Source organism: Streptomyces cinereospinus (assembly GCF_042430725.1).
Taxonomy (GTDB): Bacteria; Actinomycetota; Actinomycetes; order Streptomycetales; family Streptomycetaceae; genus Streptomyces; species Streptomyces cinereospinus.
Map to the genome: position 1 here is coordinate 1 of NZ_JBHMCY010000064.1, position 44456 is coordinate 44456.

A 44456-nucleotide genomic window follows, 5' to 3' on the forward strand; every position below is an offset into this window, starting at 1 on the left:
CGTGCGTCGCCTCCTCGATGCGGCGCTGGAGATCCGCGAGCTTCCCCGCGGTCGTATGAAGGTCGCGGTCCTGCGTCCGCGACGGCTCGACCATCATCGTGCGCTTCCGTTCTACTACCGTGCGGTACTGAATTCTGTTATCACGGTACTCAGTACCATCGTTTGGGGCAAGTGGCGTGCGGGCGCGCGTGCAGGGAAGGATGAGGCCGCATGAGCAAGGCATCCACACGGGACCGACTCGCGCAGGCCGCGTTCGCCCTCTTCGACGAACGCGGATACGAACAGACGACCATCGACGACGTCGCCGAGCGGGCCGGCGTGGGCCGGACCACGTTCTTCCGGCACTACCGGTCCAAGGAAGAGGTCATCTTCCCGGACCACGACCGTCTGCTCGCGGCGATCAGGGACCGGCTGGACGGATCGACCCACGCCACCGCCCTGGTGGCCGTGTCCGACGCGGTGCGGCTGGTGTTGATGCACTACCTGGACGAGGGCGACCTGGCCCAGCGCCGGTACGCGCTCACGAGCAAGGTACCCGCCCTGCGCGAGCGGGAGATCGTCAGCGTGGCCCGCTACCAGCGGCTGTTCCGCGAGTTCATCTCGGACTGGATGGGCGACACCGGGCAGCCGGCGTCCCTGCGGGCGGAGCTCATGGCGGCGAACGTGGTCGCCGCCCACAACCACGTGCTGAGGCGCTGGCTGCGGGGCGAGTCGGCCGACCCGGTCTCGGAGGTCGACGACGCGATGCGCGAGGTGCTCGCCCTCTTCCCGATGCCGCCCGTCGCCCCCGCGGCCACCGTGGCCGCCGCCCCTTCCTCGCAGTCCGGCGCGGAGGGGGGAACCACCGTCGTCGTGCTGCGCAGCGACGCGGACATCGACGCGCTGCTGCCCTCGCTCCGGGACCTTCTGCGGGACGGCGCCGGCTCCTGACGGGGCGGGCGCCGGCCTCAGCGGGCCCGGCCGGCCGCGGTCACGGCTTCAGACGCATCCGCTGGGTCCCGATCGCGGCCAGCAGAGCGAGCTTGCTGTCGGACTCGCTGCCGGGCGCGGCGCTGTACATGACGATGCGCAGGTCTCCGCGCTGGGTGCTCAGGATGTCGCAGTCCAGCTCCAGCGCCCCGACCTCGGGGTGGGTGATCTTCTTCACGGCGGCGTCGTGTTCGGCGATCTGGTGCCGCTGCCAGAGCTCGCGGAAGCGGTCACTTCTCTCGCTGAGGCGCTCGACGAGCTTCGGCAGTTCGGGGTCGTCCGGATAACGGCCGGCGCTGCGGCGCAGGTCCGCGGTCATGGAGACGCCGAAGGTGTCCGCCGTGTCCGGGTCGTGGATGTTGCAGTCCTTGATGCGGGTGAAGTGCAGCCACAGGACGTTGCGTTCCGCCTCCCGCAGCCCGGAGGGATCGCCCATCAGGGCCGCCCACGTCCGGTTCCAGAGCAGCAGGTCCCACATCGCGTCGAAGACGGCCATGGGCCGGTCAGCCGTGCGTTCCACCAGGCGGCGCAGGCTGGCGGGCACGAAGCGGCTGATGCGCCCGCCTCCGGTGGCGTGCCCGGCGAGCCGGAACAGGTGGTCCTGTTCGGCGTCACTGAGCTGAAGGGCACGGGCCAGCGCGGCACACACCTGTGCCGAGGGCGCGGAGGCCCGGCCCTGCTCCAGACGCACGATGTAGTCCGCCGACACCTCCGCGAGAACGGCCAGCTCCTCACGCCGCAGCCCGCTGGTGCGCCGGGTGGCGCCCACCGGCAGACCCACGGCCTGGGGCGCCAGCCGTTCCCGCCACGCCCGCAGCACGGCGGCCAGCTCACCGGATGCACTCATGCGTCCATCGTCGCAGCATCGCGCGGGCACAGCCTGGTACTGCCGTTCCCAGGAAACGCGGTCCCTGACGGGCGTCCCGACCGGGCCGGCGGCCGGACAGGGACCCGGCGGCGGCTGCCGCGATCGATGGCAACGCTCGGTATCGATCCGGTCACAGACCTGGTGCCCCACTCTATCGATCGCCATGATGAATATGGGCGTCTACCGGCCACCCACCGTGTCGCGCCCCGACGGCTCGCCTTGTGCTTGCGACCGCCCGCCACCTCGCGGGCTCCTAGCTGCGCCGTCTCCCCCGACACCGCCTCGTACCGACCGTCGAGTCCGGCATGCCCTCCTTCTGCCGACCCTGCCGGAGGCTGTGCCGCCAGGGCGATTTCCGCAAGTTCATCTGGAGAAACGAACAATGAGCGCGCACGAGCGTGAGTCAATCTGGCCGGAACGTCGCCCCACGGGCCGGCCGGTGTCGGAGGAGACGGCGGCCCCGCCCGGGCTGCGCGCGGCGGCCGAACGGGTGCGGCGCCGCTTCACCCGCGTCCACTTCACCACGTGGGTGGCCGTCTCCGCCCTCCCGCTCGTGACCGGGTCGCTGCTCGGCACCCCGGTGTGGGGTGAGGTCACCCTCGGCATGCTGATGTTCGTCGCGCTGGCGGCGGAACTCCTCGTGTCCGCCTGGTGGTTCGACCGCGCGAGCCGCAAGGTCTGGCAGTCCGCCATGCCCGCGGGGCACGCCGACGCGACGGCCCCGGGGAGCCACCGATGACGGCCGCCGCCGCGGTGCAGACGGTCGCCGCCACGGCGACCGACGCCGCCCCCCTGGTGGCGTTCCTCCTGGTCGTCAGTGTGACGCTGCTGCTGTGCTTCCTGTTCGGCCTCGATTCGGAGGGCACCGACGACCTGTACGTCGCGGGCCGTTCCCTGCGGCCGTGGCGGAACGCGTTCGCTCTGACCGGTGACGCCATCTCCGTGCTCACCCTGCTGAGCACCACCGGTCTGGTGGCCCTCGCCGGGTACGACGGCATGGCCATGGCCGCGTGCACGGCGGGGGCGCTGGGTGTACTGCTCGTCCTGGCCCGGCCGGTGCGCAACGTCGGCAGCTTCACGCTCGGCGACACGCTGGACGCGAGGTTCCGTCACCGTTCGATCCGCTGGGCGGCGGCGGTCGCGACCCTCGGTGTCTGCCTGCCGATGGCCGTGGTGCAGTTGACGGCCGCCGGATACGCGGCCGCGGCCCTGCTCGGCCTGTCGGGGACGGCCGCCGGGCAGGTCTGCACGGTGTTCATCGGCTCCATGATGATCTGCGCCGCCGCCCTGACCGGGATGCGCGGCAACACCATGCTGCAGATCGCCAAGACGGTGACTCTGTTCGCGTGCATGGGCCTGCTGGTTCTCGCGGTGCTGACGCGGTGGGAGTGGAGTCCCGACCGGTTGCTGGCGGACGCCAGGGCCGGCAGCCTCGACTCCGAGCGCTACTTCGCCCCCGGCATGCTGTTCAGCTCGGATGCGGCGGGCCGATTCGAACTGGTCGCCGCGCAGCTCACCATCATGCTCGGCGCCGCCGTGATGCCGCACATGATCATGCGGGTGAAGGCGGCCGAGCACGGCGCCTCGGCCCGGCGTTCGGTCTTCTTCGCCATCGCCATGACCGGTGTGTTCTGCGTGATGGCCGTCGTGCTCGGCCTGGGCTCGTCGGCCGTCGGGGCCGAGGCGCCGACGTCGGGCTTCGACCCGCAGTCCGCCGCGGCCCTGCTGTCCCTGGTGAACAGCCTGGCCACGGAGTGGGGTGGCGACCTGCTGCTGGCCATGACCGTCTCCGCAGTCTTCCTGACCAGTATGACGGTGGTCGCGGCCCTCGCGTTGAGCGCCGGGGCAGCGGTGGTGCACGACGTCTGGGTGCAGGGTGTCCGCGGCGGAGCGGTCGCGGCCGGCGCGGAGGTCAAGGCGATGCGGTGGGCGACTCCGCTCGTGGGCGTGCTGGCGGTGACGCTGGCCGTGGTGGCGCAGAGCTGGAACATCCAGTTCCTCACCCAGGCCGCCGTGGGAGCCTCCGCCTCCGCCATCCTGCCGGCCCTGGTGTTCGCCCTGTTCTGGAAGAAGTGCACCCGCGCGGGCATCGTCTGGAGCGTGTACGCCGGATTCGGCTCCTGCCTGCTGCTCCAGTTCTTCGGTCCGGCCGTCTCCGGGACGCCCGGTGCGCTGTTCCCGGCGGTCGACTTCGCCTGGTACCCGTTCGATACCACCGGACCGGTGTCCATCCCGGTGGGCTTCGTGGCGGGCTGGGCGGCCAGCCGGCTCAGCAGCCGCGGCGGCCGCCCGGAGTCCGAGGACCGGTACGCGGACGTGGCGGCCCGCGCCGTCCTGGACCAGGAGAACAGGCAACTCGTTTCACGGACGTGACGCGGACGCGGCCCGGTCAGGTCGTCCCGCGGCGGCAACCGGGGGGCACCCTCGGCGGTCAGTGCGGCACAGCCGACCGGGCCCTGCGGGCGGTGCCGCGGGCCGGGTGCCGGCCGTGACGGCGGTGTGCGGTTCCCCGCGGTGACTGCCGCGGCAGGCCGGGCAGGTGGTCCGTACCCGGCGGCCGCTACCGGGCGGGCAGCGCCAGGCCGCATTCGACGCGCCGCCGTTGCCGGGTCGCCATGAGCCAGGGACGGTCCGCCCCGAGGGCGGCGGAGAGCCCCTCGACGGCCGTGGCCCGGGCCGCGTCGGCCTCGGCGCCGCGGCCCAGGGCCCCAAGGCCGAGGGCGAGGTTGGCGGTGCAGGCCGGCGTCAGTGGGTGCCGTGCGCCTGCGGTCTCCGTGAGCAGTGGCAGGGTCGCGGCGTCGATCTCCCGGGCCCGGGCGAAGTCGAGCCGGGCGTAGGCCGTGCCGCTCCTGCCGATCGCGGCGGTCAGGGCTCCAGGGCGTCGGTCAGCTCGCCGCGCCGGGCCCGGGTGCGCGGGTCGGAGGCCGCGCACCGTCATCGATCGACTCGGAGGCGACCGGGGGCGACGGTGCCGCAGCGCCGGACCCGCGCCCTCGGCCCGTCGCGGCGACTCGTCCGTGCCTGTCCGGTGGGACGCGCCCGCACCGGGCCGGCGGTCGCGAAGGTCTGCCCGCTGGGACGGCATGGCTCAGCGCCGGTGGGCCGCGGGCCGCTTAGGATCCGTGTCCGTGGCCAAGGTCCCTGATGAGTTGATCAAGCTGGAACGATCCGCCGAGCAGGAGCGCGCGAAGCTCGCCGGCCTGGCCGGAGAGGAGTACGACGCCCAGTGGCGCCGCTGCCGCGAGGCGTTCGAGGCGGTGCAGGCGGCCGTCACCGCGCACGCCGAAGCCACCGGGACCGACCGGCGGGACGTGGAGCGGGCCGTGCAGCAGGCCGTGCGGCACGGCCAGGAGGACCCGGCCGTCGAATAGGCAGCCGTCAGCGCCACCTGCCTGGTGCCGCCGGTGCCGTGGCGTCCCCCGCCTCAGCCGCCACCGCGGTGCACCGCGAGCACTTCGCCGACGGGCTCGGAACGATCAGCGCCTTCGGCACGGACCTCCGGCGCCAGGTCGGGCGGTTGGCCGTTGTCCGCCCCGTCCATTCCGTCCGCGAACCTCTCCATCGGCGGCGACGAGGACTTCGCCACCGCCACCATGGAGCGCGGCCGCGCCGACGCCGATGTGCCGGTGCGGTGACCCGGGCCGGCGCAACGTCCTCGACGGCACGGATCACCTCCTCGCCATCCGCAACGGCCGGCACATCGTCACCGCGCGGCCGCGCCGGCACCTGGCCGACGAGGAGTGCCGCCGCTCGGCGGACTTCCCGAGCGGCGCGTGCGCCTTCCGCGCTCCCGGCGAGGTGACGTTCGAGAACGGATGAGGCCACGCTGACCCACCGCGGTGCGGGGGCTGTCGGTGCCGCCTGTCATACTCCCTGCCCGTGAGCAGCACGAACGGTGGTTCTGGACGGCGCGCGGTAAGACCCGCGGCGCGGCAGATCCAGACATGGCAGACAGCGGAGCACAACGCCGCGGCGTGGATGCGGTACTGGGGTTTCGAGGACGCCCGGGCGCGGCCCGGAGGCGCCGACGGCGGTGTCGACGTGGTGTCCCGGCGGGCGCTCGGGCAGGTGAAGTTCCAGGCCAGCGCGGTGGGACGGCCGGAGCTGCAGAGGCTGTTCGGGGCGCGGGGCAGGGCCATGGACAAGCAGTTGCTCTTCTTCACCGGCAGCACCTACGCGGCGACGGCGGTGGCGTACGCGGAGGAGAACGGCATCGCCCTGTTCGTCTACGGGCTCGACGGGGCGATGCGCCCGGTCAACCGGGCTGCGCGCCGCGTCTGTGAGACGGCGGCGACCCCGCCGGCTTCCGCCCCTGCCGCGACGACGGCGACCCCGAAGGACGTCGGCCGGGCGGCACCGGGCGCGGCCTCCGCGGCCACGCCCCGCGCGAACGCGGGCGCCGCGGGCCGGAAGCTGGTGACCGCGCTGGTGATCATGGGCGTGCTCGGTGGGCTCGTTTCCGCCCTGGAGGGCTTGACCGGGTACTCCCCGGTGAAGAACGACGTCACGAGCGACGCCCGCGCGTCCGCCGGCCCGAGGGCCTTGGACCCGCGGGCGTTCGAGCGGTACGCCGCGGCCCACGGTTCCGCCGAGCAGCGCGACGCCGTCCGGCACGTGCTCCGGATCGAGCACGTCGTCTCCCCGTACACCAGGATCGACATCCACACCGACTTCGCCCGCACCTCCGGCGCGTACGCGGAGGGCAGGCTCATATCCGGCCTGTTCAGCGCCTACCGGCAGGCCGAGGACCGGAACAGCCACGGCAACATCACCGTGTACAGCGCCGATGCGTCCGTCCCCCTGGCGTACGACGTCTACTGACCGGCCGGCCGGTGCACACGAACGGGTTACTGGCCGACCGTTCGGAGGTCGGCGGGCTTCTCCCCTCCTAGCCTTTTGCGGGCGTAACCAGAGGTCGTGGAAGGGCGTGGGGTGTCTCAGCCGAACAGGGGGGCCGTCGACCATGCGGCGTTGTGGTCGGCGGCCCTCGCCGCAGTCGTCACGCTGTCGCTCGGGGACGGCCGCTACGACTGGCTGAGCCTGGCGTTGGGGACGGCCCTGGCGCTCCAGATCGCCGCCTTCTACCGCCCGGCGCCCCACGAGCCGGGCAGACGGTGGGACCGGTGCACGTCGGCGGGGAGCTTCGGGGCGGTCAGCGGGCTGGTCACCGCGATGGTCCTGGCCTGGCCCGTACAGATCGCGGTCGGCACCCCGCAGCACTGCCGTGCGGACGGAGTCGACCCGGACGACTGCGCCGGCCTCGCGGCGTACCAGTGGCTGGGCATGGTGTGGCTGACGGCCACGATCGCCCTGTCCTGCTGGCACTGGTCGACGGTGGTCCACCGGCCCGCGGGGCAACCGTCCTGACGGCCCCGTGAGCCGTCGGCCGGGCGCGGCCGGTGACCGCCGCCTACAGGCCGACGACGCGCAGGGCGAAGAACCCGGCTGTCAGCATCGAGCCGAAGACGATCAGGCCCAGCCAGAGGTACGGGTGCTCCCACAGGCCGCCGTCCGGACGCTCCTGGTGGGCCTCCGCGGTGGAGCCCTCCACGGGCGGAGTCTCCGTCGGCGGACGCAGCGGTTCGGTCATGTCGCTCACCTTCCTGGCTTCGCAGTGAGGGGCGCCGCACGTCACCCCGGCTGCCCGGGGCGGTAGGTGCCGGCGCTCCATCCGTGCCCCTGGGGGTCGAGGACCCGGGCCCGGTGACCGCCCCACGGTGTGTCCTCCGGGGGGATCACCTCCCGTGCGCCCGCCCCGACCGCGCGGGCGTACCACTGGTCGACGTCCGTCGTGGCCGGCAGCCACAGGTACAGCCCGCCGCCGGTGCTCCGCTCCCGCAGCGGGGCGACGGTGTAGCCGGCGTCGGCGTCGGCGACCATCAGGACGGCCTGCCCCAGGCGCGCTTCGGCGTGGGCGACGGTGTGGCCGGGGCCGTCCCGGCGGGTGAGCACCGTGAAACCGACGGCCGTGAGCCACGCGAGGGCCGCCCGCGCGTCCCGGTAGCTGATGTACGCGTGCAGTTGCGGGCTCGGTCGCGTGGACATGAGGCCCTCCGCTCGGCTCGGTCTGCTGTCCTGCGGGTCGTCGTGTCAGCGCGGTGCTCGCCGTCCGCCTCGGCTCTCGGGCGTCGTGCTCCCGGGGAGCGCCCGCCGCGTACTGCCCGTGCCGGTCGGGGCGGGCGCCGCCGCCCTCTCCCTCGCCGCCTGCTCGGGGTGCCTGTGCCGCCAGTACGGGTTGGCGTGGGAGAGCTTGCCGGACACCCGGCCGTACATGCCGAACGTCGCGATGATCAGTCCCATGACGAAGCTGAACATCACGTTGGTCATGCCGAAGTCCAGCACGTTGGCCGGCCGGTCGAGCACGAAGACGTGGGCGAGGCCGCTCACGACGAACAGGGCGCCCACCGTCATGTTGAGGGTGGAGGCGAGGTTGCCGCCGATCACGGCCCCGGTGAGCAGCGCCAGGCCGGCCGCCGTGGAGATGACGCTCAGCGCGATGTCGGTGCTCAGGCCCGCGATCGTGTCGCCCGAGGTGTCGAACGGCCTGAGCGCGTCGGCGAAGCCGAGACCCGCGAACGTGAGCAGGACGAGGCCGCAGAAGCCGGCGCCGTAGCGGTAGACGGCCGCGAGATGGTGGTCGACCGGAAGTTCGTCTTTGAGCTTCATATCCCTGTTTCATCCGGTATGCCAGGTGTGGATGCACGGTGATCGGCGTGCCGACCGCCCGGTCCGCGTCTAGCGTGGGCGGGGCCAGCACCGATGTGGAGAGGAACGGATCGATGCCGCCCGCCCCCAGCCCTCTGTACGGCCGTACCGCCGTGGTGACCGGGGCGGCGCGCGGCCTCGGGGAGGCGCTGGCCCGGGATCTGGCCGGCCGGGGAGCGCGGGTGGCGCTGCTCGGCCGCGACGAGCGGGCGCTGGCCCGGGTGCGGGATTCCGTTCAGGGCGTGACCGGGTGCTGGGGGGTCGACGTCACCGACGAGCGGGGCATGGCCCGCGCCGGTGCCGAGATCCGCGCGCGGCTCGGGCCCGCCTCGGTGGTCGTCGCCAACGCGGGCGTGGCCGAGGGCGGCCCGTTCGCCGAGTCCGACCCCGCCGACTGGCGCCGGGTCATCGAGGTGAACCTCATCGGCAGCGCCGTCACCGCGCGGACGTTCCTGGCGGACCTGTTCGCCACCCAGGGCTACTTCCTCCAGGTCGCGTCCCTGGCGTCCATCGGTGCGGCGCCGATGATGAGCGCCTACTGCGCCTCGAAGGCGGGAGCGGAGTCGTTCGCCCACGCCCTCCAGGCGGAGGTCGCCCATCGGCGGGTGGGGGTGGGCATCGCCTACATCAACTGGACGGACACCGACATGGTCCGCGACGCGGACCGGCACGCCGTGCTGCGGGAGCTGCGCGGCCACATGCCCCGGCCGGCACGCCGGGTGTACTCCGCCGGGTACACGGCGGGTCGGCTGGTGGCCGCGGTCGAGCGGCGCCGGGCGGCGGTGTACGTGCCCCGTTGGCTGCGGTCGACGCAGGCGGTGCGGGCGGCCATGCCGCCGGTCGTGACGATGTTGTCGCGGCGTGAACTGCCCCGGCTCGCCGCCGCCGAGCCGTTCACGCCCACGGGTCTGCTCGGTGCCGGTGGTGGCCGGGCCGACCGGTCCGGACCCCGGCCGCCGGAGGGGTGAACGGGCTGTTCCGGGCGCGTCGTGCATCCACCGGTGCCGGTGCGTGGGAAGTCGTGGTGTGGGCGGCCGGCGCCGCCCTCGGCCGCCGCGTCGGCAGGAGGTCCTCATGACGGGTCCGGCGATCGACGACAGGTACGCGGTGCACGGGTGCGTCCACGACGGTGCGCACGGCGCGCGGGGGCCACGGCCCGACGTACCGGACACCCCGCTCACCTGGCTCACCATCGGCCTGCCCACGATGGCGTCCCTGCTCGTCGTCTCCCTGCGCCGCCAGGGCGGCCGCAGCTTCACGGCCCGGTGCCAGTGGCCGCGTCTGCATCCCCTCAACGAGCGGGTGGCCGCCGTGGTGCACCATCCGCTGATCATGGTGGAGACCACGCGTCAGCTGGCCAGGGCGGTGGAACTGCACCACCTGGCCGTGGCCGGCCCGCCCCGGCCGCCGCTCGAACCCGTCTCGGTGCGTCTCGGCGTGCACCCGCGGGGCAGGCCGACGGAGCGCGGCAGTGCCACCGACGTGGAGGCCCGTGTCGTCCTGAGCGACCTCCCGTCGCCGCGGACGGGCCCGCCCGCCTCCTGCCGGGTCACGGCGGAGTTCCTGCTGCACGGGGTTGCGTTCGCGTCCTGCACCATGCGCCTGACCCGGCCCGGGTGCGCGGCGGCGGCCCGCGCCGAGGCGGTGGCCCCGCCGAGGCTTTCGTACCCCTCGGCCGCCGCCGTGGGCGCCGCGCACGACCCCGACGTCCTGGTGGCGCGGACGCCGCAGGGGCGGCTGGTGATCGCCCCGCGTGATCCCGGGCATCCGGTGCTGCTCCCCGGCCGGCCGGCCCGCATGCCCGCCCCGGCCGTGCTGGAGGCGGCACGCCAGGCGGCGCTGCTGTGCTCGGGGATGACGTCCGCGGCGGTCACCGGGCTGCGCGTGGACCTGCACGCGCCCGTGCCGCCGTGCGGGGCGTGCGTCGACGTGGCCGGGGAGGTCGGCGGGGCCCGGTTCCTCGTCACGGACGCCGGCCGGACCGCCGCGGCGGGCACGGTGTCCCTCCTCAGGCCCTAGCTGGCGGCACAAGCAACGTGGCGCGGTGAGCGCGTGGAAGGAACAGACGTGGTCATGGAAGATCAGCGGACTCGGCAGGGACTGCACTGCCTGGTCACCGGAGCGTCCGGTTACATCGGCGGGCGCCTGGTCCCGGATCTGCTGGAGGCCGGTCACCGGGTCCGTTGCCTGGCCCGCTCGCCCGGCAAGCTGCGGGACCATCCCTGGGCGGGGGACGTCGACGTGGTCGGCGGTGACGTCACGGACGGCGCGTCGGTCGCCGCCGCCCTGCGCGGAGTCGACGTCGCCTACTACCTGGTGCACGCCCTCGGCTCCGGCTCGGCCTTCGAGGACACCGACCGCCGCGCGGCCCGCGTCTTCGCCGAGCAGGCGCACCACGCGGGTGTCCGGCGGATCGTCTACCTCGGCGGGCTCACCCCGCGCGGCGTCCCCGACCGGGCGCTCTCCCCCCACCTGCGCTCCCGGGCCGAGGTCGGGCGGATCTTCCTGGACTCGCCCGTGCCGGCCACCGTACTGCGGGCCGCCGTCGTCATCGGCTCCGGGTCGGCGTCCTTCGAGATGCTGCGGTACCTCACCGAACGACTGCCGGTCATGGTCACGCCCAGCTGGGTGCACACCCGTACGCAGCCCATCGGGGTGCGCGACGTGCTGCGCTACCTCGTCGGCTCGGCCACCATGCCGGACGACGTCAACCGCTCCTTCGACATCGGCGGTCCGGACGTCTTGACCTACCGCGAGATGATGCGCCGGTACGCCGCCGTGGCCGGGCTGCCGCGACGGCTCATCGTCCCGGTCCCGGTCCTCACCCCGCGCCTGTCCAGCCACTGGGTCGGCCTGGTCACTCCGGTGCCCGCCTCGATCGCCCGGCCGCTGACCGAGTCGCTGCGGCACGAGGTCGTCTGCCACGAACACGACATCGCCCGGTACGTGCCCGACCCGCCGGGCCGCCCCCTGCCGTTCGACGAAGCGCTGGCCCTGGCGCTCCGCAGGGTCCGCGAGGCGCAGGTCGCGACGCGCTGGTCGTCCGCCGCCGTGCCGGGGGCGCCGAGCGACCCGCTGCCCACCGACCCCGACTGGGCCGGCGGCAGTCTGTACGAGGACGAACGGCACCTGCCGGTCGAGGCGTCCCGGGAGGCGCTGTGGCGGGTGATCGAGGGCATCGGCGGTGACAACGGCTGGTACTCCTTCCCGCTGGCCTGGTCCGTACGGGGCTGGCTGGACCGTTTCGTCGGGGGTGTGGGCCTGCGGCGCGGCCGCCGCGACGCCCAGCACCTGCGGGTCGGCGACTCGCTGGACTTCTGGCGGGTGGAGGAGATCGAACCCGGACGGCTGCTGCGGCTGCGTGCGGAGATGCGCCTGCCGGGCCTGGCGTGGCTGGAGATGTACGCGGAGAAGGACGGCGACGGCGGCACGCGGTACCGGCAGCGTGCCCTGTTCCATCCGCACGGTCTGCTGGGCCACGCGTACTGGTGGTCCGTCTCGCCGTTCCACGCCGTCGTCTTCGGAGGGATGGCCCGTAACGTCGCCCAGGCCGCCGCGAGGAGTCCGGGCGTCCGCCGCACACCGTCGCCGACCGGCCGTTCCGGGGCGCAGCGCGGCAGCCGCGGGGTCCGGCGCTAGCGCGTGCCGGCCCCGGCGGGCCCGCCGCCCACGGGCTCCGGGTCCTCAGCCCCGCGCCAGGTCGGTCAGGACCTCGCGGGCGGCCCGCGTCCCCGACGCCAGCGCGCCCTGCACCGACCCGGTCGCCCGGTGGTCCCCGCACACGTATCCGGCGGGGCCGAACCGGGTCGTGCGGCTCAGCGGCAGGGGCGGCCGCATCACCGGCAGCGCGCCCTCGACGGTGCGCACGGCGACCTGCTCCCAGCCGCCCGTGTCGGTCCCGTACAGCTCGGCCAGGCGCCGCTGCACCGCCTCGGCCGCGCCGGGCCGGTCCGCGCCCAGGACGGAGCTGGACACCAGAGCCGTACCGGACGGTGCGTAGGTGGGGGCGACCTCGCTGAGCACGCACGTGTTCAGGACGGTGCCGGCGCTGTCCACCACCAGCGTCGGTTCCGCCAGCGGTGTCCGTGGGGCCGCGTGGTAGTAGGTGGTGACGGTACGGCCGTCCGGTACCGGCAGTCCGGGCAGCAGGCGGGCCGCCGTGGCGGCGTCGGTGGCCACCACGACGGTCGCGGCCGGCAGCTCACCGCCGTCGTCGAGGAGCACCCCGGTGGGGGTGACCTCGCGGACGGGCGTCTCCAGCCGCAGGACCCCGTCGGGCAGGCCGGCGGCGAGCTGGGCCGGCACCGCGCCGACGCCGGCGGCGGGCAGGCACAGCGTGCCGCGGACCATGCTGCGCCAGACCAGGTGGAAGAAGCGGGCGGAGGTCGCCAGCCGGTCCTCCAGGAACACCCCGGACAGGAGCGGCCGCAGGACGAGGTCGACCGTGGCGGCCGACACCCCCGCGCGGCGCAGGGCGCTCGCCACCGACTCGTCCGGACGCCGTTTGAGGACGTTTGCGGGGAGCAGGGCGTCCCGGGCGGTGAGCGCGGCCAGGGCGGCCAGGTCACGGGCGGGCAGAACCCGCCCCGGCACCAGCGACCCCGCCCACCCCGGCCGCCTGGTCGGGTCGGCGAGGCGCACCGGGCCGTCCGGGTGCTGGGCGACCAGGCCGGGGGTGAACGGCCGCAGGCGCAGCGCCCGCAGCTCCAGGCGCCGCCTGACCTGGGGATAGGAGGTGTTGAAGACCTGGAAGCCACGGTCCAGCAGGAACCCGTCCTGCCGGTCGGTCCGCATCCGGCCGCCGACGCCGTCGGACGCCTCCAGCAGGGCCACTCGCCGTCCGGCGCGGCTCAGGTCCAGGGCACAGGCGAGTCCGGCGAGTCCGGCGCCGACGACGACGGTGTCGGGATGGCCGCGCTTGACGCGTTTTCCGGGGTTCTCGCGGTTCCCGTGAGGGTGAACGGTCATGCTCCTCCTGCCCCTGCACGCTCGTCCCGTGCATCATCGGTCTGTTGCGCGGGGGCGGCGACCCGGTACCCACCGCGCGTCACGCCCGCACCTGGGACTGCACGGCCGCGACGGCCGCCGCCAGGTCTGCCGGGTGGGGCACGCCGGCCACGGTCCGGCCCGCCCAGCCGGGCCCCAGGGTGAGGACGAACGGTTTCCTGCGGGCGCCGCGCACGCCCCATTCCAGGTTCGCCACGTGCTGGGCCAACGGCGTGCTCGCGGTGGTCCGGGACTGCGCCCACAGCCCCACCACGGCGGGACCGGTCCTGCGTACGGCCGCGATGAGCGACTCGACGGGCAGCGCCCCACCGAACATGTGCACGGGAAGGCCGCGTTCGGCGAGCGCGGCGGCCAGCACCTCCAGGGGAAGGGTGTGGTACTCCCCCGGTACGCAGGCGAGCAGCGTGGCGGCCCCGGGGCGGGCGGCTGCCGCCGGCCGGGTGCTCCGCCGGAGCGCGCCGGAGACGTGCCAGGACAGCAGGTGCTCGACCTCGACGTACCTCTCCCCCGAGCTCTCCCACTTGCGGCCCACCGCCTGCAGGGTGGGCATGATCACCTCTGTCCAGGCGGTCACCAGGCCGTACTGCTCGATCACGGTCGTGAGCAGCTCGTCCAGCGCGTCGCCGTCGAGGCGGAGGGCGGCGCGGGCGATGCCCTTGCATTCCTGGCGGACGTCGCCGAGCCGTAGGCCGGTACCGGACCGTGTGCGCCCGCGAGCCGGCCGCCGGGACGGCGCGGGGCCGGCCTGCCCGGCCGGTCCGGTGTCGAGCGGCCCCTCGCCCAGCGCGATGCGCGCGGCCTCGGCGGGGGGCAGGCCGGTCGCCGTCAGCGCGCACATGCGTTCCAGCCGGGCCACGTCCACCACGGTCCAGCGACGGTGTCTGCCGTCGGAACGCAGGTCGGGGCCGAGGCCGTAGCGGCGGTCCCAGGTACGGACGGTGGTCGGCGCCACGCCCAGCCGACGGGCCACCTCGCCCGTCGTCAGCCCGACTCCCGGTTGCGCGGTCTCCCGCTCGTCGCCGTCTGCGCCCACGTCTCCCTCCAGGTCCCCCTCGGGTGCGTCCGTGTCACGCGGCCAGTGTACGACGCATAAACGACGCATGTTGCTTGCGTCGTTTCGCGGGCCAAGACTGGGTGAGCGGTGACCGCACCACGACCGCTGCCGGTGACGCCCGGCAGACGGCCTTCCGTCCCCGCACCTCACGCACGGCAGGAGGAAGCAGGCCATGAGCAGGAACCCGCGACCCGACGTACCCCTCCAGCCACCCGCGATCGCTCAACCACTGGCGGAGACGGTCTACGAGGACGAACTCGCCCGCGGCCTGCTGGCAGCCGACGAGTACGCGTTCGCGGCCGTCTACCGGCGTTGGGGGGCGCTGGTCTACACCATGGCCACGCGTTCCCTGGGTGACTGCCACGAGGCCGAGGACGTGACCCAGCAGGTCTTCATCGGCGCCTGGCGTGGACGCCACACCTTCCGCCCGGACCGGGGCTCACTCGGCGCGTGGCTCGTGGGCATCACCCGACGCAAGATCGCCGACGCCCTGGCGGCCAGGACGAGGCGCCTGACACTGATCGACTCCGCCGCCCATGACGCCGGCCCGCCGCCTCCCGACGCCGCGGCGCCGGACGACGTGCTGGACCGCATCGTCCTGGTCGACGAGCTGTCGCGGCTCCCCCGGCACCAGCGGCAGATACTGAGCCTGGCCTTCTACGAGGACCTCACACAGGCTCAGATCGCGCAACGCACCGGTCTGCCCCTGGGCACCGTGAAGAGCCACGCCCGCCGCGGCCTGCACCGCCTGCGCCGCAGCATCGAGCAGAGCCGTCCCGGCGCGGCGGACCTGTGAGGCGCTGCCGGGACCGCCCCGCCATGTCCGCGGCCACCGCATGCGCCTCTCCCCGCCGGCCGCATCCGCGATGCGGCCCGGACGAGAAACACGAGCGACACCTTCCGACAGCGGACCATCTCCCCGAACGGGTGATCCCCATGACCTCTCGCACCCCTCGCCTCATCGCCGCCGCGGCCGGCGCCAGCGCCCTGGCGCTCGGGGCCGCCGCACCCGCCCTGGCCCTTCCCGACGCCTCTGCCGACGACCAGGCCATGGTGTCCGTCTTCCACGGCGTCCCCGGCCTCACCGTCGACGTGTACGCCGACGGCAAGGAACTGCTGGGCGACTTCGAGCCCGGCACCTTGACGGACCCGCAGGCCCTGGACCCCGGCACCTACACCGTCGAGATCTTCGCAGCGGGCCAGGGTCCCGACGGCACTCCCGCCGTCGAGAAGGACATCGAGGTACCGGCGGGAGCGAACGCCACGATCGCCGCCCACCTCTCCGCCGACGGCAAGCCTCAGCTCACCGCCTTCGTCAACGACGTCTCCGCCGTGGACGCCGGCAAGTCCCGGGTGACCGTACGCCATGTCGCCGCGGCCCCGGCGGTGGACGTCCGGGCGGGCGGACAGCCCGTGTTCGAGGGGCTGGAGAACCCCGGCCAGGACACCACCGTGGTCGACGCCGGCACCGTCTCCGCCGATGTCACGCTCGCCGGTACGGACACCGTGGCCCTCGGTCCGGCCGACCTGAACCTCGCAGAGGGAACCAGCACCGTCGTGTACGCCTGGGGCAGCGCCCAGGACGAGAACCTGGCGCTGAAGACGCAGACGCTCAGCGGGATGGGGTCCGCTCCCGACGGCGTCGACGCGGGCGGCAGCGGCGCGGCCGTCGGGCACAACTCCTCCGACGAGTGGACGGCCTGGGCCGCCGCGGCCGGTGCGGTGACGCTGGCGGGCGTCCTGGTGGTGCGCCGGGCCGCGGGCCGACGTGGCTGACACCGCGCGACGGCTCACCGGCCTGACGGCGGCGGCCGCGGCGCTGGCGGTGCTCACCGTGCAGCCGTCGCTGTCGCAGCCGTCGCCGCCCCCGCCCCGGCCGGTGGACTTCGGGCGCGCCGCGTCGCTCGGGGACGCCGCGGCGGCCCGGCCCCCGGGCACCGCGGCGGCGGAAGGCGAGGGTGCGCAGCAAAACCGGCGTCAGGACCCCTCCCCGCGGCGGATCGTCGTACCGGGCGCCGGCCTCGACGCCCGCGTGCGGCCGGTGGGCGTGGACGGACAGGGCTCCGTGGCCGTACCGGCCGACCCTTCCGTGGCCGGCTGGTACCGCTTCGGCCCGGCGCCGGGCAGTACGGAGGGATCGGCCGTGCTCGTCGGGCACGTGGACGGCGACACGGGCGCCCTCGGCGAGTTCGCGGCACTGTACGACGTCCGTCCCGGGGACCGGATCGAGGTGCGGCGCGCCGGAGCCCGCCCGGTCGGCTACCGGGTCGTCTCCCGGTCGACGGTGCCCAGGCGGGAACTGCCGCCGTCCGTGTTCCGCCGCACCGGCAGCCCGGTCCTCACCCTCGTCACCTGTGCGCCCCCCTTCGTCCCGGAACGGGGCGGCTACCAGTCCAACCTCGTCGTGACGGCGCGACCACTACCGTCCTGAGACGCGGGGGGACTCGGTGGAGGCCGGGCCGGTACGGACCGGCGAACAGGCACCGGGCGCAGGGGAGGGCGAACAGGCACCGGGCGCGGGGCAAGAGGCACTGGGCGGGAGGATGGAGGGCAGCGTGGCACATGTCGAGCCCGCGCACCTGGTCGAACTGGCGCTTGGTCACGCCGCTTCGGCGGCGGACGAGACCGCCCTGCGGCACATCGCCGGGTGCCGTCACTGCCGCGAGGAACTGGCCCACATGCGGCGTGTGGTGAGCACCGCGCGCGGCGCCGGCCCCGCCGAGCGGCTTACCGTGCCGCCCGAGCGGATCTGGGAGCGCATCGCGATCGAGCACGGTGCGGGGGATCCCGCGCCGACGCGGTCCGGGACGGACACGCGCGGGCCCTGCGGGACGCGGCGGACCGCGTCGCTGGGGCGGGGCACCGCCCGGACGCGGGCGGGGTGCTTCCTGCTCGGTCTCCTCGGCTTCGTCCGGATCGTCCGGCGTCTGGCTCGCGGCCACCGCCGTGCCCGCCCGGCGCAAGACGGTGGCGCGGGTCGGCGCGCGGATCCCCCGAACACCTCGACCGCGCCCTGAGCGGCACCGTGCGGCGCCGCGAGCCCCTCGGCCGGGCGTGGTGCGCCGGTGGTGAACGCCGGTCCCCCGCCCGTACGGCTGCGTATGCACCGGGTCTGGTCGATCGGCGCTCGGTCGATACCGGGGGGGGGACCGGGCCGGCCCATCAGGTGCCGGGACCCGCGGACGCTTTCGCCGCCGGCCCTGCTGCACGCGACGGCGAGGACGCCGGCGACGGGGAGCAGGTCGTTCCCGCCCTCGCCCGCCGTCGCGGGGGTACGCCGCCGGCCTGCGGGGGCAACGGCCGCAGTGACTGGCCGGGGGACCACTCGCTCGGACTCACGCGTGCCGCAGGACGGCGTCGCCGAGCCGGCCGACCGCGTCCCCGGCGGGCGGATGGTCACCATCGCGGTCGGGCACCTGGTCCACGACGCGGCGCCGGAGGCGGTCGCCCGGGCGGGGGTGTCGGTCGCCCGGGCGGGGGTGTCGGTCGCCCGGGCGGGGGTGTCGGTCCTGCTGAGCGCCGGCCCGGCCCCGGTGGGCGCCCGACCGGCCGCGCCGGGCCGCCGCCGGAGCCGGCCGGGGGTCCGCCTGCCGCGGGCCCGCCCTTTGCCCCGTTCGCACCAGCCACGATGGCGTCCGCCGCCGAGTCGGGCGACGGTGAGGAGAGCCGGCCGCTTTCGCCGGCGTTCTCCACCCGCGGCGAGGGAGCCAGCGCATGTCCGAACGCAACACGACGCTACGCAGCCTGCACGACGTAGGCCTTGCCGCCTGGTTCGGCGGTTCTCTGATGGGAGCGGTCGGACTGAACGGGGCGGCCCGCGACGAAGGCGGGACCTGGGCGACGACCGCGCGGATCGCCAGCACCGGCTGGGGGAAGTGGACACCCGTCAACGCCGCGGCCATCGCCGCCCACCTGTTCGGCTCCGGCGGCCTGCTCGCGGTGAACGCGCCCCGCGTCGCCGCCCAGCAGGGCGTCGCCGCCTCCACGCTCGCCAAGACCGTCCTGACCGGTGCCGCCCTCGCGGCCACCGCCTACAGCCGGTTCCTGGGGAAGAAGATCGAACTGGCCGCCTCCTCGAAGACCGAGGACGTGGAGAAGGCGGCCGAGCACCCGATCGACGTCGACAAGGCCCAGCGGCACCTGTCCTGCATGCAGTGGACCGTCCCCGCCCTGACCGGCGGCCTGCTGGTGCTCAACGCCCTGCACGGTGAGCAGCAGCGCCCCGCCTCACAGATGCACGGCATGCTCCAGCGTGCCCGGGCCATGACGCCCGCCATGCTCCCGTCGTTCCCGGACTGGCACGTGAGGCACTGACACGGACCGTCCGGCCCACGCGCGCGACACCGTCCCGACGTGCGCGTGGGTGTGCGACGGCCGCGCGGGGCGTCCGGAAGCCGGGCACGGCACGGACGTACGGGCTCGCTGCGTCCCCTCGGGTGGTGACCGGCGCGCCGCCGTTTCCGCGGCGGGCGACTCCGGGAATCCAGCATCGCATGGGTGACTACGACAACGCGATCACGGTGAACGTTCCTCCCGGCCGGCTCTTCGACTACCTCGCCGACGTGGAACACCTCCCCGCCTACCTGCCACGGCTGAGGACCGCGCACCTCCACGACGGCGACCGTGTCACCGTCACCGCCCACATCGAGCCGCCCGACGCGCCCGAGCAGGACGTCACCGGCGAAGCCTGGATCCGCGTCCTCGAACACGGCACCACCCTCGAATGGGGCGCGCCCGGACCGTCCGACTACCACGGCCGGCTCCGCGTCACCGCCGGCGACGCCCCCGGCACCTCCCGTCTCACCGTCGAGCTGCACACCCGGCAGACCGAGGGCCGCCAGGTCGACGAGGGGCTCCGCGAGGCCTTGCACGGCATCAAGAAGGCCGTGGAAGGCGCCGAGGCCTGAGGGCACCGAATCACTGGGGCGGGCGCCGCAGGGGGGCGGGGCGCTTGGAAAGCCGTCCGCCGGGCACCCGGAGCGCACGCCCGACGACAGCGACCGGTGAGGACGAGGGGTACCTGATGACGCACGCCGCGCACGAGCGGGCCCGGCGCCCGGCATCCACGTCCCAGTGGCCGCTCCTGCTGCTCTTCCTCGGCCTGTGCTACGCCGTGGCCGCGGCGGGAGGTGCCGCCGCGGCCGACGCCGGCAGTACCTACACGTCGCTGGACCGCCCCGCGTGGGCCCCGCCGTCCTGGCTGTTCGGTCCCGTCTGGACGGTGCTCTACGCGATGATCGCCGTCTCCGCCTGGCTCGTCGTGCGCGCCCGCGCCGCGGCGAGCGTGAAGCCGGAACTGGCCGCCTGGGCAGCACAGCTCGCGTTCAATCTCGCCTGGACCCCCCTGTTCTTCGCCGCCGGCCGGTACGGTCTGGCGTTCCTCGACATCTGCCTGCTCCTCGCGGCCCTCGGCGCGACGATCCTGCTCTTCCGGCGCAGGAGCCGGACCGCGGCGCTGCTGCTCGTCCCCTACGCGCTGTGGACGCTGTACGCGGCGGCGCTCAACTTCGCCCTCTGGCAGCTCAACACCTAGCTAGTGCCGCGCTCAAGGGGTGCGCGGGCTCTCGGGCCGCACGGCGCGCGGGATCGAGCCGGTCCGGGCGCTGCACCGCCGGGGCGTCATCCGCGGCTGCCACGCAGACATCGACCCCGCCGCCCTCGACCGCGGCGTGCAGGCGCTCGTGTCGGTGCGGGTGCGCCCCCTCAGCCGCGCCGTCATCGACGCCTTCAAGGCCTTCGCCGGCGGCCGGCCGGAGGTCCTGCACGTGTTCGTGCTCTCCGGGGGCGACGACTTCCTGCTCCACGTCGCGGTGCAGGACCTCGACCACCCGCCCGCCTTTCTGACCGACCGGCTCAGCAAGCGCGGTGAGATCACCGGCTTCCGCCTCGGTCATCTTCAGCAGGTGAGGAACACCGCCTCCGCACGTCTTCCGGCGCCCGCCTGCTGAGGCGGTCCGGCCGGCTGAGGGCGCCGGCCCGAGGGCCCGGCCCCGCGGCGATCACCGTCACCTCCGCGGGGCGGCGTTCAGCGGGGCGTCACCCAGCCCGGTGTCCAGGTCCCCGCGGCGTCGTGGCGGGCCGTGGTGGTGGCGAGGTGGCCGCGGAGGGTGGCCAGTGCCGGGTGGGGGTTGTCCCGGTGCCACAGGAGTGAGTGCGGGTAGACGGGCGTCGGGTCGGTCACCGGGATGCGGCACAGACCGTGGCCGGCGGGCCGGACGAGGCGGGTCCGCTCGCCCATGAAGGTGGCCAGGGCCGGGCTGTCGGCGACGGTGTCCAGGAGCGCGTCGGAGCCGAAGTTGGGGCCGGTCGCCTCGATGGTGAGGCCGAACTCGGCGACGAGGTCGTCGTAATAGGCGGCCCACTCGGTGCCGGGGACGATGCCGGGCATCCAGATCCGGTGCCCGGCGAGCCGGGCGAGGGGCACCGACCGGGCGCCCGCGAGCGCGTGGGCGGGGCCGGTGAGGAGCTGGAGCGGCTCGTCGAGCGCGCGCACGGACCGGATGTCGTCGGGCAGCGGCCGCCCGGGCGCGGCCACGGCGCGGAAGGAGGCGTCGATCTCGCCGGACCGGACGGCGGTGACGGCCGTCTCGATGTCGAACAGCCACACCACGTCGAGCTCGATCTCCGGATGCGCGCGGTGGAAGGCGCGCATCAGGCCCGACGCCGCGCCGCGTGAGGCGAGCACGTCGACGCGCAGCGGGCGGCGGCCGGTGCTCACCGACGCGACCGCGCGTCCGGCGACGCGCAGCAGCTCGCGCGCGTGGGGCAGGAACGCCTGCCCGTCGGTGGTCGGCTCGGCGCCGCGCGGGGTACGGGTGAACAGCCGCACGCCGAGGCTGCGCTCCAGCGCGGCGATGCGCTTGGAGACGGCCTGCTGGGTGACCGCCAGTTCGGCGGCGGCGTCCTGGAAGCGCCCCGCGTCGACGACGGCGACGAAGGTCCGGACGGTGTCGAGATCCACGCCGACACCCTAAGGGCACAACCGCAGGTTGTGGCCAGGCAGCCTCCTGGTTGTTTGATCCCCGCGGGCCCTCCCCGCTTGGATGCACTCGGTCGCGGATCGGTGGTGCGGGCGGTGAGGGCGAGGGGCGGCGGCATGAGAAGCGGGCACCGGCTGGGACAGCCGCCCGGAGGCCGGCCGGGGCGGCGGTTCGGGTGGCTCTGGGGGGCGTACGGGACCAGCGCGCTCGGCACCTGGCTCGCCTTCGGCGCGTTCCCGCTGATCGCCGTCCGGGTGCTGCACGCCGGACCGGCCGAGGTCGCCCTGCTGGCCTCCGTGGGGGCCGCGGTGGGCGCGGCGGTGGCGGTGCCGCTCGGCCCGTGGGTGGAGTTCCGCCGCAAGCGGCCGGTGCTGATCGGGACGGACCTGGTGCGGTGCGCGGCGCTGCTGACGGTGCCCGCCGCGTACGCGCTCGGCGTGCTCACCTTCCTCCAGCTCCTGCTGGTCTCGGTCGTGCTGGCGGCGGCCGACATCACCTTCCGCGCCGCCTCCGGCGCGTATCTCAAGACGCTGCTGCCGCCCGAGGACCTGCTGGTCGCCAACGCCCGGTTGGAGTCCACCTCCTGGGCGACCACGATCGCCGGACCGCCGCTGGGCGGCGCGGCGATCGGGCTGCTCGGCCCGGTGGCGACGGTGGTGGCCGACGCGGTCAGCCACCTGCTCTCCGCCCTGGGCATCGGCGCGATGGGCGGGGGCGAGCCACGGCCAGGTCCCCGGCCCGCACGCCTGCGGGCCGGGGACCTGGCCGACGGCTGGCGGTACATCCTCTCCGACGCGACGCTGCGCCCGCTGCTCCTCAACACCGCCCTGTTCAACGGCCTGGTGATGGCCACCCAGCCGCTGCTGGCCGTGCTCATGCTCGGCGAACTGGGGTTCGCCCCGTGGCAGTACGGTCTCGCGTTCGCCGCGCCCTCGGTCGGCGGGCTGCTCGGTTCCTGGCTGGCCCGGCCGCTCGTCACCCGGTTCGGTCAGCACCGGGTCCTGGTCGCGGCCGGGGCGGCGCGCGCCATCTGGCCGGTCGGCCTGGCCTTCCTGGGCCCGGGCACCGGGGGGCTGCTGCTGGTGATCGGCGTGGAGCTCGGCCTCGTCCTCTGCTGCGGTGTCTTCAACCCCGTCCACGCCACCTGCCGCCTCCAGCGCACCGCGACCCACCGCGTCGCCCGCACCCTGTCCGCCTGGCAGGTGACGGCCAAGGCCTGCACCGCGCTGCTGACGGCCCTCTGGGGCGTACTGGGCGGCCTGCTCGGCCCGCGCACGGCCATCGCCCTGGCCGGCGTGCTCCTGCTGGCCACTCCGCTGCTGCTGCCCCGCCGCGCGGCAACCCGTCCGGCCGGGCCGGAGGCGGAGCCGGCACCGGATCGCGTCTGACAGGCGGCGACGGCCGCAGCACCGTGCCGGAGGCGCTGCCCGGGGCCAGGGCCCGCCGGTGCCGACCGCAACGCCGACGGGTCCCCCGTTCAGGTGGCGTCGGGCCCGTCCCGCTGCCGGACGGCAGCCCCACGCGTTCGTCACGGCGAGATGACAGACACGACCTTGCCCGGGGCACGGCACACGGCTGCCCCCTCAGAACGGCGCAGCCGTCCGTGGCGCTACGTGGCCGCGTCGGTGCCGACCGCGCCGGCCGCGGTGGCGTTGGTGGTGCGCGGTGGCTCGGGGGCGACCGCGGTCGCCTTCGCGGGCGGGCCGCCCCTCGCGATCAGTGGGGACCGGGCCGAGCCGGCGGTCGGGATGGTCCGGCCGGGCGCCGCGGAGGACGCGGCAATCGAGCCCGCGCCGCTCACCGAAGCCGGACCTGCGGCACTCGACCGCGCCCGCGCCAGGTCCGCCCTGTCCGTGCCGGTGCTCGGACCCATGGCGTTGACGATCGCCATCCGGCGCGGCACGGCCTCCGACCCGGAGGTGGAGGCGGGCGCCGTGGCCGTGGGCACGATGTCGCCCGCCGGGGCCGTGGGCACGATGTCGCCCGCCGGGGCCGGTGGGCGCGTGCCGCTGACCGGTGGTGCGGGCGGGCCGTTCCGGTTGACGGTCGGCGAGGCCGCCGGCGAGCGGCTCGCCCTGCGCGCCGTGTCCGACGCGGCGGACGCCGCCGGGCACCCGGTGCGCGGAGTCGTGCACGCCGCCGTCCACCTGGACGACGCCACGCCGGCCGACCTCGCCCAGACCCGGATCCGGGCCGTCCTCGCGCCCGAGGTGCAGGGCACGCCGCACCCCCGGACGGACCGCCGGGCGGGGTCGGGGCCCGCCCGGCCCGGCGCTGCCGGAACGGCGGTGTCGTCATGACGGACGGCCACGGTCTGGCGGCACGGACGATGACCGCCCTGGAACGCACCACGGGGGTCCGGCCGGAGTTCGGCCTGCGCCTGTGGGACGGCAGCTCGGCCGGGCCGCGTACCCCGGCGGTGGTGGTGCCCTCCGCACGGGCCTGGCGTCGGCTGCTGTACCGCCCCGGGCGCCTGGCGGCCGCCCGGGCGTTCGTCGCCGGGGAGGTGACCGTCGACGGAGACCTGACGGAACTGCTGCACAGCGCCTTCCCCCTGGGGCTCGCCGCGACGCCGCGGGCCCTGGCCCGCCGTCTTCCGCGGGCCGCCGCCGGAGCCGCGGAGCTGGTGAGCCTGGCCGTGCGCGCGGGCGCCGGGGGCCCGCCCCCGCCCCGCCCGCGCAGCGAGCTGCGCCGCCGTCTGCGCGGGACGGACGCCGTACGCCACCACTACGACGCCGGCAACGGCCTCTACGAGGTGATCCTCGGGCCGACGATGGCCTACTCCTGTGCCTACTGGACCGGGTCCGCGGGAGGGACGGACCCGCTCGACGTGGCCCAGCGGGCCAAGCTCGACCTCGTCTGCCGCCGGCTGCGGCTGCGGCCGGGGATGCGCCTGCTGGACGTCGGGTGCGGCTGGGGCGCCCTGCTCTCCCACGCCGCGCAGCACTACGGAGTCCGCGCGGTCGGCGTGACCCCGGCGCGTGAACAGGCCGCCTACGCGACCGCCCGCCTCGCCCGCGAGGGCCTGGCCGACCGGACCGAAGTGCGGCTGTGCGGCTACCGGGACGTGACCGACGGACCCTACGACGCGATCGCCGGTGTGGAGGTGACGCAGCACCTCGGCCGCGGGGAACTCGCCGCGTACGGCAGGAGCCTGCACCGCCTGCTCGTCCCCGGCGGGCGGGTCCTGGCCCAGGACGTGTACGTCACCCCCGAGGGCCGGCCCTGGCGGCGCGACGCCCTGATCCTGCGCTACGTCCTGCCCGGGCTCGACCTCCGGCTGCTCAGCGACAACGTCCGGTACCTGGAGGCCGCCGGGCTGGACGTGGAGGAGGTGCACGACCTGCGGGGTCACTTCGCCCGCACCTTCCGCGCCTGGCTGGCCGGCCTGGAGGCCGGCTGGGACCGGGCGGTGACCGACGTCGGCGTGGAACGCGCCCGCACCTGGCGCCTGTTCCTGGCCCTGGGCGCCGTGGGATGCGAACGCGACTGGATCGGGGCGGCCCACACCGTGGCCGTCCGCCGATGAGGCAAGGGGCGGGGAACCACGCGGCCGGCCGGTCAGTCCAGCAGCGCGGCGGCCTGCGCGCGGACCGTGTCCCAGGCGGCGGGCGGCAGGTCGGCGAGGGCCGTCGCCCGGAGCGCGCGCAGGGTCTCGTCCGTGCCGCCGGTGCAGGCGGCGCTGCCGGTGAGCACGTCGTAGCCGTCGCGGACGGCGACGCGCAGCAGGCGGCTGCCGTCGGCGTCGGCGTGCACCGCCGAGGCGGTCACCAGCGGCGGTTCCCCGCCCGCCGCGCCGGGCGCCTTGCGGAAGGCGCCGGCGACCGGCTCACGCCAGTGCAGGCCGAGCAGGACGGCACGCTTGGCGACCACCTCGGACAGGTCCGCCTCCCGGACGCCGCCGGACTCCAGCACCGTCGCCTTCGCGTCCAGGACGAGCGCCGCGGGCAGCAGACAGCGCAGCGAGCTGCCAACGATGTTGCCGCCGACGGTGGCGCTGCGCCGTACGGCCCCGGTGCCCACCTGGGCGGCTGCCTGGCGCAGGACGTCGGGGACCCGGTCGTCCAGCCGGTGCAGCACCACCGCGCCGCCCACCCGGGTGGGCTCCAGGACGTTGGCCTCGGGGAGCTCGCGCAGTGACACGGCCTGTTCGGGGAAGCCGTCCCGCTGCCATGCGGCCCACTGGAGCGTCGCGCCGCCGATCAGCACGGCCCCTTCGGCCAGGCACTCACCGGCTTCGGACACGGTCGTGGGCAGACGCAACCACACCAGGTACCACCCTGCCTTCCTCACACAGCGAACGGAAGCGGCAGATGCATTCAAGCCACCCGCCCCCGGTAAGACAATCCCTTCGGCGGGGGGCGCACACAGGGCTCACACGAGCACGCCCCACCGGGATCGCCGGGCTCGGACGCCGGGCTGCCGCCCACGGGCGGCGCGACCTCGTGGAGGGCGGCCGGGCGGCATGGTTCCGCCGCGGCCGCGGCCGGCAGGGTGGCGCAGGCCTGAGCGCCGCGGCGGCGCGTGACGGCCGGCCACCGGCCGTCACGGCGTGCGGAAACCCCGGAAGGTCACGGGCCTGCGGGACGTGAAGCCGAGCCGCTCGTACAGTGCGACGGCGCCGGTGTTCGCCTCGGACACATGCAGGAAGGGGCGTTCGCCACGGGCCACGATCCGGGTCACGAGCGCCCCGACCAGGCGGGCGGCGTGGCCCCGGCCACGCGCCTCGGGGGCGGTGCAGACGGCGCTGATCTCGGTCCAGCCCGGCGGCCGCAGCCGTTCGCCCGCCATCGCCACCAGCGTGCCGTGGTCGCGGACGCCGAGATAGGTGCCCAGTTCGCGGGTGCGCGGCCAGAACGGCCCCGGCCCGGTGCGCGCGACGAGAGCGAGCATCTCCGGAACGCTGTCCGCGCCCAGTTCGACCACACCGGCGTCGTCCCCGGCGGGCGGACGGCCGGGCCGGCCGCCGCCGGACCAGACCATCTGGCGGCCGGCCAGGTCGAACACCGGCTCCCAGTCCGCCGGCGGAGTGGCCGGGCAGCCGAACATGTCGGCGAGCGCGCCCGGCCCGAGCAGCCGCGCCAGGTCGGTCCAGGCCGCCCCGTCCGGGTCGGCGGTCACCGCGCAGAACGTCGCGACCCCCGGCAGGTAGGTGGCGGCACCGCCCAGCCGGCGGGCGAAGCGTGCGTGGTGGCCGCGCAGCGACCAACCCACCGGGTCGTCCAGTGCGGGATCGTCGCGGGTCACCATCGTGTCGTACCCCTCCTGTCGTGTCCGGTCGTGTCCGGTCGCGCGGGGCAGCCCCCGTCCGGGCAAGGGCGCGATCATAGACAAGCGCCTCGGAGGGCCGCGCGGCGGGCCCGGCCACGCCGTGCGTGTCCGCGGGCGGCGCCCACCCGTACCGCCGATCAGAGCGGGCGGCGAACGGACATGTCTGACACCGTCGGACCAGGGCATGAGTGCTCAGGCGGGAACCGCACGCCGTATCGAGTGACGCGAGGTGAGCCATGACGAAGGCCAACAACGACCTGACCCCGAAGTACACCGTCCCCGGCATCGAGCGGGAGGCCGCCGGCCGGCTGATCGGTCTGCTGCGGATGCGTCTGCACGCCCTGAACGATCTCCACCTGACCTTGAAGCACGTGCACTGGAACGTGGTCGGACCGCACTTCGTCGCCGTGCACGAGATGATCGACCCCCAGGTCGACCGGGTGCGGGAGATGGCCGACGACGCGGCGGAGCGCATCGCCGCGCTCGGCGGAGTGGCCCAGGGCACGCCCGGAGCGCTGGTGAACGAGCGCAGCTGGGACGACTACTCCATCGGCCGCGCCGACGCCATCGCCCACCTCGCCGCGCTCGACCTCGTCTACACGGGGGTGATCGAGGGCGTTCGGGCCGCGGTCAAGGAGGCGGGCGAGATCGACCCGGCCACCGAGGATCTGCTGATCGAGCACCTGCGCGACCTGGAGCAGTTCCAGTGGTTCGTGCGGGCCCACCTGGAGAGCGCGGGCGGCACCCTCGCCACCGGTGGCACGCACACCGAGCAGGAGGCGGCCGCCAAGGGCGCCGAACTCGGCTGACACCGGGGTCGGCGGACGGCGCGGCCCGCGGCCCGCGACCCGCTCGGGACGCCGCAGCGGTCGCCCGGTGCCTGGCGCGGGCACCGGGCGACCGCGCTCCCGGGCGAAGCCGCCCGCGGGGCGGGCTCAGCCGTGCGTCTCCGGCCGGACCGCCGCCGGCCGGACGCCCCGGCCGTCCCGGGTTCCTGACGGAGGTGTCGCCGGACCGGCGAAGCTGGACGCCGGTGATGCGTGAGCCGGACGCGGTGACACTTCAGGGCAGAGACGTTCCGGTTGCCGGTGTACCGGACCGTAGCCGGCGCGCGGGACGCTCACCGCCCGGGGGCCGCGAGCGCGTCCAGGGACCGTGTCAGTTCCGGGCTCAGCCGGACCTGGGCGGTGGCGATGTTCTCGTCGAGGTGGTCCGGGCTGGAGGTGCCGGGGATCAGGAGCGCGTGCTCGTAGCGGTCCAGCAGCCAGGCCAGGCCGACCTGCGCCGGTGTGGCGCCCAGCGACGCGGCCGCCGCCACGACCTCGGGGTGGTCGGTGACCTTGGCGAAGCCGGGGAAGGCCGAGCCGAGCGGGAAGTACGGCACCCAGGCGATCCCGTGCTCCCGGCACAGCTCCAGCAGCGGCTCGCCGGAGCGGTCCAGCAGGCTGTACGGGTTCTGGACGCAGGCCAGCCCCACCGGCAGTGCCTGGCGCAGCTGCTCCAGGGTGACGTTGCTGACGCCGACACCGCCGATCTTGCCCTCGTCGCGCAGCGCGGCCATCTCGGCGAGCTGGCTGTCCAGGTCCACCCGCTGCTCCTCGGGCAGCGGGCTCCCGTCCTGCTGCGCCTCCATCAGCCGCAGGTTGACCACGTCCAGCCGCTCCACGCCGAGTGCGGCGAGGTTGGCCTCCACTCCGGCGCGCAGTTCCTCGGGCCGCTGGGCGGGCCTGAGCCCGCTGTCGAGGCGGTCGGCGCCGACCTTGCTCACCAGCACGAGGTCGTCCGGGTAGGGGTGCAGGGCGGTGCGGATCAGCTCGTTGGCCAGCCCGACCCCGTAGTACTGCGCCGTGTCGATGTGGTTGACGCCCGCCTCGATCGCGCGGCGCAGCACGGCGAGGGACCGCTCGCGGGGCGGCGGGGTCGGGCGTCCCGGGCCGGACAGCTGCATGGCGCCGAACCCGATCCGGGCCACCGGGCGTCCCGCCAGCGTGGTGGTGCCGCCGGGTGCCTGGGGCGATGCGTTCTGCTCGGACACGCTGTGCTCCTGTCGTGAGTGACGATCCGGCTCCCCGATGCCGCGGCCTCGAACCATTGCTCGATCGCTCGAGCTGTCGCCTACCGTGGCCCGGAGAGAAACCGGAATTAGTGTAGGCCCCCACTGTGTGGGGCTCACATAAGGAGGGGTGCGTGGACGAGCTCCAGCTGGCCGAGCAGATGCTGTCCTGCGTGACGAAGATGCGCAGGGCGCTGGACGAGCGTCTGAAGGTGTACGGGCTGTCCGTGCCCCGCAAGCGGGTGCTCGGAGCACTGACCGAGGGGCCGGTGCGGCAGGGCACGCTGGCCGCGGCCTTCGCGGTGACCCCGCGGACGATCACGGAGCTGGTCGACGGCCTGCAGCGGGACGGCCTGGTGGAGCGGCGGGACGACCCGGCGGACCGCCGGGCGCGTCTGGTCTGCCTCACCCCGGCCGGGCGCCTGGCCGACGAGCAGGCGAAGGCCGCCCGCGCGGAGGTGATCGGCGGGATGTTCGCGGACCTGCCCGCGGAGGACCGGGCCGCGCTCGCCCGGATCCTGACCTCGATCGACCACCGGCTCGGCGCGGTGCCGCTCGACGAGCGGACCCGGTGAGGGGAGCGGACCCGGTGAGGGCAGCGGACCCGGTGAGGGCAGCGGACCCGGTGAGGGCAGCGGACGGCCCGTCGTGGTGAGCCGCCCTCCGCACAGGAGCGGTCAGCCGCGCAGCCAGCGCAGCGTCTCGGCGTAGAAGGCCGCCGTGCGCTCGGGCTGGTCGTCGCCGAGCAGGTCGGCCGACACCTCGTAACCGCGCCGGGCCAGGTGCCAGGCGAGGACCGCGTACGGGGCGCGGTAGGCGGCGAGGTCCTGCGGGGGCACCGTGAGCTGCCGGCCGGGGACGGCGGGGGTGAGCGTGTCGCGCTCGTAGACGCAGTCCAGCGTGAGGATGCGCCAGTGGCCCTCGCGCCGTTCCAGGCGGTAGACGATGCGGGTGTAGGAGACGAGGTCGGCGGTGACGCCGTCGACCTCGGTCCGCACCTCGATGCCCGCGGGCACCTCGGCGAAGGCCCGGTCGCCCGCGATCTGGACGGTGGGCGGGGACAGCCGGTGGCGGCTGGCGTCGCCCCGGCCGGCCATGGCCTCGGAGGCGCTCACGAAACCCGGCCCGTCGCCCCGGTACCAGCTGAGGGTCACCGTGGAGTCGGGCCAGTAGCAGGCCCGCATCTGGTCCCACCAGCCGCGGTCGCGCCCCTGGCGTTCCAGCAGCACGGTCTGGGTGACGGCGTCGATGTCGGACATGGACGTGTTCTCCTCGTCTTTCGGGAATTCTCGGGGCCGGATCCGTGGCGGGCCGGGGTCAGTCGACGGTACGTGCCGCCGCGAGCCGGTCCTTCGTCGCCGTGAGGTCCTGCTCGGAGTAGTGCGTGCCGGCGCGGACCACGCCGACGACCCGGTGCAGGTTGGCCGCGTCGGCGACCGGATCGGCGTCGAGCAGCACCAGATCGGCGTTCCGGCCCGCCTCGACGGTGCCCATCGAGTCCGTGGTCCCCAGGAACTCGGCGGCGAACAGCGTGAGCATCTGCAGCAGGCGCAGCGGCGGGACACCGGCCTCGGCGAGCAGGTCGATCTCGTCGTGCAGCGCCGCACCGGGAACCACCCACACGGCTCCGGAGGAGTCGGTGCCCACGAGCATCCTGACACCGGCCTCGTCGAAGATCCGCGCCATGTCGTACTCGGCGCGGTGGGAGGCGGCCAGGGTGGCGCGCTGCTCGGGCGTGAACCTCTTGCGGAACCTGCCGACCACGCCGTGCCAGGTCCTCAGGGTGGCCGGACTCATGTAGCGCAGGTCGGGGTCGGCGGCGAACGACGGGTCGTCGCAGAGTTTGCTGGTCTTCTGCCGGATCAGGGTCGGCACGTGCCAGGTCCCGTCCGCGACGAAGTGCGCGGCGAGTTCGCGGGTGCGGTCCTCGTCGTACGTGCGTACGGCGCGGTCCACGATGGCGACGTCCTCGGCCTTGTTGAGGTTGACGGGGTTGAGCACCACCCGCCGCATGAGGGCGTTCACGGCCTTGTCCATGAACGGCATCTTGATCTTCGGCAGGCTGAGCCGCTGCCGCTCGCCGGCGGCCCGCTGGATGTCGTGCTCCTCGGTGGAGCAGCAGGCCAGGACGCCGAGACCGGAGCCGAAGTGCTCGATCGACCGGATGCCGAGCCGGGACGCCCGCAGCACGTCGATGCCGCCGGGCAGGTGGCCGACGATCGGCACCCCGAGCCGCAGCGCCTCGGCCTGGGCGTCGAAGAACCGCTCCTTGCTCATCGCGGCGGACTTCACGAAGTCCGCGCCCGCCGCGACCTGCTCGCGCACCGTGGCGACGGCCTGTTCGGGGGTGGCGGTGTTCAGCATCGTCAGCAGCGGGCCGGGCATGGCCAGCAGGGCCGGTGACGCGTCGGGAAACCGCAGTTCGCCGCGGGCGCGGGCGTGCAGCAGGTCGAAGTCCCCGGACATCTGGCGGTAGCCGGTGATGCCGTGCGCGAGCATCAGTTCCAGGGTGGCGGCCACGTCACCGCCGCGGCCCAGCGGATGGGCGTGCATGTCGTTGAAGCCGGGGACGACGTAGCGGCCCCGGGCGTCGACCGGCACCGTGCCGTCGGGTGCGGCGAGCGCGGGGCCGACGGCGGTGATGACGCCGTCCTGGACCAGCACGTCGGTCCCGGGCCGGCGCGAGCCGTCCCGGGTGTCCACGACGGTCGCCGAGCGCAGCAGGAGGGCGGCGGGGCGGGTGGGCATCTGCTTCGGTTCCTCCGGGCGTCCCAAGGTCACCGCGCGTCCGCGGCGAACAGGCGGCGGGCGTTGCGGGTGGTCAGGTCGCGCCAGGTCTCGGTGGCGGACGGCTGCACCGCCGAGTCGACGGTCTCGACCTGGGCGAGCACCAAGCCGGCGGGCGTCCAGCAGTAGTCGCTGCCGTACAGCAGGCGCTCGGTGCCGAAGGCCGCGTCCAGGGCCCGGATCTGGCGCGGGAAAGGCGTTCCGGCCATGTCGTACCAGAGGCGGCCGAGCTGTTCGATCGTGTCCGGCCCGTCCGGCGCTCCGCCGCCCAGGTGGGCGCGGAAGAGTTCCATGCGGTCGGCGAGCAGCGGCAGTGCCCCGCCGCCGTGGGTCAGGATCCAGCGGATGCCCGGGTACCGGGCCAGGACGCCGCGGAACAGCAGGTCGCTCGCGGTACGGGCGGAGTCGAAGAGGAACTCCAGCATCGGCCGCGGCCGGCCCAGGGCGAGGTCGTCGGCGTGGGGCGGCGAGGTGGGGTGGACGAAGACGACGGCACCGCGCCGGTCGAGCTCCGCCCACAGCGGCTCGAGCTCGGGATCGCCGAGGTAGAGGCCGTGGTGGTTGGTCTCCACGACCACGCCGTCCGCGCCGAGCACGTCGAGCGCGTGGGCGGCCTCGGCGAGCGAGCCGGCCACGTCGGGCAGCGGCAGCGCGGCGAAGTGGCCGAACCGCCGCGAGTTCTCGGCCCGGACCTTCGCGCCGAACTCGTTGACCTCGCGCGCGAGGTCGCGGGCCGCGCCGTCGTCCCCGAAGTGCACGCCCGGGGAGGACACCGACAGGTAGGACTTCTCGATGCCGGAGCGCTCCATCAGGTCGAGGTGCTCCTCGACGCTCCAGGTCGGCCAGCCGGGCATGCCGTCGGGGTGCGCGATGCCGGCGGACCGTGCCGCCGCGACGTAGCTGTCGGTGACGAAGTGGGCGTGGACGTCGACGAGTCCGGTGTGTGTCATGCGGGTCTCCCTGGTTGTGCGGTCCCTGCTCGTGCGACCGTAGGAGGAGGGACCGACTGTTGGCATGAGCGATTTCAATGAATGAAACGCTGGAAGGAACGGGACGGAGCGCGGAAGGAAGCGATGAGCGAGACGCCGGAAGGAACGAGGAGAGGAACGGCGGGATGACACAGCGGGGTGACGCGGCACCGGCCGACGGTGGTGCCCGGCGCAGACGCGGCGGCCGGCCGGCCGAGGGTCAGCCGGTGATCGACCGCGCGTTCGCCCTGCTCGCCGCCTTCGACGGGGACCACCGTGCGCAGACCCTCGCCGAGCTCGCCCAGCGCAGCGGCATCCCCCGCAGCAGCGCCCTGCGGCTGGCCCGGTCGCTGGTGCAGGCGGGCGCGCTGGAGCGGCTCGACGACGGCCGCTACGTGGTCGGGCTGCGGCTGCTGGAGACCGCCTCCCTGGCTCCGCGGGGTCACGGACTGCGGTCGGTGGCCATGCCGTACATGGAGGACCTCTTCCATGTCACCCGCGAGCACGTCCTGCTCGCGGTGCGGGACCAGACGGAGGCCCTGCTCGTCGAACGGCTGTCGGCGCGCGACGCCAGTCCCGTGCGCTACCGCGTGGGCGGCCGGCTGCCGCTGACGTCCACCGGGGTGGGCCTGGTGCTGCTCGCCTTCGCCCCGGCGGCCGTCCAGGAGCACGCCCTCGGCACCTTCGCGCCCGGGCAGGGCGACGACGACGTCCGCACCCCCGCCGACCTGCGCCGCGTCCTCGCCGAGGTACGGCGCGGCGACCACGCCGTCGGCCACCAGAAAAGCCCCTGGCGGATGAGCACGGTGGCCGCCCCGGTGCGGGACGGCGACGAGGTGGTGGCGGCGCTGTCGGTCGTGGCGCCCGGCGTCGGTTCGCCGGGTGCGGGCTTCGGACCGGCCGTACGGGCGACGGCCCGGGCGATCTCCCGGCAGCTCGCCCAGGACACCGGCCGCGCCCTGCCGCCGGGCGGCGCCGGCGGGGAGTGGTGAGGGCACCGGACGTGCGGTGAGACGCGGTCCGTCAGGCGTGCCGGAGCCGCCGGGCCGGGCTCGGACGTCCCGGCAGTCGGCTCAGATGTCCCACCAGTCGAAGGAGCGGGTGGGCGCGTGCGTGCCGCAGGCGCGGTCCAGGCGGACCAGCTGGCCGCGGTGGAAGATCAGGGGCTTGCGGTGCCCGGCGGCCGCGGCCAGCCGCCGCACCCGGCCCACCACCGCCACGTGGTCACCGGCCGGGAAGCTGTCCTCGACGTCGCACTCGATCCACGCCGCCGCCGCGCCGAGACGCGGTGCGGCGTCCTCCGTCATCTCCCAGTCGCCGGTGGCGAAGCGGTCCACGCCGCGGCCGGCGAAGGCCGCGCACACCTGCTGCTGGTCCTCGGCCAGCACGTTCACGCAGAAGTGCCCCGCATCGACGATCGCCGCCGCGCTGGCGGAGTTCAGGCCGCAGTAGAAGACCACCAGCGGCGGGTCGAGGGAGACGGAGGTGAAGCTGCCCACCGTGACGCCCACCGGACCCTGCGGTGTCGTGGCGGTGACCACGCACACCGAAGTCGGCACATGGCCGAGAACCCGGCGGAAGACCGCGGGGTCGGCCGAGGTGGCGGGCAGGTCTGTCGGGGCAACGGCGGCTGCGGGCACAGCGACCTCCAGGGAAGCGGGAGCCGGACCGTGCGCCGCCTGCGGTCGCTCTCGGCGGCGTCGGCGGCGCGGATTTCGCCCACATGAATCCACGGTTACCGCCGCATGGCATTGGGCCGGACGGCCAAGCCGGGCGGGTCCCCTTGGGCTCACGGCCCAACGGAGCGCCGAACTGGTCCGGCGGACCAAACGGCTGAACGGGCTCTGCGGCCCTGGACACACGACACCGGGGCGAACCCGGCGTGAAATCCCCGTAGCGCCACCTCGCCGCGTGAGGTGCGCCACAAGAGTCGCACAATGCCGGAGGACCTCCATGACCACGACCGCAGCCGCCCCGCAGACGACCGCCGCGTCCGCCTCGGCCCTGAAGGAGAGCGCGGCGGCACTGGTGCCCCTGCTGCGGGAGAACGCCGCCCGCACCGAGGCGGACCGCAGGGTGGCCGAGGAGAACATCGCGGCCCTGACCGAGGCCGGACTGTTCCGCCTGACCGTGCCGCAGCGCTTCGGCGGCCACGAGACGGACTTCCGGACGTTCCTGGAGGTCACCTCCGAGCTGGCGCGCGGCTGCGGGTCCACCGCCTGGGTGACGACGCTGGTCAACATCTGCAACTGGATGGCCGCTCTCTACCCCGAGCAGGCCCAGCAGGAGGTCTGGGGGGAGAACCCCGACGCCCGGGTGTGCGGAGTGCTCGCCCCCAGCGCCACCAGCCGGGCCGTCGAGGGCGGACTGGTCGTCACCGGCCGCTGGGGCTTCGCGTCGGGCAGCCTGCACTCCCAGTGGGCGGTCCTGGGCATCCCCGTCGTGGACGCCGACGGGCAGCAGATCGACCAGGGTTCCGCGCTCATCCCGATGTCCGACCTGACGCTCGAGGACACCTGGTACGTGGCCGGCATGCGGGGCACGGGCAGCAACACGCTCGTCGCCGACGAGGTCTTCGTCCCCGCCCACCGCATCCTGTCGGTGACCCAGGGCATGCAGGGCATCCTGCCGACCGAGCACAAGGACGAGGTGCTGTACCGGTCGGCGCTGATCCCGGTGCTGGCGCTGGTGCTGGCGGGCCCGCAGGTGGGTCTGGCCCAGGCGGGGATGGACGTGGTCACCGCCTCCCTGGCCAAGGGCAAGGGCATCTCGTACACCTTCTACGAGCGCGCCAGCGAGTCCCCGTCGACGCAGATCCAGATGGCCGAGGCGGCCCAGCTGATCGACACCGCGCGGCTGCACCTGATGCGGGCCGCCGAGGACATCGACACCTGGGCGGCGCGCGGCGAGCAGATGCCGTTCGAGACGCGGGCCCGGGTGCGGATGGACACCGGCTACGTCGCCCGTCGCTCGCGCGAGGCCCTCGACCTGCTGCTGAGCGTCCAGGGCGCGGGCAGCTTCGCCGAGGCCAACCCGCTGCAGCGGATCTGGCGCGACCAGGAGACGGGCAGCCGGCACGCGGTGATCAACCCGGCCATCGCCGGGGAGCTGTACGGGCGGGCGCTGCTGGGCATCGAGGAGCAGGTCACCCCGCTGATCTGAGCCCCCGGCCGGCGGCCCCCGGGGATTCCCCTCGGGGCCGCCGGCGGGCTACGCCACCGCGGCGGGGTCGGTCTCGATCACCGTGCGCAGGGACTGGGAGGTGCGGTCGATGTGCCGGGTGAGCAGTGCGACCGCCCCGTCCGAGTCCCGGCGCAGCACGGCGTCGACCAGTGCCTGGTGTTCGGCGGCGACATCGCGGCCGGTGTCGCCGCCCACGGGCCGCGACCAGCGGCGGTACAGGGTCGCCGCGTCCCGCAGGCTGACGGCCGCGGCCAGCAGCCGGGCGTTGTCGCACGCCTGGAGCAGGGTCTGGTGGAAGTGCTCGTGGACGGGGAACCAGGCGTTGTTCAGGGTGCCGTCCGGCAGTACGCCGGTGGTTCCGGCCAGGTGGTGGTGGGCAGCGACCACGTCCGCCTCCCACTTGAGGTCGCCGCGCTCTATCGACCGGCGCAGCACGAGGGTCTCGATCTCGATCCGGGCCTCGGTGAGTTCGTTGAGGTCGTCCAGGGAGATCGTGACCACCCGGAAGCCCTGCTGGGGAGCGGCGCGGACGAGGCCCTGCTCCGAGAGGCGGGTGAGGGCCTCGCGGACCACCGACTGGCTGACCGAGAAGCGCTGGGCCAGCTCCACCAGGCGCAGCCGCTGCCCGGGCTTGAGCACCCCTTGGAAGATGTCCTCCCGGATCAGGGCGTAGACGACGCCGCCTCTTGTTGCCTTGTCACCTGCCATGACCGCACACCGTAGCACCAGAACGACAACGGCAAAAAATATCGTTAATCTCTTGATTCATCGAGATTACTTCTGAAGACTGCGCGGCAGACATCCGCACGGCAGGGAGAACCTCATGCGCCTGGCACACATCGACGGACGACTGGTCATCAAGGGCCCGCAGGGCTACCTGGACGCCGCCGAGGCGAGCGGGGGCCGGTTCGGCCCCGACCCGCAGGCCGCGCTGGCCGACTGGGAGGCGTTCTCCGCCTGGGCCCAGGAGTTCCTGGGGTCCGCCGCGGCGACGACCGCCCCGACGGTCGCCACGGACGCCGGCACGGTGTGGGGGCCGCCCGTCCCCCGGCCCGCCCAGATCTTCGCGGTCGGCCTCAACTACCGCGACCACATCGCGGAGTCGAAGCTGGACGTCCCGGCCGAACCCGCCGTCTTCACCAAGTTCGTCACCTCCCTGACCGGCCACGAGCAGACCGTCACCCTCCCCGAGGGCCTGGTCGACTGGGAGACGGAGCTCGTCGTCGTCATCGGCCGGCACTGCCACCGCGCGACCCGCGCGACCGCCTGGTCCCACGTGGCCGGGCTGACCGTGGGCCAGGACCTGTCCGAGCGGCGGCTCCAGCTGACCGGTCCGGCGCCGCAGTTCTCGCTCGGCAAGTCCTACCCGGGCTTCGCCCCGATCGGCCCGGAACTCGTCAGCACCGACGAGTTCGCCGACCCGGACGACCTGGAGCTGGGCTGCCGGCTGGAGGGCGGCGAGGTCCTGCAGAAGAGCCGCACCCGCGAGATGGTCTTCGACGTCCCGGAACTCATCACCCGCCTGTCCGCCGTGTGCCCCCTGCTGCCCGGTGACCTGATCTTCACCGGCACTCCGGCCGGCGTGGGCGGCGCGCGCAGCCCCCAAAAGTTCCTCGCCCCCGGCGACGTACTCGTCACCTGGATCGAGGGCATCGGCACCCTGCGCAACCCGATGGCCGCCGCCTGACCCACCCGCCGGCCCCGCGCACGAGGCCGTCCCAGCACCGCCCGCACCCGGCGGGAGCCGGCCTCCCGCCCCGCAGACTCGCCCAGCCGAACCGAAAGAGCCGCAACCATGTCACTGCACCGCCTCACCCAGATCGTGATGGGCGTGCCGAACGTCGAGCAGACGGCCGCCTACTACGCCGACTTCGGCCTCACCCCCGGCGCCGACTCGCCCGGCGGCACGACCGGCGCCACGACGGCGCCGGGAACGTCCCCGGTGCTGTCGACCGTCGACGGCGGCGAGCAGCTGCGGATCGTGCACTCCCCGCGCCGCCGGCTGGTCGAGCTCGGCGTGGGCTGCGACGACCCCGACGACCTGGACCGGGTCGCCGCCTCCCTCACCCGGCTGGACGTGCCGGTGCACCGCACGGCCGAGGCGGTGACGGCCGTGGACCCGGGCACCGAGGTCCTGGTGCGGGTCGAGATCGCCCCCCGCATCCGGCAGACCCCCGCCCCGGCCGCCCTGTACAACGCCCCGGGCAGCACCCTCCGACCGCACGAGCGCGCCCCCGGCATCTCGCGCGAGGAGCCGGTCCGGCCGCGCAAGCTCGGCCACGTGGTCCTCGGCTCCACCGACCAGGAGACCTCCCAGCGCTTCTTCCGGGAGGGCATCGGCTTCAAGGTCAGCGACACCGTCAAGGGGCTGGCCGCCTTCATGCGCTGCTCCACCGACCACCACAACGTCCTCGTCCAGCAGGCGCCCGTCGCCTTCCTGCACCACACCTCCTGGCAGGTGGACGACATCGACGAGATCGGCCGCGGCGCCACCGCCATGCTGGAGGCGGACCCCGACCGGCACACCTGGGGCCTGGGCCGCCACCACATCGGCTCGAACTTCTTCTGGTACCTGAAGGACCCGGCCGGCAACTTCTCCGAGTACTACTCCGACCTGGACTGCATCGTCGACGACGCCCTGTGGAAGCCCGGCGTCTTCGACGAGGGCCCCAAGGCCCTCTACTCCTGGGGCCCGCCCCCTCCCCCGTCGTTCCTCGCCCCCGAGGACCTGGCCGCCCTGATGACCGGCGCCCACACCCCGGCACAGTGAGGACGCCCGCCATGCACCAGCACAACGGCGGCGCCGGACGCAGCGACGTCCTGGTGGTCGGGGCCGGTCCGGTCGGCCTCGTCACGGCCCTGTTCCTGGCCCGCGACGGGTGGCGGGTGACCGTCCTGGAACGGTGGCCCGAACCCTATCCGCTGCCGCGCGCCGTGCACTTCGACGACGAGGTCGCCCGGCTGCTCGCCGACGCCGGACTGGGCGACCGGCTGGGCGCGCTGTCCGAGCCCGCCGACACCTACGAGTGGCGCAACGCGGACGGGGCCACCCTGCTGCGCTTCAACTGGTCGGGGCCGGGACCGTCGGGCTGGCCGCGCGCCTCCATGACGTACCAGCCCGACCTGGAGCGGGCGCTGGCCGAGGCGGTCGAGGCGTCGCCGGGCGTGACGGTGCTGCGCGGCCACGAGGCCGTCGCCCTGGTGGACAGCGGGGACGACGTGACCGTCACCGCCGAGGACACCACCGGCCGACGGCACGAGCTGACCGCCGGCTGGGTGGTGGGGGCCGACGGCGCCCACAGCTTCGTACGCCGCCACATGCCCACGCGCATGACGGACCTCGGGTTCTTCTACGACTGGCTGATCGTCGACGTCCGCCCGCACGACGCCACGCGTACCTGGGACCCGGTCAACCTGCAGATCTGCGATCCCGCCCGGCCCACCACCGTGGTCTCCGGCGGGCCCGGCCGCCGGCGCTGGGAGTTCATGCGCATGCCGGGCGAGACGGTGGCGGAGCTCGACACCGAGGCCACGGCCTGGCGGCTGCTCGCCCCCTTCGGGATGACCCCGGACACGTGCGACATGGAGCGGCACGCCGTCTACACCTTCCAGGCCCAGTGGGCCGACGTCTGGCGCTCCGGGCGGCTGCTGCTGGCCGGGGACGCGGCGCACCTGATGCCGCCGTTCGCGGGCCAGGGCATGTGCTCCGGCATCCGGGACGCCGCCAACCTCAGCTTCAAGCTCGACCTGGTGCTGCGCGGCGCCGCCGATCCGGCCGTCCTGGACACCTACGGCACCGAGCGGGCCGCCCACGTCCAGCACGCCATCGGCATGTCGGTGGAGCTGGGCAAGGTCATCTGCGTGACGGACGCCGGGAAGGCGGCCGAGCGGGACGCGTTCATGACCGGCCACGGTGCCGACCCGGAACGTGCCCTGCCGCCCCTGCCCCCGCCCCTGCTGACCGACGGCCTGCTCGCCCGGGGCCGCCCCGGGTCCGCGGGGCGGCTGAGCCGGCAGGCACGCGTCCGCTACCGGGGGCGTACCGGGCTGCTCGCCGACGTGGTCGGCCGCGGCTTCGTCGTGGCCTCCACCACCGACCCGCGCGCCCTGCTGTCCGCGCCCCAGCTGGCGTTCCTGGACCGGATCGGAGCACGCCTGCTCCATCTGACCGCGCCGGAGGACGGCCTGGACGAGGAGCTGGCGGCCGTCGACGTGGACGGCTACTACGTGCCCCACTTCACCGAGGCAGGCCTGGTGGGAGTGGTGATCCGTCCCGACCACTACCTCTTCGGCACCGCCATGACACCGCACGACTTCGCCGGACTCGTCGACGACCTCGCCGACCAGCTGGCATCCCCGCAGGCCCCGGGACGCGCCGCCGTCCCGACGCTCGCGCCGACCATCAGGACCGGAGGTGAGGCATGAGCACCTCACAGACCCCCACGGCCACCGAGCCGATCTGGCTGCCCGACCCCGCCGAGGCGGCCGGCTCGCGCATCGCCCGGTTCGCCGAGTTCGTCGCCCGGCGCACCGGCATGACCCACGACGACTACCACTCCCTGTGGGCGTGGTCGGTCCAGGACCTGTCCGGCTTCTGGACCGCCGTCGGCGAGTTCTTCGACCTGCGCACCAGCGGGCGGTGGGAGTGCGTTCTCGACGACGCCCCGATGCCGACCACGCGCTGGTTCCCCGGTGCCCGGCTGAACTACGCCGAGCACGCGCTGCGCACGGGCGAGCCGACCGGGACCGCGGTGATCTCGGTCGGCGAGGACGGCACCACCTCGCACACCACCTGGGCCGAACTGCGCGACCAGGTCGGCGCGCTGGCCGCCTGGCTGCGCGGGCAGGGCGTCGTGGCCGGTGACCGCGTGGTCGGCTACCTGCCCAACACCGTGCACGCCGTGGTCGCGTTCCTGGCCTCGGCGAGCATCGGCGCCGTGTGGTCGGCCTGCGGCCAGGACTATGGTGCCGACGGCGCCGCGAACCGCTTCGGGCAGCTGGAGCCCGTCGTCCTCTTCGCCGCCGACGGCTACCGGTGGAACGGCCGGCAGCACGACCGCCGCGCGGAGACCGCCGCGCTGCGCGCCGCGCTGCCGTCGGTCCGGGTCACCGTCCAGATCCCGAACCTGGGGCTGCCCGCCGCCACGGACGGGACGACCGTGCGCTGGGCGGACGCCGTCGCCGACCCCGCCGACTGCGACTTCGCGCACGTGCCCTTCGACGCGCCGCTGTGGGTGCTGTTCTCCTCCGGCACCACCGGCACCCCCAAGGGCATCGTCCACGGCCACGGCGGCGTCCTGCTCGACCACCACAAACTCCTCGGCCTGCACCTGGACCTCGGTCCCGGCGACCGCTTCCTGTGGTACACCACCACCAACTGGATGATGTGGAACATGGTGGTCTCCGGCCTGCTGGTCGGCGCCACCCCCGTGCTCTACGACGGCAGCCCCGCCCACCCCGGACCGGGCCGCCTGTGGGAGCTGGCCGCCGAGCACCGCACCCGCCTCCTCGGCGTCAGCCCCGGCTACCTCCAGGGCTCCGCCAAGGCCGGCCTCGAACCCGGACGCGACCTGGACCTGTCCGAGCTGCGCGTCCTCGGCTCCACCGGGGCACCGCTGCCCGCGGCGTCGTACCACTGGGTGCGTGACCACGTCGGCCCGCGCGTCCAGGTCGCCTCCACCAGCGGCGGCACCGACATCGTCAGCGGCTTCGCCGGCAGCGCCCCCACCACACCCGTGTGGCCCGGGGAGATCTCCGCGCCGATGCTGGGCGTGGCGCTCCAGGCGTTCGACTCCGCCGGCCGGCCCGTGACCGACGAGGTCGGCGAGCTGGTGGTCACCCGGCCCATGCCGTCGATGCCCCTGTACTTCTGGAACGACTCCGACGGCAGCCGCTACCACCAGGCCTACTTCGGCGCCTACCCGGGCGTGTGGCGGCACGGCGACTGGATGACCCGCACCGCACACGGCAGCGTCATCGTCTCCGGCCGCTCCGACTCCACCCTCAACCGGCACGGCGTACGGCTGGGCAGCGCCGACATCTACGCCGTCGTGGACGAACTGCCCGGCATCCGCGAGAGCCTCGTCATCGGCGCCGAACTCCCGGACGGGGGTTACTGGATGCCCCTGTTCGTGGTCCTGGAACCCGGTCACGAACTCACCGACGAGCTGCGCGACACCGTCACCGCGGCGATCCGCACCCAGGCCTCGCCACGCCACGTCCCGGACACGGTCATCGAGGTGCCCGCCGTGCCCCACACCCGCACCGGCAAGAAGCTGGAGGTCCCCGTCAAGCGCCTGTTGCAGGGCGCCACCGTCGACCAGGTCGCCGGCCGCGAGGCCGTCGACGACATCGCGGCGCTGGAGTACTTCACCCGGTTCGCGCCGGCGGTGAACGCGGGCTGATCCGGCGTCACCACGTCAGGCCAGCGCACCTCCGACCGGCAGCCGGTGCCAGCGGTCGGCGTGGTCGTCGAACCGGGACACGATCCGGTCGACCACCTCGGGGATCTCCCGCACGGTCACGTACGCCGGCAGCTCCGCCAGGTGACCGCGCCGCACCTCCCGCACGGGCACGGCGATGCCCGCCAGCTCCTCCGACCGGGCCATGTCGGCCCGTGCCCGGGGGGACGGCCGCACCCGCTCGGTCCTGCGGCGGCGGACGGCCCTGGCCCGCTCCGCGGGGTCGGCGGGCCAGAACAGGCCGTGGTCACCGGCGGCCGGCCGCCCGTAGACCCCCAGCTCGATGCCGGCCTCGGCCTCGGCCAGGAAGTGCACCAGGTCGTGCGGGAGATACGGGTGGCCGCCGGGTCCGTTCCGCGGGTCGAGCGCGGCACCGTTCCCACGGTGCACGGCGATGCCGTAACTCGTACCCGGGCCTTTGGTGAAGACGACGCGCATACCCGGCACGGTAGGTCACGGCCGTGCCGGCACGCACCGGGATTCCCCGCACGGCCGCTCCGGGGCGGGACGAGGCCCGGTCCAGCACTCGCCCTGGGGGCGTCCGGTCCCGTCCCGGGGCCACCGCGGCGAATGCGAGGGGCCGGGACCCCGGGCGGCTGCGCGCCCGGGGTCCCGGCCCCGACCGGCTCCACGAGCGGCGCTGAGCGCCGAACCGGCCACCGCCCGGGCACGGCACCGCCCACCCGCGGCGATCCGCCGAGGCCGTCGGGGCGGCCGGTCACGGCGTCACCGTCACCGGCCCCCTCCCCCGTGCGACCGCAGCCGGTTCCGCTACCAGGCCACCGGCAGCCGCAGCGGGAACCGCCTGATCGTGTCGGTGTCCCACCGGACCTCCTCGGGCGGCACCACGAGCCGCAGCCGGGGGAAGCGCTCGATGAGCCGCCCGATGGCGACTTCGAGTTCCGCCATCGCCAGCGGCATGGCGATGCACCGGTGCCCGCCCCAGCCGAACGTCATGTGCGGGCTGTTCGGCCGGTCGACGTCGATGACGTGCGGGTCCCGGTAGCGGTCCGGGTCCCGGTTGGCCGTCAGGTACGACACGTGCACGAAGTCGCCGGCCCGGATGCGCACGCCGTCCAGGTCCACGTCCTCCAGGGCCAGCCGGGGAATCCCGACGCCCTTGCGGAACGGGATGAAACGGAGCATCTCGTGCAGCACGTCGGACAGCGTCTCGGGCCGGGAGCGGAGGTGCTCCATGAGTTCGGGGCGGGTCAGGAGCAGGTAGACGATGTTGCTGATCTCGCAGGTCGCCGTGTCCTGGCCGCTGAGCGCCAGGGTCAGCGCCATGACGGCCAGCTCCCTGTCGTCCAGCTGCTCCGCGCCGTCGCGCGCGGCGGCCATCGCGCTGATGAGGTCCGTGCCCGGTGCGTGCCGGCGCTGCTCGACGAGCTTGGCGAAGTAGGCCGTCAGGTCGGCCTTGGCGGTGGCGGCGGCCTCCTTGGTGTCCGCGCCGACGACGAGCAGCTGGTGCACGGACTCCTCGATCCGGGGCCACTCCTGCCGTTCGATGCCGAGGAGGTCCAGGATCGTGTGCTGGGGAAGCGGGTTGGACAGGTAGCGGACCAGGTCCGCCGGCGGCCCCGCCTGCTCCATCTCGTCCAGCAGGAGGTCCGCCAGACGGGCGATCCGGTGCCGCATGACCTCGACGTGCTTCTGCGTGAACGCCTGCGAGGCCAGGCTGCGCACCCGGGTGCTGTGCGGCGGATCCATGACGTTGACCGACTCGGGCGACACGATGGGCTCCGGAGTCATCCGCGGGTAGTCGTGGCCGATGATGCCCGCCCGGCTGAGCCGGTGGTCGGTCGTCACCTGCTTGACCGCCTCGAAGCCGGTGACCAGCCAGGCGTCGGCGTCGCCGTAGCCGAGCCGGATCCGTGTGGGGGACTTGTGACGCATCAGCTCGGTGAGCGCGGGGTCGAACTCCAACGCCTCGCTGTAGTCGAAAGGGCAGGTGATCGCTTCGTTGTCGTCGGTCATCGGCAGTCTCCTCCGGCATGGGTACGGCGATGGTGGCGTCCACGGTCCGGCCGGCGCGCCGGGCGGCGGGGGCGGGTGGCGTGTCGGTGCGACCGGGCCGGGGGCGGCGCGGTCGGGCGGGGGGGGCGGCGCGGTGGGGCGCGCGGCGGTCTCGCGGCAGGACGGGTGGCGGG

The 44456-nt window shown here is 74.5% G+C and carries 48 protein-coding genes; 30 read left to right on the forward strand and 18 right to left on the reverse strand.

Going from position 1 to position 44456, the window contains the following annotated elements:
• Positions 1-214: hypothetical protein (locus ACFF45_RS26885; protein ID WP_381349119.1), on the forward strand; the 214-nt coding region annotated here is incomplete at its 5' end.
• Positions 211-930, forward strand: coding sequence for a TetR/AcrR family transcriptional regulator (locus tag ACFF45_RS26890; protein WP_381349120.1), 720 nt, complete (start codon positions 211-213; stop codon positions 928-930). The genes ACFF45_RS26885 and ACFF45_RS26890, both read left to right, overlap by 4 nt.
• A 40-nt stretch (positions 931-970) precedes the next feature.
• Here the strand turns inward: ACFF45_RS26890 and ACFF45_RS26895 are convergent, their stop codons facing one another.
• Entirely contained in the window at positions 971-1816 is an 846-nt protein-coding gene (locus ACFF45_RS26895) for a helix-turn-helix transcriptional regulator (protein WP_381349121.1), read from the reverse strand.
• Between the two features lie 460 nt (positions 1817-2276).
• Here ACFF45_RS26895 and ACFF45_RS26900 point away from each other — a divergent pair, with 460 nt between their 5' ends.
• Both ACFF45_RS26900 and ACFF45_RS26905 read left to right on the forward strand, forming a co-directional pair.
• The gene (locus ACFF45_RS26900; protein ID WP_381349122.1) at positions 2277-2576 is read left to right on the forward strand and encodes a hypothetical protein; all 300 of its coding nucleotides are present in this window, start codon (positions 2277-2279) and stop codon (positions 2574-2576) included.
• Positions 2573-4210 carry a sodium:solute symporter family transporter gene (locus tag ACFF45_RS26905; protein WP_381349124.1) on the forward strand — a complete coding sequence of 546 codons (1638 nt, stop codon included), beginning with the start codon at positions 2573-2575 and terminating at the stop codon, positions 4208-4210. The genes ACFF45_RS26900 and ACFF45_RS26905 overlap by 4 nt, the downstream gene beginning before the upstream one ends.
• A 187-nt stretch (positions 4211-4397) precedes the next feature.
• Here ACFF45_RS26905 and ACFF45_RS26910 read toward each other — a convergent pair whose 3' ends face one another.
• On the reverse strand, positions 4398-4775 hold the full coding sequence (locus ACFF45_RS26910) for a hypothetical protein (RefSeq protein WP_381349125.1): 378 nt from the start codon (positions 4773-4775) through the stop codon (positions 4398-4400).
• Positions 4776-4965: 190 nt separating this feature from the next.
• Between ACFF45_RS26910 and ACFF45_RS26915 the strand changes: the two genes are divergently transcribed.
• The 4 genes from ACFF45_RS26915 to ACFF45_RS26930 all read left to right on the forward strand — a co-directional run bounded on the left by ACFF45_RS26915 (position 4966) and on the right by ACFF45_RS26930 (position 7204).
• On the forward strand, positions 4966-5208 hold the full coding sequence (locus ACFF45_RS26915) for a hypothetical protein (protein ID WP_381349127.1): 243 nt from the start codon (positions 4966-4968) through the stop codon (positions 5206-5208).
• Between the two features lie 247 nt (positions 5209-5455).
• Positions 5456-5656 carry a hypothetical protein gene (locus tag ACFF45_RS26920; protein WP_381349129.1) on the forward strand — a complete coding sequence of 67 codons (201 nt, stop codon included), beginning with the start codon at positions 5456-5458 and terminating at the stop codon, positions 5654-5656.
• A 60-nt stretch (positions 5657-5716) separates the two neighbouring features.
• Positions 5717-6658, forward strand: a complete 942-nt coding sequence (locus ACFF45_RS26925; protein ID WP_381349131.1) for a restriction endonuclease — start codon at positions 5717-5719, stop codon at positions 6656-6658.
• Positions 6659-6769: 111 nt separating this feature from the next.
• Entirely contained in the window at positions 6770-7204 is a 435-nt protein-coding gene (locus ACFF45_RS26930; protein ID WP_381349132.1) for a hypothetical protein, read from the forward strand.
• Positions 7205-7247: 43 nt separating this feature from the next.
• On the opposite strand, the gene ACFF45_RS26935 is transcribed toward ACFF45_RS26930, so the two are convergent.
• From ACFF45_RS26935 to ACFF45_RS26945, 3 genes are read right to left on the reverse strand one after another with little or no spacing between them, the layout of a single operon-like run.
• Positions 7248-7427: a hypothetical protein gene (locus ACFF45_RS26935; protein WP_381349133.1), complete on the reverse strand. Its 180-nt coding sequence runs from the start codon at positions 7425-7427 to the stop codon at positions 7248-7250.
• A 41-nt stretch (positions 7428-7468) separates the two neighbouring features.
• Entirely contained in the window at positions 7469-7882 is a 414-nt protein-coding gene (locus tag ACFF45_RS26940) for a VOC family protein (protein ID WP_381349135.1), read from the reverse strand.
• Between the two features lie 45 nt (positions 7883-7927).
• On the reverse strand, positions 7928-8503 hold the full coding sequence (locus ACFF45_RS26945) for a DUF4383 domain-containing protein (protein WP_381349137.1): 576 nt from the start codon (positions 8501-8503) through the stop codon (positions 7928-7930).
• Between the two features lie 113 nt (positions 8504-8616).
• Between ACFF45_RS26945 and ACFF45_RS26950 the strand changes: the two genes are divergently transcribed.
• The 3 genes from ACFF45_RS26950 to ACFF45_RS26960 all read left to right on the forward strand — a co-directional run bounded on the left by ACFF45_RS26950 (position 8617) and on the right by ACFF45_RS26960 (position 12181).
• Positions 8617-9510 carry an SDR family oxidoreductase gene (locus ACFF45_RS26950; RefSeq protein WP_381349138.1) on the forward strand — a complete coding sequence of 298 codons (894 nt, stop codon included), beginning with the start codon at positions 8617-8619 and terminating at the stop codon, positions 9508-9510.
• 106 nt (positions 9511-9616) lie between these two features.
• Positions 9617-10561: an AfsA-related hotdog domain-containing protein gene (locus tag ACFF45_RS26955; RefSeq protein ID WP_381349139.1), complete on the forward strand. Its 945-nt coding sequence runs from the start codon at positions 9617-9619 to the stop codon at positions 10559-10561.
• 54 nt (positions 10562-10615) lie between these two features.
• Entirely contained in the window at positions 10616-12181 is a 1566-nt protein-coding gene (locus ACFF45_RS26960) for an SDR family oxidoreductase (RefSeq protein ID WP_381349141.1), read from the forward strand.
• A gap of 45 nt (positions 12182-12226) precedes the next feature.
• Here ACFF45_RS26960 and ACFF45_RS26965 read toward each other — a convergent pair whose 3' ends face one another.
• On the reverse strand, positions 12227-13510 hold the full coding sequence (locus tag ACFF45_RS26965) for an NAD(P)/FAD-dependent oxidoreductase (protein ID WP_381349142.1): 1284 nt from the start codon (positions 13508-13510) through the stop codon (positions 12227-12229).
• Positions 13511-13589: 79 nt separating this feature from the next.
• Positions 13590-14582 (reverse strand): MerR family transcriptional regulator, encoded by a 993-nt coding sequence (locus ACFF45_RS26970; protein WP_381349144.1) that lies wholly within the window; start codon positions 14580-14582, stop codon positions 13590-13592.
• 193 nt (positions 14583-14775) lie between these two features.
• Here ACFF45_RS26970 and ACFF45_RS26975 point away from each other — a divergent pair, with 193 nt between their 5' ends.
• The 8 genes from ACFF45_RS26975 to ACFF45_RS27010 all read left to right on the forward strand — a co-directional run bounded on the left by ACFF45_RS26975 (position 14776) and on the right by ACFF45_RS27010 (position 20551).
• Positions 14776-15399: an RNA polymerase sigma factor gene (locus ACFF45_RS26975; protein WP_381349145.1), complete on the forward strand. Its 624-nt coding sequence runs from the start codon at positions 14776-14778 to the stop codon at positions 15397-15399.
• 140 nt (positions 15400-15539) lie between these two features.
• Positions 15540-16379 (forward strand): DUF4397 domain-containing protein, encoded by an 840-nt coding sequence (locus ACFF45_RS26980; protein WP_381349147.1) that lies wholly within the window; start codon positions 15540-15542, stop codon positions 16377-16379.
• Positions 16372-17034, forward strand: coding sequence for a class F sortase (locus ACFF45_RS26985; protein WP_381349148.1), 663 nt, complete (start codon positions 16372-16374; stop codon positions 17032-17034). The genes ACFF45_RS26980 and ACFF45_RS26985 overlap by 8 nt, the downstream gene beginning before the upstream one ends.
• A gap of 124 nt (positions 17035-17158) precedes the next feature.
• Positions 17159-17620, forward strand: coding sequence for a hypothetical protein (locus ACFF45_RS26990; RefSeq protein WP_381349149.1), 462 nt, complete (start codon positions 17159-17161; stop codon positions 17618-17620).
• 697 nt (positions 17621-18317) lie between these two features.
• Positions 18318-18917, forward strand: coding sequence for a hypothetical protein (locus tag ACFF45_RS26995; RefSeq protein WP_381349150.1), 600 nt, complete (start codon positions 18318-18320; stop codon positions 18915-18917).
• 179 nt (positions 18918-19096) lie between these two features.
• Complete coding sequence (locus tag ACFF45_RS27000; RefSeq protein WP_381349152.1) at positions 19097-19510, forward strand: SRPBCC family protein; 414 nt, start codon at positions 19097-19099, stop codon at positions 19508-19510.
• Positions 19511-19626: 116 nt separating this feature from the next.
• Entirely contained in the window at positions 19627-20136 is a 510-nt protein-coding gene (locus ACFF45_RS27005; RefSeq protein ID WP_381349154.1) for a TspO/MBR family protein, read from the forward strand.
• A 19-nt stretch (positions 20137-20155) separates the two neighbouring features.
• On the forward strand, positions 20156-20551 hold the full coding sequence (locus ACFF45_RS27010; RefSeq protein WP_381349156.1) for an Lrp/AsnC family transcriptional regulator: 396 nt from the start codon (positions 20156-20158) through the stop codon (positions 20549-20551).
• A gap of 77 nt (positions 20552-20628) precedes the next feature.
• Here ACFF45_RS27010 and ACFF45_RS27015 read toward each other — a convergent pair whose 3' ends face one another.
• A complete protein-coding gene (locus ACFF45_RS27015; protein ID WP_381349157.1) occupies positions 20629-21564 on the reverse strand; it encodes a LysR family transcriptional regulator in 936 nt (311 codons plus the stop codon).
• Between the two features lie 135 nt (positions 21565-21699).
• On the opposite strand from ACFF45_RS27015, the gene ACFF45_RS27020 reads away from it, so the two are divergent.
• The 3 genes from ACFF45_RS27020 to ACFF45_RS27030 all read left to right on the forward strand — a co-directional run bounded on the left by ACFF45_RS27020 (position 21700) and on the right by ACFF45_RS27030 (position 25112).
• Positions 21700-22971 (forward strand): MFS transporter, encoded by a 1272-nt coding sequence (locus ACFF45_RS27020; protein ID WP_381349158.1) that lies wholly within the window; start codon positions 21700-21702, stop codon positions 22969-22971.
• A gap of 237 nt (positions 22972-23208) precedes the next feature.
• On the forward strand, positions 23209-23883 hold the full coding sequence (locus ACFF45_RS27025) for a KR domain-containing protein (RefSeq protein WP_381349160.1): 675 nt from the start codon (positions 23209-23211) through the stop codon (positions 23881-23883).
• Entirely contained in the window at positions 23880-25112 is a 1233-nt protein-coding gene (locus ACFF45_RS27030; RefSeq protein ID WP_381349161.1) for a class I SAM-dependent methyltransferase, read from the forward strand. Before ACFF45_RS27025 ends, ACFF45_RS27030 begins: the two co-directional genes overlap by 4 nt.
• A gap of 32 nt (positions 25113-25144) precedes the next feature.
• On the opposite strand, the gene ACFF45_RS27035 is transcribed toward ACFF45_RS27030, so the two are convergent.
• Positions 25145-25852, reverse strand: coding sequence for an FAD binding domain-containing protein (locus ACFF45_RS27035; protein ID WP_381349185.1), 708 nt, complete (start codon positions 25850-25852; stop codon positions 25145-25147).
• Positions 25853-26128: 276 nt separating this feature from the next.
• Positions 26129-26833, reverse strand: coding sequence for a GNAT family N-acetyltransferase (locus ACFF45_RS27040; protein WP_381349187.1), 705 nt, complete (start codon positions 26831-26833; stop codon positions 26129-26131).
• 257 nt (positions 26834-27090) lie between these two features.
• Here ACFF45_RS27040 and ACFF45_RS27045 point away from each other — a divergent pair, with 257 nt between their 5' ends.
• A complete protein-coding gene (locus ACFF45_RS27045) occupies positions 27091-27663 on the forward strand; it encodes a Dps family protein (protein ID WP_381349162.1) in 573 nt (190 codons plus the stop codon).
• A gap of 311 nt (positions 27664-27974) precedes the next feature.
• Here the strand turns inward: ACFF45_RS27045 and ACFF45_RS27050 are convergent, their stop codons facing one another.
• Positions 27975-28889: an aldo/keto reductase gene (locus ACFF45_RS27050; protein ID WP_381349163.1), complete on the reverse strand. Its 915-nt coding sequence runs from the start codon at positions 28887-28889 to the stop codon at positions 27975-27977.
• Positions 28890-29041: 152 nt separating this feature from the next.
• On the opposite strand from ACFF45_RS27050, the gene ACFF45_RS27055 reads away from it, so the two are divergent.
• The gene (locus tag ACFF45_RS27055; RefSeq protein ID WP_381349165.1) at positions 29042-29482 is read left to right on the forward strand and encodes a MarR family winged helix-turn-helix transcriptional regulator; all 441 of its coding nucleotides are present in this window, start codon (positions 29042-29044) and stop codon (positions 29480-29482) included.
• A 102-nt stretch (positions 29483-29584) separates the two neighbouring features.
• Here ACFF45_RS27055 and ACFF45_RS27060 read toward each other — a convergent pair whose 3' ends face one another.
• The 3 genes from ACFF45_RS27060 to ACFF45_RS27070 are packed head-to-tail and all read right to left on the reverse strand — an operon-like array spanning position 29585 to position 32644.
• Positions 29585-30166 carry a nuclear transport factor 2 family protein gene (locus tag ACFF45_RS27060; protein ID WP_381349166.1) on the reverse strand — a complete coding sequence of 194 codons (582 nt, stop codon included), beginning with the start codon at positions 30164-30166 and terminating at the stop codon, positions 29585-29587.
• 58 nt (positions 30167-30224) lie between these two features.
• On the reverse strand, positions 30225-31655 hold the full coding sequence (locus ACFF45_RS27065; protein WP_381349168.1) for an amidohydrolase family protein: 1431 nt from the start codon (positions 31653-31655) through the stop codon (positions 30225-30227).
• A gap of 29 nt (positions 31656-31684) precedes the next feature.
• Positions 31685-32644, reverse strand: a complete 960-nt coding sequence (locus tag ACFF45_RS27070) for an amidohydrolase family protein (RefSeq protein WP_381349170.1) — start codon at positions 32642-32644, stop codon at positions 31685-31687.
• 164 nt (positions 32645-32808) lie between these two features.
• Between ACFF45_RS27070 and ACFF45_RS27075 the strand changes: the two genes are divergently transcribed.
• Positions 32809-33654, forward strand: coding sequence for an IclR family transcriptional regulator (locus tag ACFF45_RS27075; protein ID WP_381349171.1), 846 nt, complete (start codon positions 32809-32811; stop codon positions 33652-33654).
• 81 nt (positions 33655-33735) lie between these two features.
• Here ACFF45_RS27075 and ACFF45_RS27080 read toward each other — a convergent pair whose 3' ends face one another.
• Positions 33736-34302, reverse strand: coding sequence for a flavin reductase family protein (locus ACFF45_RS27080; RefSeq protein ID WP_381349172.1), 567 nt, complete (start codon positions 34300-34302; stop codon positions 33736-33738).
• Between the two features lie 313 nt (positions 34303-34615).
• Between ACFF45_RS27080 and ACFF45_RS27085 the strand changes: the two genes are divergently transcribed.
• Positions 34616-35824 (forward strand): acyl-CoA dehydrogenase family protein, encoded by a 1209-nt coding sequence (locus tag ACFF45_RS27085; protein ID WP_381349173.1) that lies wholly within the window; start codon positions 34616-34618, stop codon positions 35822-35824.
• A gap of 48 nt (positions 35825-35872) precedes the next feature.
• On the opposite strand, the gene ACFF45_RS27090 is transcribed toward ACFF45_RS27085, so the two are convergent.
• Positions 35873-36553, reverse strand: a complete 681-nt coding sequence (locus ACFF45_RS27090) for a GntR family transcriptional regulator (protein WP_381349174.1) — start codon at positions 36551-36553, stop codon at positions 35873-35875.
• Positions 36554-36668: 115 nt separating this feature from the next.
• Between ACFF45_RS27090 and ACFF45_RS27095 the strand changes: the two genes are divergently transcribed.
• From ACFF45_RS27095 to ACFF45_RS27110, 4 genes are all read left to right on the forward strand, one after another.
• The gene (locus ACFF45_RS27095) at positions 36669-37532 is read left to right on the forward strand and encodes a fumarylacetoacetate hydrolase family protein (RefSeq protein WP_381349175.1); all 864 of its coding nucleotides are present in this window, start codon (positions 36669-36671) and stop codon (positions 37530-37532) included.
• A gap of 108 nt (positions 37533-37640) precedes the next feature.
• Complete coding sequence (locus ACFF45_RS27100; protein WP_381349176.1) at positions 37641-38615, forward strand: VOC family protein; 975 nt, start codon at positions 37641-37643, stop codon at positions 38613-38615.
• 11 nt (positions 38616-38626) lie between these two features.
• The gene (mhpA, locus tag ACFF45_RS27105) at positions 38627-40270 is read left to right on the forward strand and encodes a bifunctional 3-(3-hydroxy-phenyl)propionate/3-hydroxycinnamic acid hydroxylase MhpA (protein WP_381349178.1); all 1644 of its coding nucleotides are present in this window, start codon (positions 38627-38629) and stop codon (positions 40268-40270) included.
• Positions 40267-42249, forward strand: coding sequence for an acetoacetate--CoA ligase (locus ACFF45_RS27110; protein ID WP_381349180.1), 1983 nt, complete (start codon positions 40267-40269; stop codon positions 42247-42249). Before mhpA ends, ACFF45_RS27110 begins: the two co-directional genes overlap by 4 nt.
• A gap of 15 nt (positions 42250-42264) precedes the next feature.
• Here ACFF45_RS27110 and ACFF45_RS27115 read toward each other — a convergent pair whose 3' ends face one another.
• Together ACFF45_RS27115 and ACFF45_RS27120 are read right to left on the reverse strand one after the other, a co-directional pair.
• Entirely contained in the window at positions 42265-42744 is a 480-nt protein-coding gene (locus ACFF45_RS27115) for a hypothetical protein (RefSeq protein ID WP_381349182.1), read from the reverse strand.
• A gap of 333 nt (positions 42745-43077) precedes the next feature.
• The gene (locus ACFF45_RS27120; protein WP_381349184.1) at positions 43078-44283 is read right to left on the reverse strand and encodes a cytochrome P450; all 1206 of its coding nucleotides are present in this window, start codon (positions 44281-44283) and stop codon (positions 43078-43080) included.
• Between the last annotated feature and the right edge of the window lie 173 nt (positions 44284-44456).

What these genes read in the sequence shown, in the direction of transcription:
- ACFF45_RS26890 (WP_381349120.1), top strand. Translation starts at nt 211, where the DNA reads ATGAGCAAGGCATCCACACGGGACCGACTCGCGCAGGCCGCGTTCGCC.
- ACFF45_RS26895 (WP_381349121.1), bottom strand. Translation starts at nt 1,816, where the DNA reads ATGAGTGCATCCGGTGAGCTGGCCGCCGTGCTGCGGGCGTGGCGGGAA.
- ACFF45_RS26905 (WP_381349124.1), top strand. Translation starts at nt 2,573, where the DNA reads ATGACGGCCGCCGCCGCGGTGCAGACGGTCGCCGCCACGGCGACCGAC.
- ACFF45_RS26910 (WP_381349125.1), bottom strand. Translation starts at nt 4,775, where the DNA reads ATGACGGTGCGCGGCCTCCGACCCGCGCACCCGGGCCCGGCGCGGCGA.
- ACFF45_RS26920 (WP_381349129.1), top strand. Translation starts at nt 5,456, where the DNA reads ATGTGCCGGTGCGGTGACCCGGGCCGGCGCAACGTCCTCGACGGCACG.
- ACFF45_RS26935 (WP_381349133.1), bottom strand. Translation starts at nt 7,427, where the DNA reads ATGACCGAACCGCTGCGTCCGCCGACGGAGACTCCGCCCGTGGAGGGC.
- ACFF45_RS26940 (WP_381349135.1), bottom strand. Translation starts at nt 7,882, where the DNA reads ATGTCCACGCGACCGAGCCCGCAACTGCACGCGTACATCAGCTACCGG.
- ACFF45_RS26945 (WP_381349137.1), bottom strand. Translation starts at nt 8,503, where the DNA reads ATGAAGCTCAAAGACGAACTTCCGGTCGACCACCATCTCGCGGCCGTC.
- ACFF45_RS26950 (WP_381349138.1), top strand. Translation starts at nt 8,617, where the DNA reads ATGCCGCCCGCCCCCAGCCCTCTGTACGGCCGTACCGCCGTGGTGACC.
- ACFF45_RS26955 (WP_381349139.1), top strand. Translation starts at nt 9,617, where the DNA reads ATGACGGGTCCGGCGATCGACGACAGGTACGCGGTGCACGGGTGCGTC.
- ACFF45_RS26960 (WP_381349141.1), top strand. Translation starts at nt 10,616, where the DNA reads ATGGAAGATCAGCGGACTCGGCAGGGACTGCACTGCCTGGTCACCGGA.
- ACFF45_RS26965 (WP_381349142.1), bottom strand. Translation starts at nt 13,510, where the DNA reads ATGACCGTTCACCCTCACGGGAACCGCGAGAACCCCGGAAAACGCGTC.
- ACFF45_RS26975 (WP_381349145.1), top strand. Translation starts at nt 14,776, where the DNA reads ATGAGCAGGAACCCGCGACCCGACGTACCCCTCCAGCCACCCGCGATC.
- ACFF45_RS26980 (WP_381349147.1), top strand. Translation starts at nt 15,540, where the DNA reads ATGACCTCTCGCACCCCTCGCCTCATCGCCGCCGCGGCCGGCGCCAGC.
- ACFF45_RS26995 (WP_381349150.1), top strand. Translation starts at nt 18,318, where the DNA reads ATGTCCGAACGCAACACGACGCTACGCAGCCTGCACGACGTAGGCCTT.
- ACFF45_RS27000 (WP_381349152.1), top strand. Translation starts at nt 19,097, where the DNA reads ATGGGTGACTACGACAACGCGATCACGGTGAACGTTCCTCCCGGCCGG.
- ACFF45_RS27005 (WP_381349154.1), top strand. Translation starts at nt 19,627, where the DNA reads ATGACGCACGCCGCGCACGAGCGGGCCCGGCGCCCGGCATCCACGTCC.
- ACFF45_RS27020 (WP_381349158.1), top strand. Translation starts at nt 21,700, where the DNA reads ATGAGAAGCGGGCACCGGCTGGGACAGCCGCCCGGAGGCCGGCCGGGG.
- ACFF45_RS27030 (WP_381349161.1), top strand. Translation starts at nt 23,880, where the DNA reads ATGACGGACGGCCACGGTCTGGCGGCACGGACGATGACCGCCCTGGAA.
- ACFF45_RS27040 (WP_381349187.1), bottom strand. Translation starts at nt 26,833, where the DNA reads ATGGTGACCCGCGACGATCCCGCACTGGACGACCCGGTGGGTTGGTCG.
- ACFF45_RS27045 (WP_381349162.1), top strand. Translation starts at nt 27,091, where the DNA reads ATGACGAAGGCCAACAACGACCTGACCCCGAAGTACACCGTCCCCGGC.
- ACFF45_RS27060 (WP_381349166.1), bottom strand. Translation starts at nt 30,166, where the DNA reads ATGTCCGACATCGACGCCGTCACCCAGACCGTGCTGCTGGAACGCCAG.
- ACFF45_RS27065 (WP_381349168.1), bottom strand. Translation starts at nt 31,655, where the DNA reads ATGCCCACCCGCCCCGCCGCCCTCCTGCTGCGCTCGGCGACCGTCGTG.
- ACFF45_RS27070 (WP_381349170.1), bottom strand. Translation starts at nt 32,644, where the DNA reads ATGACACACACCGGACTCGTCGACGTCCACGCCCACTTCGTCACCGAC.
- ACFF45_RS27075 (WP_381349171.1), top strand. Translation starts at nt 32,809, where the DNA reads ATGACACAGCGGGGTGACGCGGCACCGGCCGACGGTGGTGCCCGGCGC.
- ACFF45_RS27085 (WP_381349173.1), top strand. Translation starts at nt 34,616, where the DNA reads ATGACCACGACCGCAGCCGCCCCGCAGACGACCGCCGCGTCCGCCTCG.
- ACFF45_RS27090 (WP_381349174.1), bottom strand. Translation starts at nt 36,553, where the DNA reads ATGGCAGGTGACAAGGCAACAAGAGGCGGCGTCGTCTACGCCCTGATC.
- ACFF45_RS27095 (WP_381349175.1), top strand. Translation starts at nt 36,669, where the DNA reads ATGCGCCTGGCACACATCGACGGACGACTGGTCATCAAGGGCCCGCAG.
- ACFF45_RS27100 (WP_381349176.1), top strand. Translation starts at nt 37,641, where the DNA reads ATGTCACTGCACCGCCTCACCCAGATCGTGATGGGCGTGCCGAACGTC.
- mhpA (WP_381349178.1), top strand. Translation starts at nt 38,627, where the DNA reads ATGCACCAGCACAACGGCGGCGCCGGACGCAGCGACGTCCTGGTGGTC.
- ACFF45_RS27110 (WP_381349180.1), top strand. Translation starts at nt 40,267, where the DNA reads ATGAGCACCTCACAGACCCCCACGGCCACCGAGCCGATCTGGCTGCCC.
- ACFF45_RS27115 (WP_381349182.1), bottom strand. Translation starts at nt 42,744, where the DNA reads ATGCGCGTCGTCTTCACCAAAGGCCCGGGTACGAGTTACGGCATCGCC.
- ACFF45_RS27120 (WP_381349184.1), bottom strand. Translation starts at nt 44,283, where the DNA reads ATGACCGACGACAACGAAGCGATCACCTGCCCTTTCGACTACAGCGAG.